Here is a 56,357-nt window from a genome sequence, read left to right as displayed (position 1 = left end):
CGGGCGGGTACTCGCCGAGCCCGCCGCCGGAGATCATCGCCGGACCGCCCATGCCGATGTTCGCGTCGCGGGTGGCGATGAGGATGTCGCAGGCGCCCGCCAGAGCCGCGTTGCCCGCGAAACACCGGCCGGACACCACGGCGATCGACGGTGCGCGATCGCGCACGCGGGCCATCGATCGGAAGGTCGACACATCCAGGCCCGCGACGATGTCGAGGTCGGTGTCGCCCGGACGGCCGCCGCCGCCCTCGGTGAAGAAGACGACGGGGATCTCCCGCTTGAGCGCGATGTCGAGCATGCGATCGGTCTTGGCGTGGTTGCGCCAACCCTGGGTGCCCGCGAGGACGGTGTAGTCGTAGGACATGACCACCGCGGCGGCACGGTCGGCACCGAAGGCGTCGGCGGCGATGGTCGCGATTCCGCCCACCAACCCGTCGGCCGGGGTGTTGGCGATCAGATCGTCCTCCGACCGCCGCGCCTTCTGCGCGGCGATGACGAGCCCGCCGTACTCGACGAAGCTGCCGGGATCGACCAGGTCGGCGATGTTCTCCCGTGCGGAGCGCCTGCCGATCCGATGGCGACGGGCGATCGCATCGGGGCGGGCCTCGTCCCGGGTGAGACGATGCCGTGCGTTCACCTCGTCGAGGTCGGCGCGGTTCCGGTCGAGGTCGTCGGCCGCGGTGTCGGCTGCGCCGCTCGCCGCAGCGTCCGGGCGGTAGACCACCAGAGGGGTGCCCGCGAGCACCGTCGCGCCTTCGGCCGCGAGCACCCGCATCACCCGCACCGAGGTCTCGGCGATCACCTCGTGCTGCATCTTCATCGCTTCGAGTACCGCCAGCGGCTCGCCGGCGGCGACCACGCGTCCCGGTTCGGCGACGTGGATGACGGTGGCGGTCAGCGGCGCGGCCACCGCCTGTTCGTCCTCGTCGAGGTCGGCGGCGACGGTCTGCCGCGCGCCGTCGTCGTCGCACGCGGGCAGCAGGTCGGCGAGCCTGCGGTCGAGGAAGCCGGTGTCGACCGGCCCCTGAGCGAACTCGGCGTCCGCGAGGATCGCCCGCAGCAGCCCGATGTTGGTCTGCGGCCCGTCGATGACGAACTCCGACAGCGCGCGGTCGGCTTTCGCGCAGGCCGACGAGAGAGTCGGCGCGCGGACGATGACCTTGGCGAGCAGGGAGTCGTACCGCAACGAGGTCTCCAGGCCGGGCGCGCCAAAGGTGTCGACGCGGACGCCGGGTCCGGTCGGCGGCGTGAAGGCGTCGAGCCTGCCCGCTGTCGGCATCGCCGAACCGTCGGCGCTCATCGTCTCGAGGTTGACGCGCATCTGCACCGCGCAGGCAGTCGTGGGCGGGATCGTGGCCAGACCGCAATCGGCGAGCCGGCCCCCGCCGGCCAGGGTCAGTCCGATCGCCACCAGATCCAGACCGGTGACCTCCTCGGTGACCGTGTGTTCCACCTGGATGCGGGGATTCACTTCGAGGAACACCGCGCGCGACCCCTGCACCAGGAACTCGACCGTCGCGAGCCCGCGGTACCCGGCCGCCGCGACCAGTCGCGCGGCGTCGTCGTGCAACCGAGTGCGCAAGCCGTCGCCCAGTCCCGGTGCGGGCGCCACCTCGATGAGTTTCTGTCGACGGCGCTGGACGCTGCAGTCGCGGTCGCCGACCGCCACCGCCTCAGCGCCGTCGCCGACCACCTGCACCTCGATGTGCCGACCGCCGGTGAGGAGTTCCTCGGCGAACACCCGCCCGTCGCCGAATCCGAGTTCGGCCTCGGCGACCGCGGACCGGAACGCGGCGTCCAGATCGGCGTCGCCGGTAACGGGACGCATCCCGCGCCCTCCGCCGCCGGCGAGCGCCTTGAGCATCACACCGCCGGGGCATCGTCCCGCGAACTCCCTGATCCGCGCGAGATCGGCGGCGCCGTCGGTCGCGGCGAGCACATCGAGCCCGCATTCGACGGCGGCCGCGCGCGCGGCCTGCTTGTCGCCGAAACGCCGCAGTACCTCGGGTGCGGGGCCCGCGAACGTGATGCCCGCGTCCGCGCACGCCTGCGCGAAGTCGGCGTTCTCCGACAGGAAGCCGTAACCCGGATGCACGGTGTCGGCACCCGTCCGGATCGCGGCGCTGCACACCGCGTCGATGTCGAGATACGCGGCCGGGCCCTCACCGGGCAGTCCGACGGCCTCGTCGGCGGCGGCGACGTGCGGTGTGGCGGCGTCGTCCGGTGCGTACACCGCGACGGTGTACACGCCCATCTCGCGGGCGGTGCGGATGATGCGCAGGGCGATCTCGCCCCGATTGGCGATCAGCAGCTTCATGCCGCGCCCCCGGTCGTCGCCGCGGCGCGCTCGAGGAGTTCGCCCTTGCGGACCTTGCCGGTGGCCGTCATCGGCAGCGCGTCGACGACGATCACCTCCGGCACCTTGTAGGTCGCGAGGTTCTCCCTCGCCCAGGCCACCAGCGACCGCTCGTCCGGGCCGTTCTCGGTGACCACGACGAAGGCGACCGGGACCTGCCCCCTGTCGGGGTCCGGCCGAGGAACCACCGAGATCGCCTCGATCCCCTCGTGGCGGCGCATCAGTGCCTCGACCTCCGACGGGAACACACTCATGCCGTTGATCTTGATCATCTCCTTGGTCCGCGCCAGGTAGTGCAGCGCACCCCACTCGTCGAAGCGGCCGAGGTCGCCCGTGTACAGCCACCCGTCGCGGAGCGCGTCGGCGGTGGCCCGGGGATCGTCGAGGTAACCGCTCAGGATCGACGGACTCCGGACGATGATCTGGCCGACCTCGCCGACCGGCAGCGGACGGCCGTCGTCGTCGACGACCAGGATGTCGGTTCCGGGAACCGGCAGACCGCAGAACACCGGATCGGCGAGCAGATCGCGGTCGCCGTCCTGGAAGCCGAGGGTGAACGTGTCGGCGGTGTGCGTCTCGGTCATGCCGTAAGAGGCCTCGCGCAGGACCGATCCGACCGCGGCCCGCCATCGGGCCCGGATCGGCGGATCGAGCCGGGTCACGAACGACACGGCGAGAGTGGACCTCAATGAGCGCAGCGCAGCCGGGTCCAGGCCGGGCAGGTCGAGGATCTCCAGGTAACTGTCGACGGTGGCCACGAGGTCGGTGACACCGTAGGCGGCCACCTGGTCGACGACCGTTGCGGCGTCCCACCGGGTCAGCAGCACCACCCTTTGGCCGTTGATCAGCGGCTTGATGATGCCGAAGTCCTCGCCGGCGATCCAGAAGACGGGCAGGAAGTTCATCGAGACCGCGTCCGCATCGCCCAGGCCGGTTCCGCCGGCGAGGGTGGCCGTGGCGGCCGTGTACGCCATGTGCCGCTGCGTGTGTTCGCACCCCTTCGGCATACCGGTGGTGCCGCCCGTGTAGTTCAACGCCGCGAGCACGTCCGGATCGGCCGGGCGCACCTGCGCGCGCGGGGCGCGCATGATCTCGGCCCAGTCCGACGCGGTCGACGACGGATGTGCGCGCATGTCGTCCAGTGCCGTCGTCGCGACCAGTCGCACCGGGGTGCGGGCACGCACCGACTCGACGAGGTCGCGCTGCTCGGGTGAGGTGAGCAGCACCGTCACGTTCGCATCCGTGAGCTCGTGCTCGAGCTCGAAGCCTTTGAACAGCGGGTTCACCGGAACATGGACAGCGCCGAGCTTGAGCACGCCGAGCATCGCGATGTGGAACTGCGGGCAGTTGGCGAGGTGGATTCCGACCCGGTCCCCCGCCCGAACGCCCACCGACTCGAGCCAACCCGCGAACCGGTCCGAGAACTCGTCGTACTCCGCATAGGAGACGTCGCGGTCGTAGAAGGTGATCGCCGGCGCGTCGGGACGGAGTGCGGCCCAATGCCGCAGGTGGTCGACCATCGTCGGACGTCCGGCCGGGTACTCGAATTCTCGGGGCACGGCGGCAGGCCAATTCGCCAGCTGCCGGGCCGCGAGCTCCGCGGCCGCCGCCTCGAGAACCGCTGCCGGTGGCGTCTGTGTGCTGTCGGTGGCCCGGACGTCAGCCGGCGTGCTCTGTGGGGACATGGGTGGAACTGCTCCTGTTCGGGGTGGCCCGCTACGGGGCCGGGTGGTCGTCGGTCAGTCCGAGCAGACGCTCGGTGACCGCGATGATGTCGAGGACGAACCGCTCCTTGGCCTCCTCATCCGCCCCGGCGAGCCGCTTGGCGCCGTGGTGGATGGCGTCGCCGATGATCTGCACCAGTCGTTCCGGCTCGATCGCCGGATCGAGGGTTCCGCCGGGAAGGTTCCGGAGGAATCGCGCGTAACCGCGGATCCGGCGGTCGGCTCCCGAGGTCCAGATCTCGGCGACCTCCGGCCGCACCGACGCGGTGACGTCGATCAGCCCGACGATGCCGCCCATCGAGAAGATGGCGTCCAGGTACGCGCGAGTGGTCGCGGCGAGGATCTCGCGTGCACCGGCGTCCTCCAGCCCGGTGAGGCTCTGCGTCACGTTCAGCTCGTCTGCCAGCTTCTCCACCAGGGCCAGGAAGACCTCGTCCTTCGATCGGAAGTAGGCGTAGAACGTGGGGCGCGAGGTGTGCGCGCGGTTCGCGATCATCTCGACGGTGACCGCGGAGTAGCCGAACTCGTCGAAGCACTCGGCGGCGGCGGCGAGGAGTTGGTTGCGGCGGGCTGCTCCGGCGTCCTTGCGGCTGGCACGGGCACGCTCTTGAGTGGTGCTCACTGTGACAGTCTGCTGTGACACGGTCGGCCTTTCAAGGACGCCGGAGCGCCGTCAAGCGGCGGCCGGCACGCCCGGCACCGCCTCCGGATCGGTGCGGACGGCCGCACCGTTGGTCTCCGGCAGCCGCCAGGCGCAGACCACGGTGACCAGTGCCATCGCCGCCAGATAGATCGACACTCCGGTGGTCGACGCCGTCTCGGCGATGATCCAGGTCATGACGAGCGGGGCGACGCCGGAGACGGCGACGGCGGCGATCTGGTAGCCGAGTGAGGCGCCGGAGTAGCGCAGCCGGGGCTCGAACAGTTCGGCCATGAAGGCGGCGAGCGGTCCGTACGTCAACGCCTGCCCGATGCTGCTGATCATCATCGCGAAGAAGAGGAGAACGCCCGATGCGGAGTTCGCGAGCCAGAAGAACGGGAACGCCCACAGGAGCAGCACGCCGCCGCCGAGCAGGATCAACGGTCGGCGGCCGATCGAATCGGACGCCTTACCCGCCCACGCGATCACCACGGGCATCAGGACGGAGACCACCATGATGGCGGCGAGGACGGTGGTCCGGTCCATGCCGAGGCCGTTGTCCGCCGCGGACTTGGTGCCGTAGGCCAGGAATCCGGCGATCGCCACATAGAAGGCCGAGTTGGTCGCTGCCAGCAGCCCCGCGCCGAGCAGGATCTTGCGCCAGTGGAAGCGGATGGCCTCCGACAGCGGTGCCTGGGCGATCTGTTCGGTATCGCGCCTGGCCGCGGCGGTCTCCTGCAGTCGACGGAACTCCGGTGAGTCCTCGACCTTGAAGTGGATGTACAGCACCAGCGGGATGAGGGCGGCACTGGCCCAGAACGGGATCCGCCAGCCCCAGCTCAGGAAGGCCGCATCCGACGTCGAGGCGTTGACGATGATCATCGCCAGGTTGCCCATCACCAGACCCAGCGGCACTCCCATCTGACCGAACGTCCCGGCGAATCCGCGGCGCTTGGGGCCTGCCGATTCGGTGAGCAGCAGGACGATGCCGCCCCACTGGCCGCCGCACGCGAGCCCCTGGATGAATCGCAGGGTCACGAGGAGGATCGGCGCGGCCGAGCCGATCGCGGCCGCCGACGGCAGGCATCCGATCAGGAAGGTCGCCAGTCCCATCGAGATCAGGCAGGCCAGGACCATCGGCTTGCGGCCGATCCTGTCGCCGAAGTGGCCGGCGAGGATGCCGCCCAGCGGGCGGGCGATGAATCCGACCGCGAAGGTGCTGAACGCGAGCAGGGTGCCGACCAGCGCCGAGGCGTCCGGGAAGAAGATCTTCGGAAAGACGAGCGCCGCTGCGGTGCCGTAGACGAAGAAGTCGTACCACTCGATGGAGCTTCCGAACAGACCGGCGGCCAGCAGTTTGCGGTGCGCGGACAGTTCCTCGGTCCCCTGCGCTGCCACCGCACCAGTTGGATTTCTCATGACCCTCCTCGGCCTCGAAGTGTGATGCGTGACACTCATCATGCTTTACATTGACGTCAACGTCAATGCCTGAACGCCCAGCGCGAGCGTCCGAGGAGACGACCGTCGTGCACAGCTAGAACGCGCCGTCGGCGGACGTGGTCACGTCCGCCGACGGCGCGTCTCGTCGCCTCCGGTTCGCCGAGGTCAGGCGGGCAGATCGGCGAGGATCGTCAGCGCCGCCCGATGCCGTCCGGGAGTACCGAGAGCGATCTGATCGGCTTTCGCCCGCTTGAGGTAGAGGTGCGCGGGATGCTCCCAGGTCATTCCGATGCCGCCGTGCAACTGGACGGCTTCCTCGGCGGCCCGGACGGCGTGGTCGCCGCAGTAGGCCGCCGCGACCGCCGTCGTCAGCGCCGACTCGTCAGAGTCCACTCCGAGATCGGTCGAGACGACCGCAGCTGCGCGCGCCGCCGCCGAGGCCTGTTCGGTGTCCGCGTACAGGTCCGCCAGCCGGTGCTTGATCGCCTGGAAGCCACCGACGACGCGCCCGAACTGGCGTCGCTGCCTCAGGTAAGCCACGGTTTCGGTGACACACCACCGCGCGATGCCCGCTTGTTCGGACGCCAGCAGGGCCGCGCCCATCGCGAGACCGGAGCGGACCGCCGCCGCGCCGTCGTCCGACACACGCCTCCCCTCGGCCCCGTCGAACTCGAGGTCGCTGACCGGTCGGGTCATGTCGAGCGACGTGACCGGCGTGACCACGACCGACTCCGACGGCACCGCATACAGGGCGCCGTCCGAACCGGGAACCAGGAAGACATGGGCGTCCTCGGCGCCGGCCACGCTCTGCACCCGCCCGGACAGGCGCGCGTCGGCCGCCGCCACCCTCGCGATGACCGAATACGGATCGGCGGAGAACGGGACGGCGAGCGCGGCGACGACGGATCCGTCGGCCAGCCCCGGGAGCAGTTCGGTGTCGCCCGCCTCCTCGAGCACGGTGGTCGCGATCACGGCGCTGGTGAGCATCGGGGTGTGCGCCGGTATCGCACCGAGTTCCTCGAGGACCACCGCCGCCACCGCCGGGGTGGCTCCGGCACCGCCGTGCTGCTCACCGATCGACAGGCCCGCGAGCCCCAGTCCGGCCATCTCCCGCCAGAGGTCGGGCGGCGCGGCGCCGTCGTAGGCGGCGATGAGGGCGTCCGTGCTGACTCGCCGGGACAGCAGATCGCGCACGGCGGCCCGCAGATCCTCCTCCGCCTCGTCGGTCACCAGGTGCGGCACGTAGTCCGCCGCGACGCTCATCTCGGCACGTCCTTCCATGGAATGTCCTTGTCGACTCGGTGTTCGGGCGGCAGTCCGAGGATGCGTTCGGCCACGATGTTGCGCAGGATCTCCGATGTCCCGCCCTCGATCGAGTTGCCCTTGGCTCGCAGGTACCGGTAGCCCGCGTCGCGGCCGAAGAAGTCGACGCGCTGCGGCCGGACCATCGTCCAATCCGAGTAGCGCAGTCCCTCGGCGCCGAGGATCTCCAGTTCCAGCCCGGACAGTTCCTGGTTGATGCGTGCGAACGAGAGTTTCATCGCCGCTCCCTCCGGACCGGGCTGCCCGGAGGCGAGCTTCTGGCCGAGCCGGACGCCGGTGAGACGAGCCACCTCGGAATCGACCCAGAGCTTCAGCAGTTCGCCGTGCAGTTCCGGGGTACGCAGGTCGGGGCGGTCGCGCCAGGTCCGCGCGACCACGCCGATCATCCCGTCCTCACGCCGGGCGGCCCGGCCCCCGATCGCCACCCGTTCGTTGTTCAGGGTCGCATTGGCGACTTCCCAGCCCTGACCGATCTCCCCCAGCCGCTGGCTGTCCGGGATGCGCACGTCGGTGAGGAAGACCTCGTTGAACTCCGCCTCGCCGGTGATCTGGCGCAGCGGCCGGACGTCGACGCCGGGGTCGGTCATATCGCACAGGAAGTACGTCAGTCCGCGGTGCTTGGGCACATCGCCGTCGGTGCGGGCGACGAGGATCGCCATTCGGGCGTTGTGCGCGCCCGAGGTCCACACCTTCTGCCCGTTCACCACCCACTCGTCGCCGTCGCGGACGGCTCGGGTGGCCATGGCCGCCAGGTCGGAGCCGGCCCCGGGTTCGCTGAACAGCTGGCACCACACCTCCTCGCCGGTCCAGAGCGGGCGCAGGTAGCGGTCGAGCTGCTCGGGTGTGCCGTAGCGCAGGATCGTCGGCGCGGCCATGCCCAGGCCGATGCCGTTGACCTCGCTCCGGTTTCCGGGTGCGCCGGCCTCCGCGAAGAGTCGGTCCACCTCGGGCTGAAGCGACCGCGACAGCCCCAGTCCGCCGCGGCCCACCGGGTACGCCACCCAGGCCAGACCCGCGTCGTACCGGGCTCGGAGGAACTCCAGCGGATCGGTGGTCGCGGGATCGTGTGCGGCCAGGAAGTCCGCCACCGTCCGCGCGAGATCGGCCGCCGCGGTCGCCTCCGTCATCAGCGAGTCCCCTGCCTGCGGAGTTCGGCGCGCGCGAGGGAATTCTTGTGCACCTCGTCCGGACCGTCGGCGAACCGCAGCGTCCGGATGCCCGCGATGTAGTTGGCGAGCGGGAAGTCCTGGGAGAGTCCGCCGGCGCCGTGCGTCTGAATCGCCTTGTCCAGGATCCACTCGACCGTCGACGGGGTGGCGATCTTGATGGCCTGGATCTCGGTGTGGGCGCCGCGGTTGCCGACGGTGTCCATCAGCCACGCGGTCTTCAGGACCAACAGCCGCAACTGCTCGATCTTGACCCGCGATTCGGCGATCCAGTTGCGGATCACACCTTGTTCGGCGAGCGGTTTGCCGAAGGCGACGCGGCTCGCGGCTCGCCGGCACATCATCTCCAGCGCACGCTCGGCCATGCCGATCGACCGCATGCAGTGGTGGATGCGGCCCGGTCCGAGCCGGCCCTGAGCGATGGCGAATCCGTCGCCCTCCGCCCCGATCAGGTTCGCCGCCGGGACGCGCACGTCGGTGAACCGCAGTTCGGCGTGGCCGCCGTGATCGTGGTCGTCGTAGCCGAGCACGTGCATCCCGCGCACCACCTCGAAGCCCGGGGTGTCGCGCTCGACGAGGATCATCGACTGCTGCGCGTGCCGCTCCGCGGACGGATCGGTCTTCCCCATCACGATGAAGATCTTCGCGTTGGGGCTCATGGCACCGGTGATCCACCATTTGCGCCCGTTGATGACGTACTCGTCACCGTCGCGGACGATCGACAGTTCGATGTTGGTCGCGTCCGAGCTGGCGACATCCGGCTCGGTCATCGCGAACGCCGAGCGGATCTCGCCGTTGAGCAGCGGGGTCAGCCATTTGCGCTGCTGCTCGGCGTTCGCGTACTGGGCCAGGACCTCCATGTTGCCGGTGTCGGGCGCGGCACAGTTGAGTGCGGCGGGGGCCAGCCCGGGGCTGCGGCCGGTGATCTCCGCCAGCGGCGCGTACTGCAGATTGGTCAGTCCCGCCCCGTGTTCGCCCGGCAGGAACAGATTCCACAGTCCGCGCCTGCGGGCCTCGGCCCGCAGTTCGGCGAGGACCGGCACGCTGTCCCAATCCCACGGGTCCTCGAGCGCGGCCAGCTGCTCGGCGAACACCGGCTCGGCCGGGTACACGAACTGATCCATGAACTCCAGGAGGTTCTCCCGCAGTTCCTCGGTCTTCGCGTCGAACTCGAAATCCATCTCAGCTCTCCTTCAGAGCGTCCAGGCCCGCGTTCAGCAGCGGACCCACGGCCTGTCCGGCGTCGGCGAATCCTTCGCCGACCGTCTGACCGTTGACGTAGCGGTAGTGAATGCCCTCGACGATCCCGGCCAGCTTGAAGCAGCCGAACGCGAGGTAGAACCCGAAGTCCGAGAGGTCACGGCCGGACTCGGCGGAATAGCGCGCGAGGACCTCGTCCTCGGTGAGGAAGCCGGGCGCCAGCGAGACGTCGGTGACGCCGCCGCCCGCAGCACCGAGACGGTGGTAGACGCACATCAGCGCCAGATCGGTGAGCGAGTCCCCGATCGTCGACAGTTCCCAGTCGAGCACCGCCCGGGCCTGATCGGCGTCGTCGACGAGCACGTTGTCGAGGCGGTAGTCGCCGTGGACGATGCCCGGGGCGGCGTCGGCGGGTACCCGCTCGGCCAGCAGCCCGTGCAGTCGCTGCATGTCCGGGAGGTCGCGGGTGTGCGCGGCGTCGAACTGTTTGCGCCACCGCGCGACCTGCCGGGCCAGAAACCCTTCGGGACGGCCGAAGTCGCCCAGTCCCACCTCGGCCGGATCCACGCGGTGCAGAGCGGCCAGCGTGTCGACGAGCCGCTCGGAGATCGCACGGGTGCGGCTGCTGCCCAGCTCGGCCAGTTCGGCGGCCTTACGGTAGGGAGTCCCGTCGACGGCCTCCATGACATAGAACCGCGCGCCGAGCAGGTCGGTGTCGTCGCAGATCGCGTACATCCGCGGCACGGGCACCTCCGTCGGCGCCAGCGCCGACATCATCGTGTACTCGCGTCCCATGTCGTGCGCCGTCGCCAGCAGCTTGCCGACGGGCGGGCGGCGCAGTATCCAGCGGTTGTCTCCGTCCGTGAGACGGTAGGTGAGGTTCGACTTGCCGCCGGCGATCAGCTCCGCGTCGAGCGCGCCGTCGATCGGGCCGACGTTCTCGATGAACCACGGAGTCAGCCGGGCCAGATCGAGACCGGGCAATTCGCGTGAACCGGTGGCCGCCATCAGAACACCAGCACCGAGACGGTCTCCGCGATGCACACCGGCTTCTCGCCGCCGTCGATCTCGATGGTGACCTTCTCGACCACCTGCTGACCGGCCGAACTCGCCTTCACCTCGACGAGTTCGAAGCCGGCCCGTACCTTCGATCCGACCGGGACGGGCGCGGGGAACCGCACCTTGTCGGTGCCGTAGTTGACGCCCATCGTGGTTCCGACCGCACGCCAGGCGCTCTGGCGCAGCACCGGAATCAATGACAGGGTCAGATAGCCGTGTGCGATGGTGGTGCCGAAGGGTCCCTTCGCGGCCCTCTCCGGGTCGACGTGGATCCACTGGTGGTCACCGGTGGCGTCGGCGAACAGGTTCACCTTCTCCTGAGTCACCTCGTACCAGTCGGAGTAGCCCAGATGCGTTCCGACGGCGGCGACGAGGTCTTCGGCACTGTTGATCTCGATCATCGTCAGGCCTTCGGTCCGCCGGCGACGTAGATGACCTGACCGGAGACGAAGCCGGCGCCTTCGCTCGCGAAGAAGCTCACGGTGTGCGCGATGTCGGCGGGCTCGCCCACGCGCTGGACCGGGATCTCCTTGGCCGCGGCGGTCTTGAAGTCGTCGAAGGAGACGCCGATGCGCTCGGCGGTCGCTGCGGTCATATCGGTCGCGATGAATCCCGGAGCGATCGCGTTGGCGGTGACGCCGAAGCGGCCCAGTTCCAGCGCCAGGGTCTTGGTGAAGCCCTGCATCCCCGCCTTGGCCGCCGAGTAGTTGGCCTGGCCGCGGTTGCCGAGCGCCGAGGTGCTCGACAGGTTCACGATGCGCCCCCAGCCCTCCTTGGTCTGGTACTGCTGCACCTCGCGCGACATCAGGAAGGCACCGCGCAGGTGCACCGCCATCACCGAGTCCCAGTCGGAGACGCTCATCTTGAACAGCAGGTTGTCGCGGATGATGCCCGCATTGTTGACCAGGATCGTCGGCGGCCCGAGTTCGGCCGCGACCCGGCTGACGCCGGCCTCCACCTTGACTTCGTCCGAGACGTCGACGCCCACACCGATCGCTCTGCCGCCGGCGGCGGTGATCTCGTCGGCGACGCTCTGGCAGGCCGCTTCGTCGAGATCGAAAACGGCCACGGCGTGACCGTCGTCGGCCAGACGGCGCGCCACCTGGGCACCGATGCCTCGAGCGGCGCCGGTCACGATCGCAATGCGCTGGGTGGTCATAGAGTTCTCTCCTTCGAGGACGTACTTGATTCGGATGTGCGGGATTCGGGTGTGCGGAATCGGGCGGAGCGGCCGGTGAGTCCGCTCGGGGTGGCCTGATACGCCACGCGTCCGACGGTATTGCCGTCGGCGAGCCGTTGCAGGCCGTCGGGGATTTCCTCCAGTGGCAGCCGCTCACTGACGAGGGGCGCGATGGCTCCGGAGTCGGCGAGCGCGGTGAGCTCGGCGTGGCATTCGCGGACGAGGTCGGGCGCGTACCTGTTGTACAGACCCCAGTGCAGACCGACCACCGAGTAGTTCTTGATGAGCGCGTGGTTCAGCGCCGTCTCGGTGATGGTGCCGCCGGCGAAGCCGATCACCAGGATCCGCCCCTCGAATGCGATGCACTTGGTGGACCGCAGGTAGGTGTCGCCGCCGACGGGATCGTAGATCACGTCGGCGCCGCGACCGCCGGTTTCGGACTTGACGACCTCGACGAAGTCTTCCGCGTGCCGGTCCACCACGACATCGGCGCCGAGCGCGCGAGCGACCCCGGCCTTGGCCGATCCACCGACCACGCCGATCACCTTCGCGCCGGCGGCCTTGCCCAGTTGAATCGCGGCACTGCCGACCCCGCCGGCCGCGGCGTGCACCAGCAGGGTCTCCCCCGGTTGGAGCCGGGCTCGACGGTGCAGTCCGAACCAGCCGGTCTGGTACCCGATGAACAGCGACGAGGCCTGCGCATCGTCCAGGGACTCCGGCGCCGGGAAGGTCTCGGCGGCGGCCATCACCGCGTACTCGCCGAAACCGCCGTACGGCAGCACCGCGCCGCCGAGCACCCGGTCGCCGACCGACAGCCCGGCGACGCCCTCACCGAGCGCGGTCACCTCACCGCACAGTTCCACTCCCGGGGTGAACGGCAGTTCCGGCCGCACCTGATAGAGCCCGCGGCACATGAGGACGTCCGGGAAGTTCGCCGCGGAGGCGAGTACCCGCACCACCACCTGCCCCGGTCCCGGCTCCGGGAGGTCGACGTCGGCGAGGTGCAGCACCTCAGAGGGCTCGCCGAGCCGTTGCACCCGCCACGCCTTCATCGCGGCTCTCCCGCGGACCGGGCCGAGTCGAGCCTGCGCTGCAGTTTGTTCATGCCCGCGAGCCAGCGGTCGGTGTCGCCGGCCCTCGCCCGGTAGTAGCCGGACACCTCGGGGTGCGGCAGGATCAGGAAGTCGTCGCCGTCGAGGGCCGCCTCGACCGCCGCCGCCACGTCGTCCACGGAGAGTGCGACGTCATGGCTGAGCAGTTCTTCGAGGGGCCCGGACTGATCGAGCATCCGGGTGCGCACGCCCTGCGGACAGATCGCCTGCACCACGACTCCTCGATGCCGATAGGTCGCCGACAGCCATTCGGCGAAGGCGACGGCGCCGTGTTTGGTCACCGAATACGCGGGAGCGCCGAGCATGGTCAGCAGCCCGGCCGCCGAAGCGGTGACGACGAACCGTCCGCCGCCGCGCTCGATCCACTCCGGGACGAGCCGGCGCGCCGCGTGCACGTGCGCGAGCACGTTGACATTCCACGAGAGCTCCCAGTCGGCGTCGTCGGCCTCGAGCCCGCGCCCTCGGTCGACTCCCGCGTTGGCGAACCACGCGTCGATCGGACCGTAGGCTTCGCGGGCCGTCGCGATCAGGGCGTCCACGCCGTCCTGCGACGCGGCGTCGCCCGGTGCGGCCACCGCGGTTCCGCCCGCGCCCGCGATCGACGCCACCGTGCGTTCGGCGCCCTGCGCATCGAGATCGGCCACCACCACCCGAGCGCCCCGCGCACCCATTGCGACGGCGAGCCCGGCGCCGATGCCGTTGCCCGCTCCGGTGACGACGACCGTCTTACCGGCCGGATCGAAGGCCGCCGGGTCCGCGCCGCTCATCAGGCGCCGCCGCCGAGGAGCACGCCGCCGTCCACGACGAGCGTCTGTCCGGTCATCCAGCCCGCGTCGGCCGACAGCAGGAAGGCCACCACCGAACCGATGTCGTCCGGCTCCCCCAATCGCTTGAGCGGGTACGCCGAGGCGACCTGCTCCTCGCGACCCTCGTAGAGGGCGGTGGCGAACCGCGTCTTCACCACCGCCGGAGCCACCGCGTTGACCCTGATGTTCGGTCCGAGCTCCCACGCGAGCTCTTCGGTGAGATGGATGACCGCGGCCTTCGACACCCCGTAGAAGGCGATGCCCGGTGCGGGGCGCAGACCCGCGATGGAGGCGACGTTGACGATCGCACCGCCGTGCTCGCCCTGCCAGGCCCGGTTGACCGCCTGCGCCCAGCGCAGCGCCGAGATGACGTTGACGTCCATGATCTTGCGTGCGGCCTCGGGATCGATGTCCATCAGCGGTCCGTAGACCGGGTTGATACCGGTGTTGTTGACGAGCAGATCCGCACTGCCGAAGCGCTCGACGGTCTTCGCCACCGCATCGGCCTGATGGTCGGGGTCGTCGCCGCGACCGGGTACCGCGAGTGCCACGTCCGCACCGCCGAGCCGTTCGACGGCGTCGTCGAGGGCCTCCTTCTTGCGAGCGGTGATCGTGACCTTGGCGCCTTCGGCGATCAGCCGCTCGGCGATCGCGAACCCGATGCCGCGGCTGGCGCCCGTCACGATGGCCGTCTGGCCCTTGAAGCGCTGAGGATCGATCTGTGCCACGGAGTCTCCTTGTCATGAACTGCGGTGAACTCTGACTAAGCGCTTGCTTAGCTGTTACGATCCACCTTGCACCACGGTGAGACATCCGTCAACCGGTCTCGCCGGATGCGGCCCGGCTCATATCCGAGACCGTGCGGCACCGACCCGGCACACAGGAGGCGAGCGTGAACGACGAGAGCATTCCGTCCCGATCCGAGCTCACCCGGCGGCGTCTGCTCGACGCCGCATTGGAGGCCTTCGCCGAACGCGGCTTCCACGGCACCACGACGCGCGACATCGCGTCGGCCGCCGGCATGAGTCCGGCGGCGGTGTACGTCCACTACCGCAGCAAGGAAGACTTGCTCTTCGAGCTCTCGCACACCGGCCACCAGGCCACCCTCGCGACCGTCGAGCAGGCCGACGACCCCGGTGCGGACCCGGCAGAGCGGCTCGCCTCGGTGATACGCGCATTCGCCGAGTGGCACGCGAGGGGACACACCAGCGCACGGATAGTGAACTACGAACTCACGAGTCTGACTCCCGAACACCGCCGCGAGATCGTCGAACTCCGCCGCGACATCACTCGGCGCGTGCGGGCGATCGTCGACGCCGGGATCGCCTCGGGCGCGTTCGACGTCGACGATCCCCACACGACCACGAACTCGCTCCTGTCGATGGGGATCGACATCGCTCGCTGGTACTCCGAGTCCGGCCCGCTCGACCCGAGCCGGCTCGGCGACTTCTACGCGGGCATCGCCCTCCGCGTGGTCGGCGCCGCTCCGGTGCGCGCCGATCGGCCCGATCCGTAGTCCGAATGAATTGATTTGCGACACACCGAGGCCAACCGGGAACATTCAGGGGCCGGTATTCGTCTGACAGAGTGAAGGACGACGAACCGATTCGCGGTTCGCCGGCTATGGGACGGAGGACGACATGAGCGACATCGCCACGACCGCACCCGCGAGGACGCCGCTGACTGCCGCAGACCGCTGCGATCGCTGCAGCGCCGCTGCCAAGGTGCGCGCCACCCTGCCGACCGGTGGAGAGCTGCTCTTCTGCCTCCACCACTACAACGATCACGAGGCCCGCCTCGTCGAGATCGGGGCGGTGGTCGACTGACCGCCGCGCCGGTCACGGCCGGCTGACTCCAGGCTCGAAGCCCTGCGAACCTACCAGGTTCGCAGGGCTTTGATCCTTTCGCGCAACTGTTCGGCGGTCGCCATCGCCGTCGGCGGACCGCCCAGGCGAGTGCGCAGCTCGTTGTGGACCTGGCCGTGCGGCTTGCCCGTCCGGTGGTGATGGAGCGCGACGAGGGTGTTCAACTCCTTGCGCAGGGCGTGCAGGTTCTCCCCCGTCTGCCGTTCAGCGGCGTTCGGAGCGGCCTGCGCCTGAGCGTCGTCGGCGGGACGCGCCTTGGCCGCGGCCGACCGTCGTGTCACCTGGTCGGCCTGCCGCTGCTGCAGCAGCGTTCGCACCTGGTCGGCGTCCAGCAGTCCGGGAAGTCCCAGATAGTCCGACTCCTCGTCGGAACCGACGAGTGTCGTGGTGCCGAACGAGGAACCGTCGTAGATCACCTGATCCAGTTCGGCGTCGGCGTGCAGCGATTCGAAGGTCTTCTCGTCCTCGCCCGGCTCGTCCTCGCGCTTGTTGGCCTGAGCCAGGAGCCCGTCCTCGAGTCCGTCCGACTCACGATGCGGCTTGCCCAGCACGTGATCGCGCTGCGCCTCGAGCTTGCTCGCCAGGTCGAGCAGCACCGGCACGGAGGGCAGGAAGACGCTCGCCGTCTCCCCCGGGCGCCGCGACCGCACGAATCGGCCGATCGCCTGCGCGAAGTACAGCGGAGTCGACGCATTGGTCGCGTACACCCCGACCGCCAGCCGCGGCACGTCGACGCCTTCGGACACCATGCGCACCGCGACCATCCACTCGTCCTGACTCGCCGAGAACTCGGCGATCCGGGAGGACGACTTCGGATCGTCGGACAGGATCAGCGCGGGCTTCTTGCCGGTCATCGACAGCAGGAGCTCGGCGTAGTCGCGCGCGGTCTGCTGGTCGGTCGCGATCACCAGTCCGCCCGCGTCCGGCACACCCGAGTCCCGCAGCTTCATCAGCCGACGGTGGGCTGCCGAGAGGACCGCGGGGATCCAGTCGCCGTGGGGGTCGAGCGCGGTGCGCCAGGCGCGCGAGGTCTGCTCGGCCGAGAGCGGCTCACCGAGCCGGGCGGTGAACTCCTCACCCGCGCTGGTCCGCCAGCTCGCCTGACCGGAGTATGCGAGGAAGACCACTGGCCGGACCACGCCGTCGCGCAGGGCGTCGGCGTAGCCGTAGGAGTGATCGGCCTTCGAGCGCTGCCCACCGCCCGGCTCCGGTTCGTAGGTCACGAACGGGATCGGGGAATCGTCCGAGCGGAAGGGTGTTCCGGTCAGCGACAGCCGCCGTTCCGCATCGCTGAACGCCTCCCGGATCCCGTCGCCCCACGATTTCGCGTCGCCGCCGTGGTGGATCTCGTCGAGAATCACCAGCGTCCGGTACTGCTCGGTGCGGACGCGGTGGCGGGACGGGTGCGCCGCCACCTGTGCGTACGTCAGGACCACACCGTCGAAGTCCGAGCTGGTCGACCCCGTCGAGTTGGAGAAGTTCGAGTCCAGCGCGATGCCGACGCGCGCGGCCGACTGTGCCCACTGGTGCTTGAGATGCTCGGTCGGCGCGACGACGGTGATCCGTTCCACGGTCCGGTCGGCCAGCAGTTCCGAGGCCACGCGCAGCCCGAAGGTCGTCTTTCCGGCACCCGGCGTCGCGACGGCGAGGAAGTCCTTCGGCCGTCTGGTCAGGTATTTCGTCAGCGCCCGCCGCTGCCAGGCGCGCAGCGGCGCGCCCGATCCCACGCGCCGAGCAGCCTCACCGTCGACCTCGTCCACCCCGTCACCGATTGTCGTCCCGGACCCGACTTCTGTCTCCGTGCTGGTCACCCTGCTCCTGCACCCTCCTCGCGAGAAAACCTCCACGAGTCTATCCCGGCCGCCGGACATCCTCGCGGTCGCCGCCGCACGCCTGCGCGCCACGCCCGCCGGCGGGGCGCTCGTTCCGGGCGTGGCGCCCATCCGCCATGCTGGTAGGCATCGACACCGAGCACCACGCGCCCACCGACGGCGAGGAGAACGCGAGTCAGGACGACCGGCAGAGCCGGGCGAGCCTGCCCGAAGTGATACGTGGAATCCCTCGTCTGGCGTGGCGGACGACGGTCAAGTCCTGGGACGACTCGATCATCGGCTGGGCCGCGCAGGCGGCGTTCTGGCAGGCTCTGTCGCTCCCCCCGCTGTTGCTCGGCGTACTGGGCAGCCTCGGATACATCGCCGACTGGTTCGGCCCCGACACCGTGCAGATCATCACGGAGCGCATCATCTCGTTCTCCGAACACGCCTTCACACCGAACGTGGTCGACGACCTCATCGCTCCGACCGTCGAGAACGTCCTCGGGCGGGGCCGAGTGGCGATCATGTCGGTGAGCTTCGTGATGTCTCTGTGGGCGGGATCGTCGGCGATGTCGTGCTTCGTCTCCTCGATCGTGCACGCACACGGACAGCACGAGATCCGCCACCCGGTGTGGCAGCGCATCTTCGCGCTGCTCATCTACATGGTCTTCCTGGTCTCCGGCGTCCTGGTGCTGCCGCTGGTGGCACTGGGGCCGACGTATCTGCACCAGATCCTGCCCGACGCGTGGGATCCGGCGATCTCCGATCTGGTCGACTGGGGCTACTTCCCGTTCGTGGGGGTGCTGTTGATCGGCGCGCTGGTGACGCTGTACCGGTTCGCGCTGCCGCATCCGGCGCCCTGGCACCGGCTGCTGCCGGGCGCCCTGTTCGCGGGTGTCTTCTTCTGGGTCGCGACGTACGTCCTGCGCTTCTACCTGACCGCGCTCACCCGCGCCGGCTACACCTACGGCGCCCTCGCGACGCCGATCGCGTTCCTCCTGTTCACCTTCTTCCTCGGCTTCGCGATCGTCGTAGGAGCCGAGTTGAACGCCTCGATCGAGGAACTGTGGCCGGCGCCGCGCGGCGGCGGGGTGGTGCGCAACTGGGTCACCAGCCAGACCACCGAACTGACCGACACACTGCGCAATCGCGCACTGAACGGCCGCGGGTCGGGCGACGGCCGGGACGGGGACGACGGCCGGGACGGGGACGATCCCGACGGACCCGCCCCGACCGCCCGCTGAGAATCGGTTACTTCTTCATCTTCTGGTAGATCTTCTTGCACTTCTCGCAGACCGGCGAGCCGGGTTTCGCGGACTTGGTGACCGGGAAGACCTCACCGCACAGGGCGACCACGTGAGTACCCATGACCGCGCTCTCGGCGATCTTGTCCTTCTTCACATAGTGGAAGACTTTCGGAGTGTCATCGTCCTCCTCAGTGCGTTCATCGATGTCCGGGCGTTCGATCGTCTGAGTAGCCATGACTCCATTGTGGACCACTGTGCAACCATGGAGGTATGGCGGAACGACGAGGACGCGATGGTGACGGCGACAGCTTCCTGATCACCAGCGCTGAACCCGACCGCGACGCCGTCTTCCGCGCCCGCAAGCGTCGCTATTTCCTGATGATGTCGATCCGCATCCCCGCACTGATCATCGCGTCGATCGTGTACGGCGTCACGCAGAACGGCTGGATCGCACTGGCGATCATCGTCGCGTCCATCCCGATTCCGTGGATCGCCGTCCTCAAGGCCAACGACCGGGAACCCCGCAAGCACGGCGAGGTCCCGATGTATCACTACGGCAGCACCCGCTCCGTGCAGCCGGAGATCGCGCCCGAGCCGCATCGCGATCGCTACGACGACCGGTCGCACCGGATCATCGAATCCGAGGTGGAGGGACGTCCCGATCCCGAGCACCCGGAACGAGAGTAGGGCTCAGCCCACCGCACGTTCGTCGCGTCCGCCGCCGATACGGTCGCCGTCCACTCGGTCGCCGTCCACGCCGTCGGCCAGCCAGGTCGCGACCGCATCGTCGACCGGCATCTCCAGCGCCGCGCACAGCCCGACGACGGTCCCGAAACTCGGGCTCGGCATCCGGCCGGACTCGAGCTTGCGCAATGTCTCCGGCGAGATCCCGGCTGCGGCCGCCACCCGCACGGGATCGCGGTCGGCCCGTGCGGAGCGGAAGAGGACTCCGAGGCGTCTGCCTGCGGCGAGTTGCTCGGGAGTCAACGGGAGACGAACCATACCCGCAGCTTAGCGGTATTCGAATACCGCGGGGCTGCTACAGTGTCGGTATTTAAATACCAACGCTGGGAGATGACGATGATGGAGCTCAAAACGCCGGATGAGATCGGGAAGATGGCGGTCACCGGCGCGTTCGTCGCCGAGGTCCTCACCGACCTCTCACGTCTCGCGCGCCCGGGCGTCGACGTGATGGATCTGGAACATCACGCACGACGGCTGATCGCCGATCGCGGCGCGGTCAGTTGCTATTGGGACTACTCCCCCTCCTTCGGCCGAGGACCGTTCCGCAACGTCGTCTGCCTGTCCGTGAACGACGCCGTGCTGCACGGCCTGCCCGCCCCGCACGTCCTCGCACGCGGCGATCTCCTGACCATGGATTTCGCCGTCTCGATCGATGGCTGGACTGCAGATTCGGCGATCACCGTTCAAGTCGGCTTCGACGACGACGTCGCGTCCCGCACCGACGATCCCGACGCACGACTGATCGACTCCACTCGCCGTGCTCTCGAGGCCGGCATCGCGGCCGCCCTTCCCGGAGGCCGACTCGGCGACATCTCCGCCGCCATCGGCGCCGTCGCCGCCGCCGACGGCTACCGCGTGAACACCGACTTCGGCGGCCACGGTCTCGGCCGCACCATGCACGAGGATCCACATGTCCCGAACGTCGGACGCGCCGGCCGCGGCCTCCGATTGAAGCCCGGAATGGTACTGGCTCTCGAACCGTGGTGGGCTGCGGGAACCGACGAGATCGTCTACGACGCCGACGGCTGGACGATCCGCTCGGCCGACGGGAGCAACACCGCGCACTCCGAGCACACCGTGGCGATTACCGAGGACGGACCGACCGTCCTCACCGCTCGCTGACAGCCGCCGTGTCCACAGTGTCTGCAGTCTCCACAGTGTCCGCAGTCTCCACAGTGTCTGCAGTCTCGACAGTGCATGCAGTCTCCACCGTCGCTGCAGTCTCGACCGTCCACGCCGACATTCGGCTGACGGCGCGAGCGGCGTCGGGCAGCCGAGAACGCAGCAGGTCCGCGAGTTCGCCGGGCCCGAAGCTCGCGACGACGGTCACCTCCATGTCGCGATCGTGGGCGACGTCGAGCAGTGCCGCCCACCGGGCGAGCGCGTCGGGGCCGGCGACGCACTCGTCGGGCATCGTCACCCGCCAGCGCGGAAAGCGCTCGGCCAGCGACAGGTAGTCCGATACATGGGCGGGGACCTCGCACAACTCGCCGAACCCGAACTCCACCGTCCCCTCTTCGTCCATCTCTTCGCCGGAGGCGACCGGGCGGCCGCCCCCGGCGCGTCGCACGGATCCCGCACCGCAGATCGTCCAACGCCCCCGACGGAAGCCGCCGGCGGCGAGGACGACCGCCGCACCCGCCTCCCGCAGATCGCGGCCGTCGTCCAGGGTCGCGACGGTGAAGATGTCTTCGATCGTCGCGATGGTCGGCTCGAATGCAGAGTGGAACAACGGGTTCGGCATCAGCTCGGCGGGCGCGCGATTCGAGGTCACGATGATACGGATCCGGCGGCGGTGCAACTCACGCAGCACTCGGTCGAGCAGCACTCCGTCGGCCGGGTCGTGGACGGTGAACTCGTCCAGGCAGACCGCCCGCGCCGAACCGACCAGTGCGGACACGCTCGGGGCGAGCCCGCCGGTCGCACCGATACCGTCGTGCAGATCCCGGAAGAACTCGTGCAGATGCCATCGGCGCGCACCGAGTGCCGCGACCACGGCGTCGACGAGCCAACTCTTACCGCGGCCGGGCGGACCGTGGAGGTAGACGTTCTCCTCACCGCACAGCAACCGCAGCACGGCGAGTTGTCCATCGGTGAGACGCAGTCCTTCCCGTGCCGCGCGCTGATGCACTGCCGCACGGACCGCGGCGCGGCGCTCCCGGTCCGCACGCATCGCTCGCTGCTCTCGCCACTTCCACATAACGAACACTCTATGTTCGTAGAGGGTGATTCAATGAGTGCCGTGCCCGATCTCACTCCCAGGACCGATCGCCGTGAGGCGATCTGCGAGGCTGCGCTCGACCTCGCCGCCGCCGGCGGCAACCGCGCGGTGACCCACTCTGCCGTCGACCGGGCTCTCGACCTGCCCAAGGGATCGACGTCCTACTACTTCCGCACCCGTGCAGCCCTTCTCGGCGGCGCGATCGCGCATCTGACCCGGACCTCGCGCGCCGCCTTCCACCGCGTGTCGGCGACCGCCGAGTCGTCGGGCGCGTCACCGGGCACGGTCATCGCCGACTATCTTCACCATCTGACCGGCGTGCGGATGCGCGATGTGCGTGCCCGTTACGCCCTCGCCCCGGACGCCGCCGAAGCCGGCACGGCGACGGCGCTGAGCGAGTGCCTCTTCTCCCGGTCCGCAGCCATCGCGCTCTTCGCCGCCGGTTCCCGTATCTCTCGCGAGCGGGGTGCGGACGATCTGGCCGAGGATCTGATGGTGTTCTGCGAGGGCGTCACGGCTCTCGCCTACTTCTCCGGCACGGTGCGCGGTGCGCGGGAACTTCGGGATGCGATCGGTCGTTACTTTCCTGACCTGGTCCAATGAGCCGATTCCACCGCGCAGCGGTAGACTAAGCAACTTCTCAGCAACCACGGGGAACCTTTCCGGCACCCGCGACGTTGGACCTGGTGAACGCACTGATGAAACGCATCTCCAGGAGGTCGCATGGCTCACTCGACGATTGCCCGCCCGTCCGAAGCTCGTTCCACCCGTACTCGCCCGGCTCTCACCGAGCAGGATCTGGATGCGCAGTCACCCTCGGCCGACCTCGTCCGCGTCTACCTCAACGGCATCGGCCGCACCGCTCTGCTGACCGCTGAGCAGGAGGTCGACCTGTCCAAGGCCATCGAGGCCGGGCTGTATGCGAAGCATCTCCTGGCCACCAAAAAGCGCCTCAGCCCGGCCAAGAAGCGCGATTACGCCATTCTCGTCCGCGAGGGCGAACAGGCTCGCGCGCATCTGCTTGAGGCGAACCTGCGCCTGGTGGTCTCCCTGGCCAAGCGCTACACCGGCCGGGGCATGCCGCTGCTCGACCTCATCCAGGAGGGCAACCTCGGTCTGATCCGCGCCGTCGAGAAGTTCGACTACGCGAAGGGCTACAAGTTCTCGACCTACGCGACCTGGTGGATCCGCCAGGCGATCAGCCGCGGCATGGCTGATCAGAGCCGCACCATCCGCCTGCCCGTCCACCTCGTGGAGCAGGTCAACAAGCTGGCCCGTATCCGCCGCGAACTGCACCAGCAGCTCGGCCGGGAGGCCACCGACGAGGAACTGGCCCTGGAATCGGGTATCCCGGCTGAGAAGATCGCCGATCTGATGGACCACAGCCGCGATCCGGTGAGCCTGGACATGCCCGTCGGCAACGACGAGGAGGCGCCGCTCGGCGACTTCATCGAGGACGCCGAGGCCACCTCGGCCGAGACCGTCGTCATCGCGAACCTCCTGCACTCCGACATCCGCTCGGTGCTCTCGACGCTCGACGAGCGGGAGATGCAGGTCATCACGATGCGGTACGGCCTCGAAGACGGTCAGCCGCGCACGCTCGACCAGATCGGCCGCGCCTTCGGGCTCTCGCGCGAGCGTGTCCGCCAGATCGAGCGCGAGGTCATGACCAAGCTGCGTCAGGGCGACCGCGCCGAGAAGCTCCGCGCTTACGCGAGCTGATCCGATGAGGGACCGCGCCGCGGTCCCGCCCCAGACCGGCGGCTGCGGTCGATGATCCCCCGAGTCAACCCAGCCGCCTCGGCCCGGTGTCCGCGAGTGTGGGCACCGGGCCGACATCTATGTGCGACCCCAGGACCGAGATCCCGTCGGGCGAGGCGAGGATCGGGTCGAGCGTCAGCTCGCGGATCTCGGGGACGTCGTCGATCAGCGCCGACACCCGCTGCAGCAACTCCACCAGCGCGTCCGGATCGGTGTGGTCCTCGGCCAGCAGCGTCCGGACACTCGGCTCGTCGACCAGTTCCCTGGCATCGTGCTCAGTCAGCGGGATCGACCGGAAGCTCCGGTCACCGAGCGCCTCGAACAGTCGTCCGGAGAGGCCGAACGACATCAGCGGACCGAACGACGGACTGTCGGAGACGCGGAGGTACATCCCGACGCCTTTCGGCGCCATCCGCTGCACCTGGAGCGACGAGTCGCCGGTGAGGGTCTGCAGTTCGTTGAACGCGGTGATGACCGCGGTCGCGTCGGACAGGTCCAGCCGGGCGCCCTCCCGGTCCACCCGACCGACCCAGGCCGGCGAGGTGGACTTCACCACGACCGGGAATCCCAGCTCACGCGCCGCCGCAGACGCCTCGTGCATCGTCCGGACGTCCCGGAACGGAACCACTTCGATGCCGAAGTGCCCGAGCACGTACGACCCCTCGCGCGGAGTGAGCGAGCGCGGGCCGTCGGCCATCGCCTCTCGCACGAAGCTGCGCGCGTCCTCCGGCCGCGAATCCGGGATGGGTGCGGGCGCGGCGGCCGGCCGCGACCGCCACCGGGAGTAGCGCCACGCCTGCGCCAGCGCGCTCGCAGCGCGCTCGGGCGTCGGGTACGACGGGATCGACCCGCGCACGGGCAGCCCGTCCGGTCCGGTGCGCGACAGACCGGGCGGAACACCCTCCACCGCGAGGAAGGTCGTCACGACCGGTTTGGTCGGAACGTCGCCTCCGTCGGCCGGGCGGGTCGCTTCCAGCAGGCCCAACGCGTAGTCGGACGAGTCGACGGCCACCGGCGGGACGAACACCACGATCACCGCGTCGATCGCGTCGTCGTTCATCGCCTCGGCGACGGCGGCCGACAGTGCGTCGTGTGTCACGGCCGGCCCCAGATCCACGATCGAGACCACTTCGAGGCCCGAGCTGCGGGCGGTGTTGGCAGCCAGGGACGCGATGACCGACGAGTTTCCGAGGATGGCCGTCCGGGGACCGTCGGGCAGCGGCTGGTAGGCCAGCACGGTAGCGGAGTCGAAGAGCTCCGCGATCGTCTCGACCTGGATCACCCCGGCCTGTTCCAGCACCATCTGTGCCACGCGGTCGTCGCGCACCGGACCGGTGCGCTGGGCGTGTACCGGCGACATCGCCCCGCTGCCCGACTTGATCGCGACGATCGGCTTCTTGGACGCCACCCGGCGAGCGATCCGCCCGAACTTGCGCGGATTGCCGAAGCTCTCCAGGTACAGCAGCACCACGTCTGTGTCGTCGTCGGTGTCCCAGTACTGAAGCACGTCGTTCCCGGACACATCGGCGCGGTTGCCCGCGGAGACGAACGTCGACAGGCCGAGCCGGCGGTGGGCGGCGGTGTCGAGGATCGCGATGCCGAGCGCACCGGACTGGCAGAAGAATCCGACGCGGCCCGCCCCCGGAATGCGGGGAGCCAATGACGCGTTCAGCGCGATGTCGGGATGGTTGTTGACCACGCCGAGCGCATTGGGCCCCACCAGGCGCATTCCGTGGGCGCGGACCTGTTCGGCGAGCCGCTTCTCGTTCTCCAGCCCGGCCTCGCCTTTCTCACCGAAGCCCGCCGACACCACCACCAGGGTCCGCACGCCTTTGGCGAGACAGTCGTCGAGCACTTGGTCTATGCGGGCGGCAGGCACCGCGATGACGGCCAGATCCACCGGGTCGGGGATGTCGCGCACCGTCGAATAGGAGCGGATCCCGCGCACCGACGGCGGTGCGGTGCGCGGCGGTCGTCCGGGACCGCGGCGCGGCTGAGCGTCGTCCGGTTCGGACGCCACCGCCGAACCGTTCACCGGGAACACCGGCCCGGTGAAGCCGGCCGCGAGCACATTCGCCAGCAACACGTTGCCGACCTTCTTGGGGTCGGCGGAGGCACCGATGACGGCCACCGACGAAGGACGCAGCAGATTCGCGATGCTGCGTGCCTCCGAGGCACGCTCGCGGGCGTTGCGCACCGCCGTCAGCGCCTCGGTGGGATCGATCAGGAACTCGACGTGCACGGTGCTGCCGTCGAAGGCCCGGCTGATCTGATATCCCGCATCACGGAAGACGGCCACCATGTTGGGGTTCTCCGACAGCACCTCCGCCTCGAACCGGGTGAAGCCGTTCTCCGCCGCCGCACCCGCCAGGTGCTCGAGCAGGATCGGACCCAACCCACGGCCCTGGTGATCGTCGGCGACCACGAAGGCCACCTCGGCGGACGTCGGTTTACCGTCCGCCGCGAGCCCCTCGTACAGCCCCATCGCGATCACCCGGTCGCCGAGGAAGGCCAGCAGGGCGACGCGGTTGCGGTAGTCCACCGTCGTCATGCGCACCACTTCACGCGGCGGGAGCGTCGGCGTCGGACCGAAGTACCGCATGTAGCGGGTGCGTTCGCTGAGACCGTTGTGGAACTCGACGAGCAGGTCGGCGTCGGCGGGCATGATGGGCCGGATGTGAACCACGCCTCCGTCCGAGGCGAGGACGTCGGCGCTCCACTGCCGCGGGTACTCGCGCGGGAGCGCGTCCTCGGTCGTCGGCGTGTCCTCCGTATCGCTCGCGGTGTCCGTCGATCCGGTGTCGGGCGTGTCAGTCACGAGGATCCTCCGGGTCCAGGCCGTGCAGCGGGAACACCGCTCGGCGGGTGGCGATGATGGCTTTGTCGGTCTGCCGCTGGGCGGTCTCCGAGACGCCGTCGGGTGGTTCTGCGCTGCCGTCGCCGTCCCAGCGGACGAAGTCGGTGACGCCGCCGTCTCCCATCGTGGCCTCCGGCGGCCGCGCGTAGTCGGGGTGAACCGTCTTCGCCAGATCCTGCGCGCCGGCGAGCCAGTCGTCCCCGATGCGGGTCTGCGCGGGCACGTCGCGATCGAGCGCCGCGCCGATCAGATGCGTCCAGCTGCGCGGGACCACGTTGATCACGCCGTATCCCCCGCCGCCGACGGCCAGCCAGCGTCCCTCGCAGTACCGGTCGGCGAGTTCGCGCAACGCCCGGACCGCGGCGGCGTGGCCGTCGACGGTCAGTGCCAGGTCGGTGAGCGGGTCGTCGCGGTGGCTGTCGACACCGATCTGCGTCACCAGGATCTGCGGCTTGAACGCCTCCACCATCGACGGAACGACGGCGTGAAAGGCGCGCAGCCACAACGAGTCCGGCAGCCCGGGCATCAGTCCGACGTTCACCGCGGTGCCCGTGGCCGGCCCCTCGCCCACTTCGGTGGCCCAGCCGGTGCCGGGCCACAGCGTCGCGGGGTGCTGATGCAGCGACACCGTCATCACCCGCGGGTCGCCGATGAACTCGGCCTGCACGCCGTCTCCGTGGTGCGCGTCGACGTCGATGTAGGCGATCCGGTCGTAGCCGTGCTCGAGCAGCCAGCGGATCGCGATCGAACAGTCGTTGTAGATGCAGAAGCCGGCGGCGTGGCCCTTCATCGCGTGATGCATGCCGCCGCCGATGTTGACCGCTCGGCGCACACTTCCGGACGCGATCGCCGCGGCCGCGGCCACCGAGCCGCCGACCAGCATCGCTCCCGCATCGTGCATGCCCTCGAAGATCGGGTTGTCCGCGCTGCCGAGGCCGAAGAGACGCTCGAGGACCGGGCCGTTGAGCGAGGCGGTGCCGTAGCTGACGGCCCGGACCGCGTCGACGTAACCCTGCGTGTGGACGGTGGTCAGGAGCCCGTCGTCCACCGGCAGCGGCTCGATCGTGTCCACGTCGTCGAGCACACCGAGGCTGCGCGCCAGCGACATCGTGAGGGCGAGGCGCACCGGACTCATCGGGTGGGTGTAGGCCCACTTGTACTCCATGAAGTGCTCGCTCCAGATGATCGCCGCACTCATCGCCTCGCCTCTTTTCGCATCACCCTGTCACGCTAACGGTTTCACGCCACTCGGGGACTGCATCAGGTGCCCCTGACGCCCTGCCTTACAGGTAACCTGAACTGAGGCGAAAGGACTGAGGCTTCGTGAACGATCTTGTCGATACCACAGAGATGTATCTGCGGACGATCTACGACCTTGAGGAGGAGGGGATCATCCCGCTGCGCGCTCGCATCGCCGAGCGCCTGGAACAGAGTGGACCGACGGTCTCGCAGACGGTGGCCCGCATGGAGCGCGACGGGCTCCTGCGCGTCGCGGGCGATCGGCATCTCGAACTCACGGACAAGGGCCGCAATCTGGCCATCTCAGTGATGCGCAAGCACCGATTGGCCGAGCGGCTGCTGGTGGACGTGATCGGTCTGCCGTGGGACGAGGTGCACGACGAGGCCTGCCGCTGGGAACACGTGATGAGCGAGAACGTCGAGCGGCGCATCGTCGAGGTCCTCGACAACCCGACGACGTCGCCGTACGGCAATCCGATTCCCGGGCTGGAGCAGCTCGGGGTCGAGGCCAGTGCGCGCGAGGACACCTCGGTGCGGCTCGTCGACCTCCCCCAGGGTGAGAGCACTGTCGTGATCACGCGTATGTCCGAGCACGCGCAGGCCGACCCGGAGTTGATCTCCGAGCTGCGGCAGGCCGGCGTGGTGCCGAACGCACGCGTGTCGGTGAACGTGACACCCCGTGCGGTCATCATCAACACTCCCGGACACGAGGGGCTGACGCTGTCCTCGGAGATCTCGCACGCGATCTTCGTCAACAAGACCTGATCACCGCACGGTCAGCCGGCCGGCTCGTGCACCGGGGCGGGCAGAGGGCCGCCGAGGCTCTCGGCGATCTCGTATGCGAGTTCGGCGAGTCCGCGCAGTTCCCTCGGTCGCATGCCGTTGATCAGTGCAGTGTCGAGCAGGTTCGCGAGATGGTAGTCGGGGTCGGCGTCGTGCGCCACGCCGAACGCCACGCCCGCGTACGCGCCCTCCCCGGCCATGTAGTGCAGATGCCCGAGCAGTGTGGCCGCCGCCGCGCGGGCATGGCCGTCGAGCCGTCTGGTCAGGGTGCGCCACAGATCCTCCGCCGCGCCGCGCTGTTCGGTGAGCGAGAGTCCGAGCAGCGCGTCGCGCACATGCACCGACACCAGCGCTTCGGCGAGGGTGTTCACGTCCGCGCACGTCAGATCGGTGTCGCCGGCGCTGAAACGGGCCAGCGTCCCCAGCGCGAATGCGAGCCCCTGCGCGTCGACGCGGCCGGGTTCGTGCCGCACTGGAACCGGTGACACGCCGCGGCAGCCCGCCCGGGCGCAGTGCGGTTCCGGCGACAGCAGCGCAAGCATCTCCGACCGCCGCGCCAGAATCCGTCTGCCGGAGTGGACCGCGCGCTCCAGCGCGGTCGGCGAGGCGTTGGGGTCCGACAGCACTCCGGTGGCCGGTACCGCCGCGGTGAACGGATAGGGCGCCGCTCGGCCCCCGGCCGGTCGCCACACGGTGTGCCACCGGCTGCCCGAGGCGGCCTGTGCCATCGCGAACGCCGCGGACAGTCCGCCCGCGGGGCCGAAGCCCTTGTTCGCAGCCGCCGCGACGGCGCGGTAGCGGTCGTCGTCGGGCGGGTAGCGGTCGTCGACGATCACCGCGACGGTGCCGATGGCCCCGTAGGAGGCCGCGAGCGTCCCCAACCGGATGAACAGCTGCCGCATGCCGGCGGACGGCGAACCGTTCTTGGTCAGGCACAGATCGTGCCGCATGGTCGCCACGACAGTGCGGTCGGCACCGAACACCAGCAGCACGATCGACTGTTCGGGCACGAAGCCGAGCAGTCCCGGGACCGCGGCGAGCAACTTGTCGGGATCGGAGCGACCGTCGGTGTGGCCGCCTGCGGGAATGCTGAGTGAATTGGTCATGCACCCACGCTGGCCTCGACGCGGCCGGCCGGGAAGACCCCGCCGGCCGATGTTGACCGACAAGGCGTCGATGCACAGATCGACCTGGGCGTATGCCCGTCGGTGGTGCGTCAGCCGCCGAACGCGCGTGTCCGTGCGGCGTCGAACAGCGTGCGAGTGGCGCCCAGTTCCTCGGCGCCGAGATCGTCGCCGCCCGGACGCCGATTCTGCACGTAGACGCGGATGTCCCCCTGCTGCGCCACGAACTCGGTCACCGAACTCGTCGGCGGCGGCGCGGGCTGATCGGCCGGTCCCATTCGGATGCGGCGCTCGAGCCGGACTCCGGGAACACCGCCGTCGACGGGAGTGACCTCGGTCGCCACCGACGTGCCGACCGTTCCGCCGAGAGCGAACTCCCCGCACCGGCGGACCCGCGCAACGAAGTCGTCGAAGCTGTCGGTGGCGCGCACCACCATCGTGGTCAGCGTCCCCTGCGCGGGCCCTCCCGGCCCCACGAGCACCCTCGCCGTCGGCGCATCCACCGGCGCCGGAGTGCAGTCGGCCGGGGTGTTCTCACCGCGGAGCGGACGGAACGTGATGTCCGCCAGGATGCCCGGGACCTGGGCGGACGGGACCGGCTGCCCGGGGCCGTAGGGGAACGCCGAACTCGGTACCGACTTCGACGAGAGGTCCAGTGACGGGACTGCCTCTCCCGTCACGGCGCACGCCGACGCCGCCCCGGCCACCATCAACAAGGCAGCCACAGACTTCACTCCAGCAACAAGTCGCACACCACCACTGTGCCATCCGCGCGGCCGCGACACGGGAATGACCCGCCGCGGAGCCGTGTTGAACGCGATGAGTCCCGTACGGGACAATGAGATGTTCCATTCGAAGGGAGAGACCATGGACGAGCGGCAGGACGACCCCCGCAAGCTCTACGATCTCGAGTTCCCGGCTCCCGCCGTGTACGGCGCCGACGGCGACGGACCGGTGCTGATCCACGCCCTCGAGGGCTACGCCGACGCCGGACACGCCGTCGCGCTGGCCGCGACGCACCTGCGCGAGGCCCTCGACTCCGAACTGGTCGCGACGTTCAACACCGACGAGTTGATCGACTACCGGTCGCGGCGGCCGATGATCTCCTTCAGCGGTGTGGAGTTCGACGGGATCGACATGCACAAGCTCACCGTCCACGCGGTGCGCGACAACGCCGGGGTTCCGTTCCTGCTGTTGGACGGACCCGAGCCCGACCTGCGCTGGGAGCAGTTCACCACCGCGATCACCGCACTCGCCGAGCGGTTCGGCGTCTCGCAGGTGGTCGGTCTGAACTCGATCCCGATGGCGGTTCCGCACACGCGGCCTGCCTCGATCACCGCGCACGGCAACGATTCGGACGCTCTCGGCGACCTGAACCGCTGGGGCAACCCGATGAAGCTGCCCGCCAGCGCGTCGATGCTCCTCGAACTGCGGCTCGGCCAGGCCGGCTACCGCACCGCGGGCCTGTCCGCGCACGTTCCGCACTACCTGGCGCAGGCCAACTATCCCGGCGCGTCCGCCGCACTGATCCAGGCGATCGGAAAGGTCGCCGGTCTCGATCTGCCGGTCGCGGCGCTCGAGAACGCCGCGGAGCAGATGCGCGAGCAGATCGACGGCGAGGTGGCCTCCAATGCGGAGGTCGCGGCCGTCGTCACGTCGCTGGAGAACCAGTACGACGCCTACATGCGCGCGAAGAACGAGCAGGCCTCGCTGCTGGCCGCCGACCAGGACGTCCCCTCGGGCGACGAACTGGGTGCGGAGTTCGAGCGGTTCCTGGCCGAACACGCCGCGGAGTTCGACGGACTCGGCGACGGCGCCTTCCCGGAGCCGGACGACGAGAGCGACACCGGACCCGACGACACACAAGGACGTGATCCGAGCTGACGACGCCGGCCACGGAACCGAGCGACACCGTTCCGCTGACGCCCACCACTGACGAAGATCTCGCATTCGAGAGGTTCACGACGTGGTGGGCGTCTCGCGGGCTCGACCTGTACCCGCATCAGGAGGAGGCGCTCCTCGAGCTCGTCTCGGGCAGCAACGTGATCCTGGCGACGCCGACCGGATCGGGCAAGTCGCTCGTCGCCTCCGGCGCCATCTATTTCGCGCTCTGCCGGGGGCGGCGCGCGTATTACACAGCGCCGATCAAAGCCCTGGTCAGCGAGAAGTTCTTCGATCTGTGCGATCAGTTCGGTGCCGCCAATGTCGGTCTGCTCACCGGCGACGCGTCGGTCAACGCCGACGCGCCGATCGTGTGCGCGACCGCCGAGATCGTCGCCAACATCGCCCTGCGCGACGGCGCCGGATCCGACGTCGGCGTCCTGGTGGCCGACGAATTCCACTATTACGGCGAGTCCGACCGCGGCTGGGCCTGGCAGGTCCCCCTGATCGAACTGCCGGATCCGTCGCCCGAGACCGCTGTCGACCGGCAGCCGCAGTTCCTGCTGATGTCGGCGACGCTGGGCAGCATGGACTTCTTCGTCGACGACCTCACTCGCCGCACCGGCCGCACCACCGTGCCGGTGACCGGTGCGCAGCGGCCCGTGCCACTGCAGTACCGATACGCGATCACCCCGATCCACGAGACGATCGCCGAGCTGATCGACGCCGGCCGGGCGCCGGTCTACGTGGTTCATTTCACGCAGCAGCAGGCCGTCGAACGCGCCCAGGCGCTGCTGTCGGTGAAGATCTGTGACAAGGAGGAGAAGGCGGCCATCGCCGAGGCGATCGGCGACTTCCGGTTCCAGACCGGCTTCGGTGGCACCCTGTCGAAACTCCTGCGGTCGGGCATCGGCGTGCATCACGCGGGCATGCTCCCCCGCTACCGGCGGCTCGTCGAACGGCTGGCGCAGGCCGGCCTGCTGAAGGTGGTCGCCGGAACCGACACCCTCGGCGTGGGCATCAACGTACCGATCCGCACCGTGCTGTTCGCGGGCCTGACCAAGTACGACGGCCACCGGGTGCGCCGGCTGCGAGCGCGGGAGTTCCACCAGATCGCCGGCCGTGCCGGCCGGGCGGGTTTCGACACCGTCGGCTACGTGGTGGCCCAGGCACCCGAACACGACGTCGAGAACGCGCGCGCCGTGGCGAAGGCGGGCGACGACCCCAAGAAGCTGCGGAAGGTGGTGCGCCGCAAAGCCCCCGAGGGGTTCGTCAGCTGGGGCGAGAAGACCTTCGAAACGCTGATCGACGCTCCCGACGAAGAGTTGAAGTCGCATTTCCGGATGACCACCGCGATGCTGATGGAAGTGCTCGAACGGCCCGGCGACTGCTTCGCGGCGCTGCGGCATCTGCTCGAGACCAACCACGAACCGCGCTCGCGGCAACTGCGCCACATCAAGCACACCATCGCGCTGTACCGCGACCTGTGCGAGACCGGGATCGTGACGAAGCTCGACCGGCCCGCGGCGGACGGGAAGCACGTGGAACTCTCCATCGACCTGCCGGAGAACTTCGCCCTCACCAATCCGCTCTCGGCGTTCGCGGTCGCCGCGTTCGAACTCCTCGACACCGATTCGGACACCTACGCGCTCGATGTGATCTCGATACTCGAATGCACCCTCGACGATCCGCGCCCCGTGCTCGTCGCGCAGCGCAAGCAGGCGCGCGACGCCGCCGTCGCCGAGATGAAGGCCGACGGGATCGAGTACGAGGAGCGCATGGAGCGACTCGAGCAGATCACGTGGCCGCAGCCGCTCGCCGAGGAGATCGGTTTCGCATACGAGACCTATCGCCGGGGCCATCCCTGGCTGGCGAACACTCCCCCGTCGCCCAAATCCGTCCTGCGGTACATGCGGGAGCGGTCGATGACCTTCACCGAGCTCATCTCCGACCTCGGGCTCGCGCGCAGCGAGGGCGTCGTCCTGCGGTACCTGACCGACTGCTACCGCGCACTGAACAGCGGGTTGCCGATGTCGGCGGTCACCGACGAGATCGAGGACATCACCGACGAACTCGGCGATCTGATCCGCGACGTCGACTCCAGCCTCATCGACGAGTGGGAGCAGCTCACCGCTCAGGTGTGAGGTCGACGGCGGTGCCGTCGGTGCCGCCGGACCGCGTGCCCGCCGGGGTCACCGCGCCTCCGTCGGCCACCAGTTCGGCGATGTCGGCGGCCAGCGCGCGGTAGGCCTCGCCCCGGCCCGACGACTCCCGGTACACGAGGCCGATCGTGCGGCCGGGCCGCGGACGCGCGAACTCGGCCGTGGCGAGTCCACCCGCCGCGGTCTCGACGGCCACCGCGGTCTGCGGGATCAGCGTCACTCCCAGACCGCCTTCGACACACTGCACGGCGGTCGTGAGCGACGCGGCCCGCGTCTGACGCAGATCGGGTGAGACGCCGGCGAGCTGACACACCTCGAGAGCCTGGTCGCGCAGGCAGTGTCCTTCGTCGAGCAGCAGCAGCGGAAGATCCTCCAGCATCTTCGGCGACAGCCGCTTCCGTCCGGCGAGCGGATGTCCTTGCGGCAGCGCGAGGACGAAGTCCTCGGCGTACATCGGGATCTCGCCGATCCCCGGTGCGCCGGCGGGCAGGGCGAGGACCGCCGCATCGAGGGCTCCGTCGCGCAATTGTCCGAGCAGACGGTCGGTCTGATCCTCCACCACCAGCAGATCGAGCGCCGGTCGGCGCTCGGCGAGCCCGTGCAGCACTCGGGGCAGGATGTAGGGCGCGATCGTCGGGATCAATCCCAACCGGAGAGTCCCCGACAGCGGGTCGAGGTCGCCGGCGGCATCGAGCAGGAAGTCGTCGACCGCGTCGCACACCGCGATCGCCGACCCGAGCAGCCGGCGGCCCTCCGCCGTCAGCATCACCCGCCGGGTGGTCCGTTCGACGAGCCGGAGTCCGAGCCCCGCCTCCAGTCCGGCCAGCGCCTGTGACAGCGAGGGCTGACTGACCCCGAGTTCGGCTGCGGCGGAGCCGAAGTGCAAGTGCTTCGCCACGGACACGAACGCCCTCAGTGCGGTGATGGGCGGCTGATAACTTTGATCGGTCATGCCTATCAATATAGTGACTACTATCGCATTTGCTTTTCACTGGGTTTCGGGCAGAATGGACTCCAGGCGGGAAACCGACCGTTTCTCCGCCGGAATCTTCTCTCCCGCAACATGAATCCGAATTGAAGGAGTACACACATGGCTCTGCTCACCATCGGCGACCAGTTCCCGGCCTACAACCTCACCGCCGTCATCGGCGGCGACCTCTCGAAGGTCGACGCGCAGCAGCCGGACGACTACTTCACCACGGTCACCAGCGACGACCACGCGGGCAAGTGGCGCGTCGTCTTCTTCTGGCCGAAGGACTTCACCTTCGTCTGCCCCACCGAGATCGCCGCCTTCGGCAAGCTGAACGACGAGTTCGCCGACCGCGACACCCAGGTGCTCGGCGCCTCGATCGACTCGGAGTTCGTCCACTTCCAGTGGCGCGCCCAGCACGAGGACCTCAAGACCCTCCCCTTCCCGATGCTCTCGGACCTCAAGCGCGAGCTGGTCGAGGCCACCGGCGTCCTCAACGCCGACGGCGTCGCCGATCGCGCCACCTTCATCATCGACCCGAACAACGAGATCCAGTTCGTGTCGGTCACCGCGGGCTCGGTCGGCCGCAACGTCGACGAGGTCCTGCGCGTGCTCGACGCCCTGCAGTCCGACGAGCTGTGCGCCTGCAACTGGCGCAAGGGCGACCCGACCATCAACGCGGGCGAGCTCATGAGCGCGGGCGTCTGATTCCGGCCGTTCCCGGATCTCCCACGCCACCTCACACTCGAAGGGATCGAGCGATATGAGCATCGACAACCTGAAGAACGCACTCCCCGAGTACGCCAAGGATCTCAAGCTGAACCTCTCCTCGATCAGCCGCACCACGGTGCTGAACGAGGAGCAGCTGTGGGGCACGCTGCTGGCCACCGCCGCGGCGACCCGCAACGCCACCGTGCTGCGTGAGATCGCCGACGAAGCCGCCGACAACCTGTCGGCGGAGGCGTACAACGCCGCCCTCGGCGCCGCCTCGATCATGGGCATGAACAACGTGTTCTACCGCGGCCGCGGCTTCCTCGACGGCAAGTACGACGACCTGCGTCCCGGTCTGCGGATGAACATCATCGGCAACCCGGGCGTGGACAAGGTGAACTTCGAGCTCTGGTCGCTGGCGGTGTCGGCGATCAACGGCTGCGAGCACTGCGTCGGCGCGCACGAGAACGTCGTCCGTGAGGGCGGGCAGGACCGCGAGGTCGTGTTCGAGGCCCTCAAGGCCGCGTCGATCGTGGCCGGCGTCGGCCAGGCGATCACCTCCGCCGAGGCACTCGCCGCCGCGGGAGTCTGACGGACTGCCGCCCGCACCACTGCGGGCCACATGCGGGCAGGCCCCGAGCGCGTGAACTTCACGTGCTCGGGGCCTGCCGTCATTTCAGGTGGGCAACCGCCGTCTGACGTCAGTCAGTCGGTCAGGCGGCGGCCACCTCCTCAGTCCTGAAATTCACCATTTCTCGGACCACCTCCTTCCCTGTTGACGAGCAGAACGCTACGCCGATGCCCGGAGCGGCCGCAACGGGTTTTCCGGGGAGGCTTCGGGGTATCGATGTGGTGGCCGTCGATATCGGTGGCTACAGCTCCCGCACGGCTTTCGCCACCCGATCGGCGAGCTCCCCCACCTCGTCCGCGGTCATGATGAACGCCGGCGAGATCTGCAGTGCGCCCTGACCGGCCACCCGGCCGCTGACACCGTGCTCGCGCAGCTTCGTCACGGCGGCCGCTCCCTTCGACGGGTCGGCGAGCTGTACCGCCGTCACCGCTCCCAGACCGGTGCGGACCTCGCCGACCTGAGACAGCTCCGCGAGCGGCGCGAACGCCGCGGCGAGGTCGGACTCGAGACGGCTCGCCGTCTCGAGCAGTCCCTCGCGCTCGATGATGTCGAGGTTCACCAGTGCGGCCGCTGCCGCTGCGGCGTGGCCGCCGTAGGTGTATCCGTGGCGCCACCACGTGCCGCCGGCGAAGAACGGCGCCGCCACCCGCGGCGCGACCACCAATGCGCCCATCGGCACATACCCGCTGGTGAGTCCCTTGGCCGTGGTCATCATGTCGGGATCGAGACCGAATCGGGAGGAGGCGAACCACTCCCGGGCCCCGATACGGCCGAACCCGGTGACCACCTCGTCGGCGATGAACAGCACGTCGTGGTCGCGGCAGATCTCGCGGACTTCGCGCAGGTAGCCCTCCGGCGGCGGATACACTCCGCCCGCGCCCAGGATCGGCTCGGCGATGAAGGCCGCGATGCGCTCGGCTCCGATCCGCTCGATCAGCCCCAGGAGACTCTTCGCGTCATCCCACGCGACGGTCTCGGTGTCGGACATCAACTCGCCGTAGCCCTCGCCGTTGGCGTCTATGCCCGCGAGCGAAGTGCCCGCGACGTGCATCCCGTGATACGCCCGGCTGCGTCCGACGACGATCGTCTTGTCGGGCGCGCCCTGCTCGACCCAGTACCGGCGCGCCAGTTTGACCGCCGACTCGACCGAATCACTGCCGCCAGAGGTGAACAGCACCTTCGAACCCGGTACCGGCGCGATCGCGGCGATGCGCTCGGCGAGTTCGACGGTGATCTCCGACGCCACGTCGCCGAAGTTCGAGTAGTGCGCGAGCGTCGACAGCTGCCGCGCCACCGCGTCGGCCACCTCGGTGCGACCGTGACCGATGTTGGCGAACCACAGACCCGCGGTGGCGTCGATGTATTCCCTGCCGCTGTCGTCGTAGACACGCGTCCCGCGTCCGCGCGTCACGATGAACGGTCCGTCCGCGGTCACCGCACCCATGTCTGCAAAGCCGTGCCAGAGAGAACCCATGCCTTGAATATCGCACTTCACCCCGGGTTGCGCTTACCTCTCAGCCGGACTCCGCGAGCCGGGCGAGACGGTCGATCGACGACGCCAGCCGTTCGCTCGTCGTCGCCCTGGCGCGGGCTTCGCGCTTGGGGTCGTGCAGTTCCGTCCAGTCGTACGTGTGCACCACACGGGTGCCGTCGGCGTGCTCGAAGAGTTCCCAACGCCAGAGGTGGCCGGGCGGATTCTTCCCCACCTCCGACGGCAGCCACGCGATGAGACGTCCCTCGTCGAATTCGACGACGTGATTCTCGCGCACCGCACCGGGTTTGGTGAGCCGCATGGTGAAGACGTCGCCGACGCGGCGCACCCGCCGGCCTGGCTCGGCCGCGGTGAGGTTGTCGTTGCCGTCCCACTCGGGCTGACGGGCGGGGTCCGCGATGAGCTCGAAGATCCGGCTGCGCGGTGCGGCGACGATCCGCTCGGCGGAGACGACGCGTGCGGAGGACTCTGTTCCGGGTGTCATCACCGCATTGTGGCCCACCGTAGAATCGATGTCATCATGCCTTCCGCGATCCCGTCTCCGGACCTGTCCGCCCTGACGATCTCCTATCCGCCGGAACTCCCGGTCAGCGCCTGCCGCGACGAGATCGCCGAGGCGGTCTCCGCACACCAGGTGGTCGTGATCGCGGGCGAGACCGGTTCGGGCAAGACGACCCAGTTGCCGAAGATCTGCCTCGAACTCGGCCGCACCTCGATCGGTCATACGCAGCCTCGGCGGATCGCGGCGACGTCGGTGGCCCGGCGGATCGCCGACGAGTTGGGCACCGAGATCGGCGGGACCGTCGGGTATCAGGTGCGCTTCTCCGACAAGGTCGGCAAGGACACCCGCATCAAGGTGATGACCGACGGCATCCTGCTGCGCGAGATCGGCCGGGATCCGCGGCTGTCCGGTTACGACACGATCATCATCGACGAGGCGCACGAGCGCAGCCTCAACATCGACTTCCTGCTCGGCTATCTCAAGCAGTTGCTGCCGACCAGACCGGATCTCAAGCTCATCATCACCTCGGCGACCATCGAGCCCGACCGCTTCGCCCGGCATTTCGCCACCACCGCGGACACGGTGCCGATCTTGGAGGTCTCGGGGCGGACGTACCCGGTCGAGATTCGGTATCGGCCGCGCGAGAGCGACGACTCCGACCACGACGACCTCGATCAGATCGCGGCGATCGACGCGGCGGTCGGCGAGCTGTGGTCGCACGCCCCGGGCGACATCCTGGTGTTCCTGCCGACCGAGCGCGACATCCGGGACACGGCCGATGCCCTCCGCCGACGCAGCGCGGCCGAGATCGTTCCGCTGTTCGCCCGGCTGTCGGTCGGTGAGCAGCAACGGGTGTTCGCCCCGTCCAACGGTCGGCGGATCGTGCTGGCCACGAATGTCGCCGAGACGTCATTGACCGTTCCCGGCATCCGGTACGTGATCGATGCGGGTACGGCTCGCATCTCCCGCTATTCGACCCGCACCAAGGTGACTCGTCTTCCCGTGGAACGGGTCTCACAGGCCAGCGCCCGTCAGCGCGCGGGTCGCTGCGGCCGGGTGGCGCCGGGCATCTGCATCCGCCTGTACTCGGAAGACGATTTCGACGCTCGTCCGGAGTACACCGACCCGGAGATCCTGCGGAGCAATCTCGCCGCCGTCATCCTGTCGATGCTGTCGCTGCGGCTGGGCGACATCAACGACTTCCCGTTCGTGCAGGCGCCCGACCCGCGAGCGGTCCGCGACGGCATGGCACAGCTGTCCGAACTGGGAGCGGTCACCGGCACCGATTCCGCGTCCGCGCGGCTGACCAAGATCGGCAAGCAGCTCGCGCGGCTGCCCGTCGACCCGAGGTTGGGCCGGATGCTGGTTGCCGGACACGACAACGGCTGCCTCGATCACCTGCTCGTCATCACTGCGGCGCTGGCCCTGCCCGACGTTCGGGAGTTCCCCAGCGACAAGCGGGAGGCCGCCACCGCCGCCCATCGCCGGCACGCGGTGCCGGGGTCGGAGTTCCTCGGGCACCTCAAGCTCTGGGAGTATCTGACGGCCAGGCGCGCGGAACTCTCAAGCAGCCAGTTCCGCAAGATGTGCGAGCGAGAGTTCCTGCACTTCCTGCGGATCCGCGAATGGATCGATCTGCACCGGCAGCTGCGGCGCACCGTCAGCGACCTCAAGTGGCAGATCCCGGACACCGAGGTGGACCCGGCAGCCGTTCATCGCAGCGTGCTCTCCGGCCTGCTGACCAACATCGGTGCGCGGCAAGGCGACTCACGCGACTATCTGGGCACCCGAGGCACGAAGTTCGCGATCTTCCCCGGATCCTTCCTCGCGAACAAACCGCCCGCCTTCGTCGTGGCCGCCGAACTCGTCGAGACCTCGCGCCTGTTCGCACACACCGTGGCCTCGATCGATCCGGCCTGGGTCGAGGAGTTGGCCGGCGACCTGGTGACGCGCACCTACTCCGAGCCGCACTGGTCCACCCGCCGCGGCGCAGTGATGGCGTACGAGAAGGTCAGCCTGTACGGAGTTCCCCTGGTGGCACAGCGCCGCGTGAACTACGGGTCGATCGACCCGAAGACCTCGCGCGAGATCTTCATCCAGGAGGCACTGGTCGCCGGACGCTGGCGTAACCGTCATGCGTTCTTCGCCCACAACGCCGAGTTGCTCCGCGACGCGTCCGAGACCGAACATCGCGCGCGGCGTAGGGACCTGCGCATCTCCGACGACGAGCTCTTCGAGTTCTACGCGGCGCGCATACCGTCCACCGTGGTGTCGACACGGCATTTCGACTCGTGGTGGAAGAAGGCGGGCCGCACCGATCCGGCGCTGCTCAACCTCCGGCCCGAGGACTTACTCGGAGACGACGTCCCCACGGCCGCCGACTATCCGGCCGCCTGGCAGCAGGGCGAGACCCGCCTGGAGCTCCGCTACCACTTCGAGCCCGGCGCACCCAATGACGGCGTGACCGCGATCATCCCCGAGCCGCTCCTGGCACATGTGCGAGACACCGGATTCGACTGGCTCGTACCCGGGATGCGCGCCGAACTCGCGACGCAGCTGATCAAGTCGTTGCCCAAGGGCCTGCGCAAGTCCATGTCCCCGGCGTCCCGGTACGCCGAACTCGCTCTCAGCCGACTCTCGGTGCGCAGCGAGCCACTGCTCACCGGCCTGGCTCGCGAGCTGTCGTCGATCAGCGGGGTCACCCTGGCTCCGCGCGATTTCAATCCGTCGGCACTCCCCCCGCATCTGCGGATGCACTTCGCAGTCACCGGCACAGACGGCGCGATCATCGCGCGCGGCGACCGGCTCGCCGCGCTTCGCACCGACCTGTCTGCCGACGCCGACCGCGACCGCCGTGCGCCCCTGCACCGCGAATGGACCGCCGACGGTCTGGGCACCCTCGCCGACTCCGAGACGGCGACCGTTGCGGGACAGACGATCACCCGCTATCCCACGCTCGCGACCGTGCCGGGACAGGGCGTACGCATCGCGAAGGCCGCCACCTCCACCGAGCGCGACGCCGGCATCGCCGCCGCCGCCGGAGAACTCCTGCGACTCGCGATCGCGCCGCCCAGCCGCAAGCTGGCGTCGACTCTGCCGCCGCCGGCCAAGCTCGCGCTGAGCCAGAGCCCGTATCCGGACGTGGACGCGTTGCTGGCCGACTGCACGGCACGGGCGGTCACCGACACCCTGGCACGGGAGCCGGAGTTGGCCGCCCTGCGCAGTCCCGGTGACTTCGGCGCGCTCTCGGCGCGGCTGGGGCCGGTGATCCGGTCGCGCGCACCCGAGTACTTCGACGCCGCCGTCGCGGCGCTCGCCGAATACTCCCCGGTGCGCCGGGCCGTCGACGCCCGGTCCGGGACTCTCGCCGCCGACGACGTCTCCGATCAGGTCAACGATCTGATCTTCGACGGCTTCGTCGGCGCGACGGCATTGGAGCATCTGCGCTCGCTGCCGCGCTATCTGACCGCCGCGCGGCTGCGCCTCGAGTCCCTCAACACCGCCGCCGGCCGGGACAACGAGGCGATGGGCGCCATCGACAGGGTGGTGGCGGTCTGGAATCGGCGCCTCGCCCAGCTTCCGGCCGCACGCCACGAGGCGCTGAACGAGTTGGTGCAGTGGCGCCTGGAGGAACTCCGCGTGAGCCTGTTCGCTCAGCAGCTCGGCACCAACGGTCCAGTCTCCGAGCAGCGGATAATCAAGGCGATCGACAAGTTCAGCTGACTGCTCGGACCGGTGGCGCCGGTGCCGTGAGTGTCAGTGACGGTCGCGGCGCAGCGAATCGATCTCGCGCTGGAAGTCGTCGGCCGACTCGAACGACCGGTAGACCGAGGCGAACCGCAGATAGGCCACCTCGTCGAGGTCGCGCAGCGGACCGAGGATCGCGAGACCGACCTCATTGCTCGGTATCTCGGCCGAACCCGACGAGCGCACGGTGTCCTCCACCTGCACCGCAAGCTTCGCCAGTGCGTCCTCGTCCACCTGACGGCCCTGGCAGGCGCGGCGCACGCCCTGCATCACCTTCTCGCGACTGAAGGGCTCGGAGATGCCGTTGCGCTTCACCACGGACAGCACAGCCGTCTCGACCGTGCTGAACCGCCGCCCGCATTCATTGCACGACCTGCGGCGACGGATCACCTGGCCGTCGTCGGCGACTCGGGAGTCGACGACACGGGTGTCGTCGTTCTTGCAGAACGGGCAGCGCATGCCATGACAATACCCGCCCGCCTCAGCCGTACTGCGGGGCGATAAGCGCTTGTCCGACATGCAGTCCCGATGTCTCGAGGCCGTTCAGGTCGCGCAGCTGGGCGATGACGCCCGCGGACGGCAACTCCGGAGCGATCCGCTCAGCGAGCGCGGTGAGCGACTCCCCCGACCGGACGTACACCACGTGCGTCGCCGCCGGCGACTCCGGCGTCGCCGCATCCTGGTAGCCCGCTCCGACGAGGGCGAGCAGCCACACCATGCCGGCGAGGGTGCCGCCGACCACCGCGGCCCCGGCCCACCGGCGCCTGCGGTACACCGAGGGCGACAGCGCGGTCCGGCCGGCCGGCGGCGCATCGAACATCACTCGCCGGTCCGCGACCGGGCGACGCCGCTCGGGGCGGCCGGTCGGGAAGCACGTTCCGCTCGAGTCGCCTCGCCCCGCTCCGCGTACTCCCCGATCACGGACCAGCGAGCCACGGACCACCGGGATGTCGCAGGTCATCGCCGACGCGGTTGAGTGCACAGCAGTGGAGTGCACAGCGGTGGAGTGCACAGCAGTGGAGCGCACAGCGGTGGCGCGTCCGGTCGGGGCGGGTGCCGTCCTCGTGCTCATGACTCGTCTCCAATCGATCGCGTGTTCGAAGAACTCTTGTTCGATAGTTAACACGAGGGGTCCGACAAACGCCGACACGCGTCGAACAATTGTTTGAGTTTTGTGACCTACTCAACTAGCCTTTGGACCATCGATCGAACACAGCTGACGAAAGGCCCGACCGTGACCGACACGCCCGATCCGATGCTCTCCACCGCGACGCTCGAGGCCTCATTGACCCAGCGTCAGCGCGAGGTGCTCGAGGTCATCCGTCAGTCGGTCCGCGAGCGCGGCTACCCGCCGAGCATCCGTGAGATCGGCGAGGCCGTCGGACTCACCTCCACGTCGTCGGTGGCCCATCAGCTCCGCACGCTCGAGCGCCGCGGCCTTCTCAAGCGCGATCCGCACCGTCCGCGTGCGGTGAACGTTCGGGACGATCAGCGGACACCGCCCTCGGGCGGTGCCGAGGCCGACGGAGAGTCACTCCCCACGCCGACCTTCGTTCCGGTGCTCGGCCGGATCGCCGCCGGCGGACCGATTCTCGCCGAACAGGCCGTGGAGGAGGTCTTCCCGATGCCGCGCGAACTGGTCGGCGACGGTTCCCTGTTCATGCTTCGCGTGGTCGGCGAATCGATGATCGACGCGGCGATCTGCGACGGCGACTGGGTGGTCGTGCGCCAGCAGAACGTGGCGGAGAACGGTGACATCGTCGCCGCGATGATCGACGGCGAAGCCACCGTGAAGACCTTCAAGCGCACCGACGGTCACGTCTGGCTCATGCCGCACAACGAGCATTTCGAGCCCATCCCCGGCGACGACGCCGCCATCCTCGGCAAGGTCGTCACGGTGATGCGCCGTATCTGAGGCGCCCGGCCGGCCTCAGCGGGACATCACACCTCGCCGGCCAGAACCGCGCGAACCGCCTCGCGCGCCTGTGACGGACTCGTCGCGGCGATCGCGGCGGACGCCGCATCGCGGCACTGATCCATGGTGACGGTACCCAGCTTCAGTCCCACCGCGGCCGACGCCGCAGGCGCGGACGACAACGACGTCACACCCATCCCGACCAGCACACATGCCAGCAACGGATCGGCAGCCGCCTCGCCGCATACGCCCACGGGCTTGCCCTGGTCCCGACCGGCGTCCCCGACCCGCTGTATCAGCGCGAGTACCGCCGGCTGCCACGGGTCGGTGAGCGCCGCCAGCTCCGGCGACATCCGGTCCGCCGCCATCGTGTACTGGGTCAGGTCGTTGGTGCCGATCGAGACGAAGTCCACTTCGGCGAGGATCGCGTCGGCGAGGATCGCCGCCGACGGCACCTCGATCATCACCCCCGGCACCAGACCGCGTTCCCGAACCCGCGCGGCGAATTCGCGCGCCTCGTCGACCGTGGCGATCATCGGTGCCATCACCCACGGCGTCGCACGGCCGTCGTCGCGCGCCGCCTCCGCCAGCGCATCGAGCTGGTTGTTGCGGATGTCCGGATACGTCTGCACGATGCGGTTGCCGCGGACTCCCATCGCCGGATTCGGCTCGTCGGAGTGGGCGACGAACTTCAGTGGCTTGTCCGAGCCCGCGTCGAGGGTGCGGATCACCACCTTGCGCCCGGGAAAGGCGTCGATCACCTCCCGGTAGAGCTCTACCTGCTGGGCGACGGTGGGCTCGGCCGCGCGGTCCAGGAAGGCCAGTTCGGTTCGGAACAGTCCGACGCCCTCCACCGGCGCCTGCGCCGCCGACCGAGCGGACACGCCGTCGGCCACGTTGGCCAGGATCGCGACCGCGTGCCCGTCCGCCGTGCGGCCCGGCCCGCGCCAGGCCGCCGTCTCGGCCGCCCGCGTCGCCGCGGCCGTCACGGCGTCCGAGATGAGTCCGGCGTCCGGGGCGGCCCCCACCGTTCCCGCGTCCCCGTCCACGTAGCCCATGGCTCCGGAGGGGATCTCATCGAGTTCAGCGGCGGCGACCACGCACGGAATACCGAGTTGGCGAGCAATGATCGCCGTGTGGCTGCTGGGGCCGCCGAGCCGCATGCCCAGCCCGATGACGCGTGCCGGGTCCAGACCCGCGGTGTCGGCGGGCGCGAGGTCGTCGGCGAGCAGAATCGACGGCACGTCCGGCACGGGGATGCCCGGCTCCGAGAGCCCGAGGAGTTCGGCGACGACGCGGTCTCGGACGTCCAACAGATCGGTGACCCGTTCAGCCATGAGGCCGCCGAGCTTGGTGAACATCTCCACGAACTGCTCGGTGGCCGCGATCGCGGCAAGCGGCGCTCGAACGCCCTGCGCAATCGACTTGCCCGCGGCCGTCGCCCACCCGCGATCGCGCGCGAGACCGGCCGTGGCAGTCAGGACCTCGGCCGCGACGCCGGTGCTGTGGGAGGCCCGGTCGGCCAGCCGGTCGGCCACCACTCCGGCGGCGGCGGTGAAACGCTCCATCTCTGCGTCGCGGAGCTCCTCCGGAACGGGAGAGTCGTCGATGGCGTCGAAGCCGGGTCGCGGTGCGGGTCTGATGATCGGTCCGTACGCGAGGCCACCGACCACCGGAGTACCGGAGACGATGACGTCGGCGCGGAACGGGTTCTCGGCAGGCACGGGAGAAGTCACCTCGGTCATGTGAGAAAGATTACAGAAAGTCCTTGACGTGTCAACACGTACCCATGTAAACAAAGATGTGTAACCAACCAAATCAACACAGATCCACATCTTTGCACGATCCCCATCGTTGCATGAGATCGGACAGTCGGGAGAGCAGATGTACGCGGAGGAACGCCAGTCGGCGATCGCGAACGAGGTCCGCCTGCGCGGCCGCGTCTCCGTAGCCGATCTCGCCGCGCGCTTCTCCGTGACCGGCGAGACCGTGCGCCGCGACCTGGCTATTCTCGCTCGCAGCGGCCATCTGGTGCGCGTCCACGGCGGAGCCGTACGCCTCGACGTCGCCGCAGTGGTCGACGAACCTGATCTGGTGGTTCGGGAGGAGACCCACCGAGGCGAGAAGAGCGCCATCGGTGCCGCTGCGCTGGCATTCCTGCCCGCCGACGGCGGTTCCATCGTGATCGACGCCGGGACCACCACTCTGCAGTTGGCTCTGTCCATCCCCGCCGACGCCCGCTTGACCTGCGTCACCAACAGCGTGCAGATCGCCGAGGTGGTGGCGGAGTTGCCCGGCTCCGGGGTGCTGCTGACCGGCGGCAGACTCCGGCCCAAGACCGGTGCCTCCGTCGGCGCCGACGCGATCGAGCGACTCTCGCGCATCCGTGCGTCGGTCGGCTTCCTCGGCACCAACGGTCTGTCGCTCGAGCACGGTCTGTCGACACCCGACGCCGACGAGGCCGCCACCAAACGCGCCATGATCGCGGCCTGCACGACGACGGTGGTCCTCGCCGACTCGTCCAAGATCAACCGGGAGGAACTGATGAGCTTCGGAACCCTGGAGGACGTCGATGTCCTCGTGACCGACGCCGGGATCGACTCGGCCTTCGCCGACGAACTGCGCGCCCACGAGATCGAGGTGGTGATCGCATGATCGTCACCGTCACCGCCAATCCGAGCACCGACCGTACGATCGAGCTCGCCGGACCGCTCCGGAGGGGCGAGGTGCACCGTGCGGCCCGCGTCGTCGACCAACCGGGCGGCAAGGGAATCAACGTCGCACGGGTGGTGCGGGCCGCCGGCCTTCCCACACTGGCCGTCCTGCCCGCCCGCGCCGACGACCCGTTCATCGACAGCCTGCGCGCCGTGGCCCTTCCGCACCAGGCGGTGTCGGCGGACGGGACGGTCCGGACCAACCTGACCGTCGCCGAACCGGACGGCACCACCACCAAGATCAACGACGCCGGAACGGCCGTCTCCGCCGAGGCCGCGGCCGCGCTGCGCACCACGATCCTGGCCCGTGCCGAGGGAGCGGACTGGCTCGCTCTGTGCGGCTCGCTGCCGCCCGGCCTCCCCGACGACTGGTACGCGCAGGTACTCGCCGCGACGGCGTCGCTGCACTGTCGGGTGGCCGTCGACACGTCCGGTGCACCCCTGGCCGCGGTGGCCGCCGCCCGTCCGGCACTGCTGAAGCCGAACTCCGATGAGCTCGCCGAACTCACCGGCGACGATCCGGCCGGCATGGAGAGGTCTGCGGCGCAGGGTGATCCCAGCGTCGCAGCGGCCGCCTCCCGAACACTCGCCGACCGGACCGGCGGGACGGTGCTGACCACGCTGGGCGCGGCCGGCGCTCTCCTGACCACCCCGGACGGCATATGGTTCGCCACCGCGCCGGCTGTCGCGGTCCGCAGCACCGTCGGCGCGGGCGACGCCTCACTCGCCGGTTATCTGATCGCGCACCTGCGCGGTGCCGACGAGGCCGGGCTCCTGCGCAGTGCCGTCGCTCACGGCTCGGCGGCCGCAGCACTGCCGGGCACCACGCCGCCCACTCCGGATCTGCTCGACGAAGCGGGTGTGTCCGTCTCCCGGCTGTCCTGATCCGTCCGCGAAGAACCCCGACACCCAGAATCTCCGAGTCCCCGAATCCCCGACCCCCAGAATCCCGACCCCCAGAATCACCGAGGGAGCCATCATGTCCCAACAGATCATCACGCCGGAGCTGGTCCTGCTCGACGGTGACGCCGGCGCTGATGCGGACAGTGTCATCGCCGCGCTCGCCGGTCTGGTCGCAAACGCCGGCCGCTGCACCGACCCGGCCGAGCTCGCCGAGGCCGCTATGGCACGCGAACGCAAATCCGCGACCGGGATTCCCGGAGGCATCGCGATCCCGCACGCACGCGTCGCCTCCGTCACCACCGCCACCCTCGCCATGGCACGCCTGACGCGAAAGGCAGAATTCGGTGCTCCGGACGGGCCCGCCGACATCGTCTTCCTGATCGCGGCACCGGAGGGAGCCGCCGGCGAGCACATGAAGGTGCTCAGTTCGCTGGCGCGCGCCCTCGTGCGGCCCGACTTCGTCGCCGCCCTGCGCGCGGCGCCCGACGCCGCCGCCGTCGTCGATCTGGTCAACGAGGCCGTCGACGGCAAGCCGGCCCCTGCCCCGGCCGCAGCGACCCCCGCAGCGACCCCGGCAACTGAGACCCCGGCAACTGAGACCCCGACCACCGAATCCCCAGCGGCCGAGCCCGGGACCACTCGGATCGTCGCCGTCACCGCGTGCCCCACCGGGATCGCGCACACCTACATGGCCGCCGACGCCCTCAAGCTCGCCGCCGAACGCGCCGGCGTGGAGTTCGCGGTGGAGACCCAGGGGTCGACCGGTTCGACGCCCTTCGCCCCCGATGTGATCGCCGCCGCGGACGTGGTGGTCTTCGCGACGGATGTGGGCGTCAAGGGCCGCGACCGGTTCGTCGGCAAGCCGGTGGTCGCCTCCGGCGTCAAACGCGCGATCAACGAACCCGATGCGATGATCGCCGAGGCGGTCCGCACGGCGCGAGATCCCCGGGCCGCCACCGTCGCCGGGGATGCGAACGCCGGCGCGCAGGCGCCCGCGGCCTCCCGTGTGGGCATCGGAGGTCAGCTCAAGCAGGCTCTGCTGACCGGTGTCAGCTACATGATCCCGTTCGTCGCCGCGGGCGGTCTGCTGATGGCGCTCGGCTTCCTGCTGGCCGGCTACGAGATCGGCAGTTCGACGGTGCAGGAGGGCACCTCGGACGGACTGTACTACGCACTGCACTACAGTCTCTGGGATCTGCCGCCGGGCGGGCTCATGCAGTATCTCGGCGGAGTGAGTTTCGCGATCGGCAATCTGGCGATCGGGCTCATGGTGGCGGTCCTGGCCGGCTACATCGCCTACGCGATCGCCGACCGGCCCGGTCTCGCTCCCGGATTCACCGCGGGTCTGATCGCCGTCGCCGTGAACGCCGGCTTCATCGGCGGTCTCGTCGGTGGTCTGCTGGCCGGCGTCGTCGCCCTCTGGCTCTCCCGGCTGCCGCTGCCCCAGTGGGCGCGCGGACTGCAACCGGTCGTCATCATTCCGCTGGTGGGCACGCTCGTCACCGGCTTCATCATGTTCGCTCTGCTGGCCCGTCCGCTGTCGTGGATCAACACCTCGCTCGAGGACTGGCTCAACTCGATGTCCGGCAGTTCCAAGGTGATCCTCGGCATCGTGATCGGCCTGATGATGTGCTTCGATCTGGGCGGACCGGTCAACAAGGCGGCGTACGCCTTCGGCGTCGCCGGCCTCGGACTCGCCGGCGCGGGCGTCGCACAGTGGGAGATCATGGCCGCGGTGATGGCCGCAGGCATGGTTCCGCCGCTGGCGATGGCGCTGGCGACCACCCTCCGACCGTCGACGTTCACCGAACCGGAGCGCGAGAACGGCAAGGCCGCCTGGCTGCTGGGCGCGTCGTTCATCTCCGAGGGCGCGATCCCGTTCGCCGCCGCCGATCCGTTCCGCGTGATCCCGTCCATGATGCTGGGCGGTGCGGTCACCGGAGCGCTGTCGATGGCGTTGAGCGTCCAGTGCCGGGCACCCCACGGGGGCGTGTTCGTCCTCTTCGCGATGAACGGCACGTGGTGGAAGTTCCTGATCGCTATCGTGGCGGGCGTGATCGTCTCCGCCGTCGCCGTCCTCGCCGCCAAGCAGTACCAGCCCAGCCGGGAGCGCACGCCGATCCCCGCCGAGGCCGCCTGAAACACCCGGGCCCGAGCACGCAGCTCGGGCCGTCACACCGAAAGAAAGGCACGTCCATGCCCAGCACCACCGTCACCGTCGGATCGGCCGTCGGTCTGCACGCTCGTCCCGCCGCCATCATCGCCGACGCGGCCACCGCTCTCGGCGTCCCGGTGACGCTCGCCGCCGGCGGTGATCCGGTCGACGCGGGCAGCGCGCTGATGATCATGACCCTCGGCGCGGAGAAGGGCGCCTCGGTCACCGTCGAAAGCGACGACCAGGCCGCGGTCGATCAGATCGCGGCACTGGTCGCCAAGGATCTCGACGCCGAGTAGCCGGGCGAGACCGTCAGGCGACGGTCAGATCGCTGTACTCGGCCGCGAGCGCAGAAGGCATCCGCACATGCAGGCGGGTGCCTTCGGCGTTGTGCTCCGTGTCGAGCACGTGCGCGTGCTGGTGGAGCCGGGAGATCACCTCTCCGCGGGCGAACGGCACCTGCAGGACGGCGTCCACATCGTCTCGCTGCAGGAAGTCGGTGATCGCGGCGAAGAGCCCGTCGAGCCCCTCACCGGTCCGGGCCGAGACGAACTGCGCATCCGGATACTCGGCCCGCAGCGCCGTCATGGTCACGCCGTCGACGGCGTCGATCTTGTTGACGACCAGCATCTCCGGCGGCGCGGGGCGGTCCTCTTCGGCGAGCACCTCCCCCAACACCTGGCGGACGGCCGAGATCTGGTTGGCCGGGAACGGGTCTGACCCGTCCACCACGTGGACGAGCAGATCGGCGTCGACGGCCTCCTCCAGTGTCGACCGGAACGCCTCGACCAGCTGGGTGGGCAGATGCCGGACGAAGCCGACGGTGTCGGTGAAGACCACCTCGTGCCCGTCGGCGAGCTGCGCGCGGCGGGTGGTCGGATCGAGCGTCGCGAACAGTGCGTCCTGCACGAGGACTCCCGAGCCGGTCATCGCGTTCACCAGGCTCGACTTGCCGGCATTGGTGTAGCCGACCACCGTCAGGGCCGGTACACCGCCCCGGCGGCGCGCCGCGCGCTTCACCGTCCGAGCCGTCTTCATCCCGCGAATCTCCTTGCGCAGCTTGGCCATTCGCTCGCGGATCCGCCTGCGGTCGGTTTCGATCTTCGTCTCACCGGGGCCACGCAGGCCCACGCCGCCGTTGCTGCCGGCGCGGCCACCTGCCTGGCGCGACATCGACTCGCCCCAGCCGCGCAGCCGGGGAAGCATGTACTCCATCTGCGCCAGCGCCACCTGCGCCTTGCCCTCACGCGAGGTGGCGTGCTGGGCGAAGATGTCGAGGATGAGCGCGGTGCGGTCGATCACCTTCACCTTGACGACCTTCTCCAGCGCCGTCAGCTGGGCGGGAGTCAGCTCACCGTCGCAGATCACGGTGTCGGCTCCGCTGGCGACCACCACTTCGCGGAGTTCCTCGGCCTTGCCGGAGCCGAGATAGGTGGCCGGATCAGGTTTGCCACGGCGCTGGATCAGGGCGTCGAGCACCTGCGATCCGGCAGTCTCGGCGAGCGCGGCGAGTTCGGCCATGCTGGCGCGGGCCGCGGCGACGCTCCCCGTGGTCCAGACGCCCACGAGGACGACCTGCTCCAGCCGGAGGCGGCGGTACTCGACCTCGGTGACGTCCTCGAGTTCGGTCGACAGGCCGACGACGCGTTGCAGCGAGGCACGCTCGTCGAGCTGGAGTTCGCCCACCGTGGGTTCGCCCGGGCGTCCACGCTCCGAGAGCCCCGGGACCTCCTCGGCGGACCGGTCGTCGGCGGATTCGTCCAATGCAGATTCTTTGGTCAGTTCAGTCATATGTACATCCATTGTGCCCCCGACCGGCACCGGAACGCATCCGGATTTCCCGCGGGTGCCCGCTCAGTCGGCCCAGCCCGCGACGAGCCGGCCGCGGGCCACCAGCCGAGACGGGCCGCGCAGGACGGCCGAGCCGTCGCCGACAGTGACCAGCACGTCGCCGCCCGGCACTGTGACCGCGACCGACCCCGAGTCTCTGCCGGCCCCCGACAGCGCAGCCGCTGCGGCGGCCACCAGGCCGGTACCGCACGATCGGGTCTCCCCGACGCCCCGCTCGAACACTCGCATGTGCGCATGGAAGTCGGCCTCGTCGGCCGGGGTCGGGCCGCCCGGGGTCAGCGGGGTGAGGATCTCGACGTTCGCCCCGTCCGGAAACAGCGCCGAGTCCAGCTCGGCGCCGGTGGTGAGATCCAGTGTCGCGAGCCGTTCGGGCGTCAGGCCGTCGACCACGCAGGCCAGGTGAGGGTTGCCGACGTCGACGGCCTCGCCCGTCAGCGTCGTACCCGCGATGCGGACCTCGCTCGGACCGCGCAGCGCCACCGGTCCCATCGAGACACTCACGTCGGCGTCGGCGTCGTCGGCCGAGTGCACGGTGACCGGACGGGCCCCGGCGCGCGAACCGACGGTGAACGCATCGGTGTCGACGAGCCCTTCGGTCCGGCAGTAGTGCGCGAACACGCGCACACCGTTGCCGCACATCTCCGCGATCGAACCGTCGGCGTTGCGATAGTCCATGAACCAGTCCACGCCCGAAACGCCCTCGGGTAGCCGTTCCAGCACCTGTTCGGCCACCAGCGATCCGGCGGTCGCGACGCGCAGAACGCCGTCGGCACCGAGTCCCCGCCGGCGGTCGCAGAGGGCGACGACGAGGTCCTCGGTCAGTTCGATCTGTGCCTGAGGATCGGGCAGGATCACGAAGTCGTTCTGGGTGCCATGCCCTTTGACGAAGGTCAGCGCCGGAGAGTTCTTCACGCCCATCAGGCTACGCGGAGCGCGCGGAGCGCATTCTCCAGCAGGGCGGGATCGGCGGCGTCGAGCCACACCGCGCGCGGGTCGCGCCGGAACCACGACCGCTGCCGGCGCACGTACCGTCGCGTGCCGAAGAAGGTACGCTCCTGCGCCTGATCGAGGTCGTAGACGCCGTCGAGATACTCGATGACCTGTGCATAGCCGATCGCCCGCGAGGCCGTCCGTCCCTCCCGCAGGCCGCTCTCGCACAGTGCTCGCACCTCGTCGACAAGGCCGGCGTCGAACATCGCCGCGGTGCGCAACCGGATCCGCTCGTCGAGGGCCTCCTTCTCTCGGTCGAGGGTCAGGATGCGGGTCCCCCACCGCGGTTCACCGATCGACGGCGCCGACGCCGCGAACGGCTCCCCGGTGATCTCGACCACCTCGAGGGCGCGCACGATGCGCCTGCCGTCCGAGTCCAGGATGGTGGCCGCGGCGGCCGGGTCGACCTCGGCCAGCCTGCGGTGGAGAGCCAACGGCCCGATCTCGGTGAGCAGCGCCTCGTACTTCGCCCGCACCGCGGGATCGGTCGACGGGAACTCCCAATCGTCGAGCAGGCCCTGGATGTACATCATCGACCCGCCGACGATGACCGGCAGCCGGCCCGAAGCGAGAAGCGCTTCGACGTCTGCCGTCGCCGCGGACTTGTAGCGGGCGACGGTGGCGGTCTCGGTGACGTCGAGGACATCGATCTGGTGGTGCGGTATCCCCCGCCGTTCGGCGACGGGAAGCTTGGCGGTGCCGATGTCCATCCCGCGGTACTGCTGCATCGCGTCGACGTTGACGATCTCGCCGCCGAAGTGTTCGGCGAGATCGAGGGCGAGTTCTGATTTGCCGCTGGCCGTCGGGCCGATGACGGCGATGGGTGCGAGGGTCACCGCGGCGCCCCCGGCGACCAGACGGCGACGGTGTAACCGACCCCGAACGGGGCATCGCGATACAACACCTCTGCCGCTGCGACATCAGACACAGCGACATCGGCCGCGGGACCGCCGCAGGCGGCCGCCAGGACCTGCCATGCGGCCCTGCCTCCGACTCCCTCCGCGGCGCACGCGTCCGCGTCGAGGGCGGCCAGTGCGCCGGTGTCCGCGCGGGCGAGCGCGTCGTCGATCCGCCGCTGAAGCGCGATCGCCGAGGGCCGCTCGCCGCCGCCCGGAGCGCCCGGCGACAACGCGGTGCAGCCGTCGGCCACCACCAGAAGTCCCACCCGGTCGCCGCTGTCGGGATCGCCGCTGTCGGGATCGCCGCTGTCGGGATCGTCGCTGTCGGGATCGCCGCCGTCGGACAGGGCGCGCGCGAGTTCCAGTCCGGCTGCCGCGCACTGGTCCGGCGACCACTCCGGATCCACCACCCACGGCGTCACCGTGATCCGCTCTCCGCCGCCGTCGGCCTCACCGCGGACCCACCCCGCGATCAGCATCGACAGGGGCAGCGGCGCGCCCTCGGTCGGCGGACCGCCGAGTCGTACCGGGTGCGGCACACCGTATCCGCCGAAGTCGCCGCAGCTGCGGTAGTCCGTGGCACCGGCGGAGCCGGCGCGATCGGCTGCGCCGAGTGCGATCCACCGATCGGCCGCGCTGCCGAGCCGCTTCGCCACCGCACGCACGGCCGCGCGTACGGGTTCGGTGTCGGTGGCGGCCGGACCGGCCAGTTCGGGGACGAGCAGCGGAGCGCTCGGGACTATCGCAACCAGGGCTAGCACGGTCTCGACGCTACCGGTGCGCGCGCGGAACATCGGTTCGGGCCCGGCACCGGCGGCGTCCCGGCCTCGATGTGGGAGGCAATGTTGCAGGCCGCGCCCACAACCGTCGCCGTGCCTGCTTGAATGAACCTCGTAGTGAATGAACCACGTGAATGAACCACGCAGTGATCTGGCAGCCGTGACGCGCGGCGAAGACGATTCAAGAGGTACACGCATGATCAACTCGCCCGACTCGAGCAACCCGGCCTCGAACGGCCCGTCGGCCCCCAAGCCCGGCCCGAAGCCGGGACCGAAGCCTGGCCCTCGGCCGCGTCCGGTCCCCCGGCCCGCAGTCGGCGGCCCGACCCCGGCGGTACCGGTCCATCCGGTGCCGGTGGGTGATCCGAACGAGTTCGGCCGGATCGATTCGAGCGGTGCGGTGTGGCTCAAGACTGCGAGCGGCGAGCGCCAGATCGGCTCGTGGCAGGCCGGGACCGTCGAAGAGGGCCTCGCGCACTTCTCCCGGAAGTTCGCCGACCTGGCCACTGAAGTGGAGATCCTCGAGGAGCGTCTCACCGCCCGTTCCGGCGACCCCAGGAAGACTCAGGCGTCGGCGGCGCATCTGCTCGCCGAACTCCCCGACGCACAGGTCATCGGTGACGTCGACAGCCTGGCGGCCCGTCTGGAGGTGATCGTCTCCGGCGCCGACGATGTGGCGCAGGAGGTCAAGGACCTGCGCGAGTCGGCCCGTGTCTCGGCGATCGAACGCAAGGAGGCGCTGGCGGCCGAAGCCGAGCACATCGGGAGCGAGAGCACCTCGTGGAAGGCGGGCGGCGACCGGCTCCGGGCGATCCTGGACGAGTGGAAGACGATCAAGGGCATCGACCGCAAGACCGACGATGCGCTGTGGCGGCGTTACTCGAAAGCGCGGGACGCGTTCAACCGGCGTCGCGGTGCGCACTTCGCCGAACTCGACCGCGAACGGGCGGGAGCCAAGGCGCGCAAGGAGGAACTGATCGCCGAAGCCGAGGCGCTGTCGGACTCCACCGACTGGGGCCCCACGGCGGCCAAGTTCCGCGAACTCCTGGCCGAATGGAAGGCCGCCGGTCGCGCACCGCGCGACACCGACGAGGCGCTCTGGCTCCGGTTCAAGGCCGCACAGGATGTCTTCTTCCAGGCCCGCAACGCGGTGAACTCCGAGCGTGACGCCGAATTCGCGGAGAACGCGAAGGCCAAGACCGCACTGCTCGACGAGGCCGAGGCGAAGATCGATCCGGCGGCCGATCTGGAGACCGCGCGGCGCGAGTTCCGTACCTTCCGCGAGAAGTGGGACGAGATCGGCAAGGTCCCGCGCGAACAGATGCACAGACTCGAGAGCCGTGCGCGGGCGCTCGAGAAGCGGCTGCGCGACGCCGAGGACGCCGACTGGGCACGCACCGACCCGGAGGCGCAGGCGCGCGCCGCGCAGTTCACCGAGCGCGCCGACAAGCTCGACGAGCAGGCCGAGAAGGCCGCCGCCGCGGGACGCGACCGTGAGGCCGCGGAGCTGCGGCAACAGGCCGCGCAGTGGCGCGAGTGGGCCAGCGCGGCCCACTCGGCGCTCACCGATCGCTGACGCCCACCAGGTCCCGACGGCCCGGGCGCGGTGCGTTCGCACCGAGCCCGGGCCCGGAACTCAGTCGTCCGACGCGGTCCCCTCAGGAGTCTGGTCGCCCCGAGTCTGGTCGCCCTGCGTGTGGGCATTCTCCGCCGAGTCCGCTTCCGCAGAATCCGCTTCGTCGGCTCTCGCGGCCTTCGCGCTGGGCGCCACCGGTCGCTGGAGCGACAGTCCGAAGGCTTCGCGGTTGGCGGCCTCGGCGCGACGTTCCTGCTCCAGCGCGAGGTGGTAGGAGTTGCGATTCCACACCACTCGGGCCCAGTGGAACACCAGAACGATCGCGACGGCCCAACCCAGCAGCAGACCCGCGCCGGCACCCGACGGCGACGCCGTCTCGTCGACTCCGACGGTGTTCCGGGTCCAGATCGCGAGCATGCCCGCCACCGCGTCGACCGCGGTTCCGGCCAGCGCGATCCAGGCGAGCACCCAGCGACGGGTGATCAACGCGAGCGTCGAGAAGCCGATGCCGAAGATCGCCAGCATGTAGACGAAGATCTCCGACGGCAGCTTGATGTGCTCGGCGGTGGCCTTGTCGGTCATCATCAGCACGTCGAGACCCGTGGCGTCGCCGGCATGCGGCAGAACCAGCGAGACCATTGCGAGCAGCACGCATACGGCGACCACCACGGCCCGGGCACCGGGGTCGATCTCCCCCGCGACCTTCTTCTCGGTCTTTCGGAGCTCGCGCTCGTATCGAGTGAAAGTATCCAGATCGTTCTTACTCATGAACAGCCTCCAGTTCCGCATGCGCTCGTCGGCTCAGGAACGGACTGCAC

52 protein-coding genes (2 of these 52 cut by a window edge) are annotated in these 56,357 nt (G+C 69.5%); 19 read left to right on the top strand and 33 right to left on the bottom strand.

What is annotated here, in order from left to right; all coding sequences use genetic code 11:
- From ACK8HH_RS08260 to ACK8HH_RS08200, 13 genes are all read right to left on the bottom strand, one after another.
- A protein-coding gene (locus tag ACK8HH_RS08260; RefSeq protein WP_412475678.1) for a carboxyl transferase domain-containing protein crosses the window boundary here: on the bottom strand, positions 1-2,317 show its 5' portion. 836 nt of this gene lie to the left of the window's left edge; 2,317 of the gene's 3,153 nt are visible here — the first part of the coding sequence; the start codon lies at positions 2,315-2,317; the stop codon falls past the left edge of the window.
- A complete protein-coding gene (locus tag ACK8HH_RS08255) occupies positions 2,314-4,041 on the bottom strand; it encodes an AMP-binding protein (RefSeq protein WP_006896321.1) in 1,728 nt (575 codons plus the stop codon). Before ACK8HH_RS08255 ends, ACK8HH_RS08260 begins: the two co-directional genes overlap by 4 nt.
- A 31-nt stretch (positions 4,042-4,072) precedes the next feature.
- On the bottom strand, positions 4,073-4,702 hold the full coding sequence (locus ACK8HH_RS08250; RefSeq protein ID WP_101841579.1) for a TetR/AcrR family transcriptional regulator: 630 nt from the start codon (positions 4,700-4,702) through the stop codon (positions 4,073-4,075).
- A 51-nt stretch (positions 4,703-4,753) separates the two neighbouring features.
- Entirely contained in the window at positions 4,754-6,139 is a 1,386-nt protein-coding gene (locus tag ACK8HH_RS08245; protein WP_006896318.1) for an MFS transporter, read from the bottom strand.
- 186 nt (positions 6,140-6,325) lie between these two features.
- Positions 6,326-7,441 carry an acyl-CoA dehydrogenase family protein gene (locus ACK8HH_RS08240; protein ID WP_412475677.1) on the bottom strand — a complete coding sequence of 372 codons (1,116 nt, stop codon included), beginning with the start codon at positions 7,439-7,441 and terminating at the stop codon, positions 6,326-6,328.
- Positions 7,420-8,610 (bottom strand): acyl-CoA dehydrogenase family protein, encoded by a 1,191-nt coding sequence (locus tag ACK8HH_RS08235; RefSeq protein ID WP_412475676.1) that lies wholly within the window; start codon positions 8,608-8,610, stop codon positions 7,420-7,422. The genes ACK8HH_RS08240 and ACK8HH_RS08235 overlap by 22 nt, the downstream gene beginning before the upstream one ends.
- The gene (locus tag ACK8HH_RS08230) at positions 8,610-9,830 is read right to left on the bottom strand and encodes an acyl-CoA dehydrogenase family protein (RefSeq protein ID WP_006896315.1); all 1,221 of its coding nucleotides are present in this window, start codon (positions 9,828-9,830) and stop codon (positions 8,610-8,612) included. Before ACK8HH_RS08230 ends, ACK8HH_RS08235 begins: the two co-directional genes overlap by 1 nt.
- Position 9,831: 1 nt before the next feature.
- Positions 9,832-10,857: a phosphotransferase family protein gene (locus ACK8HH_RS08225; RefSeq protein ID WP_062366848.1), complete on the bottom strand. Its 1,026-nt coding sequence runs from the start codon at positions 10,855-10,857 to the stop codon at positions 9,832-9,834.
- Positions 10,857-11,309, bottom strand: coding sequence for a MaoC family dehydratase (locus ACK8HH_RS08220; protein WP_045538178.1), 453 nt, complete (start codon positions 11,307-11,309; stop codon positions 10,857-10,859). Before ACK8HH_RS08220 ends, ACK8HH_RS08225 begins: the two co-directional genes overlap by 1 nt.
- Positions 11,310-11,311: 2 nt before the next feature.
- Positions 11,312-12,067: a 3-oxoacyl-ACP reductase FabG gene (gene fabG / locus ACK8HH_RS08215; RefSeq protein ID WP_006896312.1), complete on the bottom strand. Its 756-nt coding sequence runs from the start codon at positions 12,065-12,067 to the stop codon at positions 11,312-11,314.
- Positions 12,064-13,140 carry an NADPH:quinone oxidoreductase family protein gene (locus tag ACK8HH_RS08210; RefSeq protein WP_412475675.1) on the bottom strand — a complete coding sequence of 359 codons (1,077 nt, stop codon included), beginning with the start codon at positions 13,138-13,140 and terminating at the stop codon, positions 12,064-12,066. The genes fabG and ACK8HH_RS08210 overlap by 4 nt, the downstream gene beginning before the upstream one ends.
- Positions 13,137-13,967, bottom strand: a complete 831-nt coding sequence (locus tag ACK8HH_RS08205; protein WP_006896310.1) for an SDR family NAD(P)-dependent oxidoreductase — start codon at positions 13,965-13,967, stop codon at positions 13,137-13,139. The genes ACK8HH_RS08210 and ACK8HH_RS08205 overlap by 4 nt, the downstream gene beginning before the upstream one ends.
- Positions 13,967-14,734, bottom strand: coding sequence for an SDR family oxidoreductase (locus ACK8HH_RS08200; RefSeq protein ID WP_006896309.1), 768 nt, complete (start codon positions 14,732-14,734; stop codon positions 13,967-13,969). The genes ACK8HH_RS08205 and ACK8HH_RS08200 overlap by 1 nt, the downstream gene beginning before the upstream one ends.
- Before the next feature lie 164 nt (positions 14,735-14,898).
- Between ACK8HH_RS08200 and ACK8HH_RS08195 the strand changes: the two genes are divergently transcribed.
- Together ACK8HH_RS08195 and ACK8HH_RS08190 are read left to right on the top strand one after the other, a co-directional pair.
- Positions 14,899-15,522: a TetR/AcrR family transcriptional regulator gene (locus ACK8HH_RS08195; RefSeq protein WP_045538181.1), complete on the top strand. Its 624-nt coding sequence runs from the start codon at positions 14,899-14,901 to the stop codon at positions 15,520-15,522.
- Between the two features lie 124 nt (positions 15,523-15,646).
- Positions 15,647-15,832, top strand: a complete 186-nt coding sequence (locus ACK8HH_RS08190) for a hypothetical protein (protein WP_045538182.1) — start codon at positions 15,647-15,649, stop codon at positions 15,830-15,832.
- A gap of 50 nt (positions 15,833-15,882) precedes the next feature.
- Here the strand turns inward: ACK8HH_RS08190 and ACK8HH_RS08185 are convergent, their stop codons facing one another.
- Positions 15,883-17,682, bottom strand: a complete 1,800-nt coding sequence (locus ACK8HH_RS08185; RefSeq protein ID WP_375002019.1) for a DEAD/DEAH box helicase — start codon at positions 17,680-17,682, stop codon at positions 15,883-15,885.
- A gap of 137 nt (positions 17,683-17,819) precedes the next feature.
- On the opposite strand from ACK8HH_RS08185, the gene ACK8HH_RS08180 reads away from it, so the two are divergent.
- The gene (locus ACK8HH_RS08180; RefSeq protein WP_412475674.1) at positions 17,820-18,929 is read left to right on the top strand and encodes a YihY/virulence factor BrkB family protein; all 1,110 of its coding nucleotides are present in this window, start codon (positions 17,820-17,822) and stop codon (positions 18,927-18,929) included.
- A 7-nt stretch (positions 18,930-18,936) separates the two neighbouring features.
- On the opposite strand, the gene ACK8HH_RS08175 is transcribed toward ACK8HH_RS08180, so the two are convergent.
- Positions 18,937-19,167, bottom strand: coding sequence for a DUF3039 domain-containing protein (locus ACK8HH_RS08175; protein ID WP_006896303.1), 231 nt, complete (start codon positions 19,165-19,167; stop codon positions 18,937-18,939).
- 35 nt (positions 19,168-19,202) lie between these two features.
- Between ACK8HH_RS08175 and ACK8HH_RS08170 the strand changes: the two genes are divergently transcribed.
- Complete coding sequence (locus tag ACK8HH_RS08170; RefSeq protein WP_062366836.1) at positions 19,203-19,619, top strand: DUF3099 domain-containing protein; 417 nt, start codon at positions 19,203-19,205, stop codon at positions 19,617-19,619.
- A gap of 3 nt (positions 19,620-19,622) precedes the next feature.
- On the opposite strand, the gene ACK8HH_RS08165 is transcribed toward ACK8HH_RS08170, so the two are convergent.
- Positions 19,623-19,934: a helix-turn-helix domain-containing protein gene (locus ACK8HH_RS08165; protein ID WP_006896301.1), complete on the bottom strand. Its 312-nt coding sequence runs from the start codon at positions 19,932-19,934 to the stop codon at positions 19,623-19,625.
- 78 nt (positions 19,935-20,012) lie between these two features.
- Here ACK8HH_RS08165 and map point away from each other — a divergent pair, with 78 nt between their 5' ends.
- Positions 20,013-20,798 (top strand): type I methionyl aminopeptidase, encoded by a 786-nt coding sequence (map, locus tag ACK8HH_RS08160; protein ID WP_006896300.1) that lies wholly within the window; start codon positions 20,013-20,015, stop codon positions 20,796-20,798.
- Here the strand turns inward: map and zapE are convergent.
- Positions 20,785-21,876: a cell division protein ZapE gene (zapE, locus tag ACK8HH_RS08155; RefSeq protein ID WP_412475673.1), complete on the bottom strand. Its 1,092-nt coding sequence runs from the start codon at positions 21,874-21,876 to the stop codon at positions 20,785-20,787. The genes map and zapE overlap by 14 nt on opposite strands.
- A gap of 33 nt (positions 21,877-21,909) precedes the next feature.
- Here zapE and ACK8HH_RS08150 point away from each other — a divergent pair, with 33 nt between their 5' ends.
- The gene (locus ACK8HH_RS08150) at positions 21,910-22,500 is read left to right on the top strand and encodes a TetR/AcrR family transcriptional regulator (RefSeq protein ID WP_412475672.1); all 591 of its coding nucleotides are present in this window, start codon (positions 21,910-21,912) and stop codon (positions 22,498-22,500) included.
- Between the two features lie 120 nt (positions 22,501-22,620).
- Entirely contained in the window at positions 22,621-23,619 is a 999-nt protein-coding gene (locus ACK8HH_RS08145) for a sigma-70 family RNA polymerase sigma factor (RefSeq protein WP_006896297.1), read from the top strand.
- Between the two features lie 64 nt (positions 23,620-23,683).
- Here ACK8HH_RS08145 and ACK8HH_RS08140 read toward each other — a convergent pair whose 3' ends face one another.
- Both ACK8HH_RS08140 and ACK8HH_RS08135 read right to left on the bottom strand, forming a co-directional pair.
- A complete protein-coding gene (locus ACK8HH_RS08140; protein WP_006896296.1) occupies positions 23,684-26,476 on the bottom strand; it encodes a bifunctional GNAT family N-acetyltransferase/acetate--CoA ligase family protein in 2,793 nt (930 codons plus the stop codon).
- Positions 26,469-27,713, bottom strand: coding sequence for an acetoin utilization protein AcuC (locus ACK8HH_RS08135; RefSeq protein ID WP_006896295.1), 1,245 nt, complete (start codon positions 27,711-27,713; stop codon positions 26,469-26,471). The genes ACK8HH_RS08140 and ACK8HH_RS08135 overlap by 8 nt, the downstream gene beginning before the upstream one ends.
- Before the next feature lie 125 nt (positions 27,714-27,838).
- Between ACK8HH_RS08135 and ACK8HH_RS08130 the strand changes: the two genes are divergently transcribed.
- Complete coding sequence (locus ACK8HH_RS08130; protein WP_006896294.1) at positions 27,839-28,519, top strand: metal-dependent transcriptional regulator; 681 nt, start codon at positions 27,839-27,841, stop codon at positions 28,517-28,519.
- Between the two features lie 11 nt (positions 28,520-28,530).
- Here ACK8HH_RS08130 and ACK8HH_RS08125 read toward each other — a convergent pair whose 3' ends face one another.
- Entirely contained in the window at positions 28,531-29,643 is a 1,113-nt protein-coding gene (locus ACK8HH_RS08125; protein WP_006896293.1) for a DUF4192 domain-containing protein, read from the bottom strand.
- Between the two features lie 110 nt (positions 29,644-29,753).
- Positions 29,754-30,386 (bottom strand): hypothetical protein, encoded by a 633-nt coding sequence (locus ACK8HH_RS08120; protein WP_062366891.1) that lies wholly within the window; start codon positions 30,384-30,386, stop codon positions 29,754-29,756.
- A 142-nt stretch (positions 30,387-30,528) separates the two neighbouring features.
- Here ACK8HH_RS08120 and ACK8HH_RS08115 point away from each other — a divergent pair, with 142 nt between their 5' ends.
- Together ACK8HH_RS08115 and ACK8HH_RS08110 are read left to right on the top strand one after the other, a co-directional pair.
- Entirely contained in the window at positions 30,529-31,545 is a 1,017-nt protein-coding gene (locus tag ACK8HH_RS08115; protein ID WP_006896291.1) for a proteasome assembly chaperone family protein, read from the top strand.
- On the top strand, positions 31,542-33,686 hold the full coding sequence (locus tag ACK8HH_RS08110) for a DEAD/DEAH box helicase (protein ID WP_039867356.1): 2,145 nt from the start codon (positions 31,542-31,544) through the stop codon (positions 33,684-33,686). Before ACK8HH_RS08115 ends, ACK8HH_RS08110 begins: the two co-directional genes overlap by 4 nt.
- Here ACK8HH_RS08110 and ACK8HH_RS08105 read toward each other — a convergent pair.
- Positions 33,670-34,656: a hydrogen peroxide-inducible genes activator gene (locus ACK8HH_RS08105; RefSeq protein WP_039867354.1), complete on the bottom strand. Its 987-nt coding sequence runs from the start codon at positions 34,654-34,656 to the stop codon at positions 33,670-33,672. The two genes, ACK8HH_RS08110 and ACK8HH_RS08105, sit on opposite strands and share 17 nt — an antisense overlap.
- 138 nt (positions 34,657-34,794) lie before the next feature.
- Between ACK8HH_RS08105 and ACK8HH_RS08100 the strand changes: the two genes are divergently transcribed.
- Both ACK8HH_RS08100 and ACK8HH_RS08095 read left to right on the top strand, forming a co-directional pair.
- Entirely contained in the window at positions 34,795-35,382 is a 588-nt protein-coding gene (locus ACK8HH_RS08100) for a peroxiredoxin (RefSeq protein WP_006896288.1), read from the top strand.
- A gap of 55 nt (positions 35,383-35,437) precedes the next feature.
- A complete protein-coding gene (locus ACK8HH_RS08095) occupies positions 35,438-35,977 on the top strand; it encodes a carboxymuconolactone decarboxylase family protein (protein ID WP_006896287.1) in 540 nt (179 codons plus the stop codon).
- Between the two features lie 280 nt (positions 35,978-36,257).
- Here the strand turns inward: ACK8HH_RS08095 and ACK8HH_RS08090 are convergent, their stop codons facing one another.
- Together ACK8HH_RS08090 and ACK8HH_RS08085 are read right to left on the bottom strand one after the other, a co-directional pair.
- The gene (locus tag ACK8HH_RS08090; RefSeq protein ID WP_045540064.1) at positions 36,258-37,490 is read right to left on the bottom strand and encodes an aspartate aminotransferase family protein; all 1,233 of its coding nucleotides are present in this window, start codon (positions 37,488-37,490) and stop codon (positions 36,258-36,260) included.
- A 40-nt stretch (positions 37,491-37,530) separates the two neighbouring features.
- Complete coding sequence (locus ACK8HH_RS08085; RefSeq protein WP_411815838.1) at positions 37,531-37,992, bottom strand: SRPBCC family protein; 462 nt, start codon at positions 37,990-37,992, stop codon at positions 37,531-37,533.
- A 36-nt stretch (positions 37,993-38,028) separates the two neighbouring features.
- On the opposite strand from ACK8HH_RS08085, the gene hrpA reads away from it, so the two are divergent.
- Positions 38,029-41,733 carry an ATP-dependent RNA helicase HrpA gene (gene hrpA / locus ACK8HH_RS08080; RefSeq protein ID WP_375002037.1) on the top strand — a complete coding sequence of 1,235 codons (3,705 nt, stop codon included), beginning with the start codon at positions 38,029-38,031 and terminating at the stop codon, positions 41,731-41,733.
- A 33-nt stretch (positions 41,734-41,766) separates the two neighbouring features.
- Here the strand turns inward: hrpA and nrdR are convergent, their stop codons facing one another.
- Together nrdR and ACK8HH_RS08070 are read right to left on the bottom strand one after the other, a co-directional pair.
- Positions 41,767-42,216: a transcriptional regulator NrdR gene (gene nrdR / locus ACK8HH_RS08075; RefSeq protein WP_006896283.1), complete on the bottom strand. Its 450-nt coding sequence runs from the start codon at positions 42,214-42,216 to the stop codon at positions 41,767-41,769.
- 22 nt (positions 42,217-42,238) lie between these two features.
- A complete protein-coding gene (locus tag ACK8HH_RS08070) occupies positions 42,239-42,829 on the bottom strand; it encodes a LysM peptidoglycan-binding domain-containing protein (RefSeq protein ID WP_260868478.1) in 591 nt (196 codons plus the stop codon).
- Positions 42,830-43,012: 183 nt separating this feature from the next.
- Here ACK8HH_RS08070 and lexA point away from each other — a divergent pair, with 183 nt between their 5' ends.
- Positions 43,013-43,672: a transcriptional repressor LexA gene (lexA, locus tag ACK8HH_RS08065; protein ID WP_231650344.1), complete on the top strand. Its 660-nt coding sequence runs from the start codon at positions 43,013-43,015 to the stop codon at positions 43,670-43,672.
- Positions 43,673-43,698: 26 nt separating this feature from the next.
- Here lexA and ACK8HH_RS08060 read toward each other — a convergent pair whose 3' ends face one another.
- Positions 43,699-45,417: a putative PEP-binding protein gene (locus ACK8HH_RS08060; RefSeq protein ID WP_006896279.1), complete on the bottom strand. Its 1,719-nt coding sequence runs from the start codon at positions 45,415-45,417 to the stop codon at positions 43,699-43,701.
- 139 nt (positions 45,418-45,556) lie between these two features.
- Here ACK8HH_RS08060 and ACK8HH_RS08055 point away from each other — a divergent pair, with 139 nt between their 5' ends.
- The 4 genes from ACK8HH_RS08055 to ACK8HH_RS08040 all read left to right on the top strand — a co-directional run bounded on the left by ACK8HH_RS08055 (position 45,557) and on the right by ACK8HH_RS08040 (position 49,743).
- Entirely contained in the window at positions 45,557-46,327 is a 771-nt protein-coding gene (locus ACK8HH_RS08055; protein WP_045540810.1) for a DeoR/GlpR family DNA-binding transcription regulator, read from the top strand.
- Positions 46,324-47,271, top strand: a complete 948-nt coding sequence (locus ACK8HH_RS08050; protein ID WP_045540812.1) for a 1-phosphofructokinase family hexose kinase — start codon at positions 46,324-46,326, stop codon at positions 47,269-47,271. Before ACK8HH_RS08055 ends, ACK8HH_RS08050 begins: the two co-directional genes overlap by 4 nt.
- A gap of 94 nt (positions 47,272-47,365) precedes the next feature.
- Positions 47,366-49,429: a fructose-specific PTS transporter subunit EIIC gene (locus ACK8HH_RS08045; protein ID WP_375002043.1), complete on the top strand. Its 2,064-nt coding sequence runs from the start codon at positions 47,366-47,368 to the stop codon at positions 49,427-49,429.
- Positions 49,430-49,485: 56 nt separating this feature from the next.
- Entirely contained in the window at positions 49,486-49,743 is a 258-nt protein-coding gene (locus ACK8HH_RS08040) for an HPr family phosphocarrier protein (RefSeq protein WP_006896274.1), read from the top strand.
- A gap of 13 nt (positions 49,744-49,756) precedes the next feature.
- Here ACK8HH_RS08040 and hflX read toward each other — a convergent pair whose 3' ends face one another.
- The 4 genes from hflX to ACK8HH_RS08020 all read right to left on the bottom strand — a co-directional run bounded on the left by hflX (position 49,757) and on the right by ACK8HH_RS08020 (position 53,945).
- On the bottom strand, positions 49,757-51,235 hold the full coding sequence (gene hflX / locus ACK8HH_RS08035; protein WP_045540414.1) for a GTPase HflX: 1,479 nt from the start codon (positions 51,233-51,235) through the stop codon (positions 49,757-49,759).
- Positions 51,236-51,298: 63 nt separating this feature from the next.
- A complete protein-coding gene (gene dapF, locus ACK8HH_RS08030; RefSeq protein ID WP_006896272.1) occupies positions 51,299-52,213 on the bottom strand; it encodes a diaminopimelate epimerase in 915 nt (304 codons plus the stop codon).
- Positions 52,213-53,121, bottom strand: coding sequence for a tRNA (adenosine(37)-N6)-dimethylallyltransferase MiaA (gene miaA, locus ACK8HH_RS08025; protein ID WP_006896271.1), 909 nt, complete (start codon positions 53,119-53,121; stop codon positions 52,213-52,215). Before miaA ends, dapF begins: the two co-directional genes overlap by 1 nt.
- Positions 53,118-53,945 carry a hypothetical protein gene (locus tag ACK8HH_RS08020; protein WP_412475671.1) on the bottom strand — a complete coding sequence of 276 codons (828 nt, stop codon included), beginning with the start codon at positions 53,943-53,945 and terminating at the stop codon, positions 53,118-53,120. The genes miaA and ACK8HH_RS08020 overlap by 4 nt, the downstream gene beginning before the upstream one ends.
- Positions 53,946-54,159: 214 nt before the next feature.
- On the opposite strand from ACK8HH_RS08020, the gene ACK8HH_RS08015 reads away from it, so the two are divergent.
- Positions 54,160-55,539 (top strand): DUF349 domain-containing protein, encoded by a 1,380-nt coding sequence (locus tag ACK8HH_RS08015; RefSeq protein WP_006896269.1) that lies wholly within the window; start codon positions 54,160-54,162, stop codon positions 55,537-55,539.
- A gap of 60 nt (positions 55,540-55,599) precedes the next feature.
- Here the strand turns inward: ACK8HH_RS08015 and ACK8HH_RS08010 are convergent, their stop codons facing one another.
- Both ACK8HH_RS08010 and miaB read right to left on the bottom strand, forming a co-directional pair.
- Positions 55,600-56,307 (bottom strand): hypothetical protein, encoded by a 708-nt coding sequence (locus ACK8HH_RS08010; protein ID WP_222111119.1) that lies wholly within the window; start codon positions 56,305-56,307, stop codon positions 55,600-55,602.
- Positions 56,304-56,357 carry the final stretch of a tRNA (N6-isopentenyl adenosine(37)-C2)-methylthiotransferase MiaB gene (miaB, locus tag ACK8HH_RS08005; protein ID WP_045540079.1) on the bottom strand. The gene runs 1,512 nt beyond the window's last position, so the window shows 54 of its 1,566 coding nt (coding positions 1,513-1,566); its start codon lies beyond the right edge, outside the window; it ends in the stop codon at positions 56,304-56,306. Before miaB ends, ACK8HH_RS08010 begins: the two co-directional genes overlap by 4 nt.

Origin of the sequence: Gordonia sp. LUNF6, from assembly GCF_047041125.1 — a bacterium.
Taxonomy (GTDB): Bacteria; Actinomycetota; Actinomycetes; order Mycobacteriales; family Mycobacteriaceae; genus Gordonia; species Gordonia sihwensis.
This window is presented reverse-complemented; position numbering and strand designations above follow the sequence as displayed.

Bases quoted from the DNA above. Each gene is read 5' to 3' on its own strand.
- ACK8HH_RS08015 (WP_006896269.1), top strand. From the start codon at position 54,160: ATGATCAACTCGCCCGACTCGAGCAACCCGGCCTCGAACGGCCCGTCG.
- ACK8HH_RS08055 (WP_045540810.1), top strand. From the start codon at position 45,557: ATGTACGCGGAGGAACGCCAGTCGGCGATCGCGAACGAGGTCCGCCTG.
- ACK8HH_RS08220 (WP_045538178.1), bottom strand. From the start codon at position 11,309: ATGATCGAGATCAACAGTGCCGAAGACCTCGTCGCCGCCGTCGGAACG.
- ACK8HH_RS08205 (WP_006896310.1), bottom strand. From the start codon at position 13,967: ATGAGCGGCGCGGACCCGGCGGCCTTCGATCCGGCCGGTAAGACGGTC.
- hrpA (WP_375002037.1), top strand. From the start codon at position 38,029: ATGCCTTCCGCGATCCCGTCTCCGGACCTGTCCGCCCTGACGATCTCC.
- ACK8HH_RS08100 (WP_006896288.1), top strand. From the start codon at position 34,795: ATGGCTCTGCTCACCATCGGCGACCAGTTCCCGGCCTACAACCTCACC.
- ACK8HH_RS08070 (WP_260868478.1), bottom strand. From the start codon at position 42,829: ATGAGCACGAGGACGGCACCCGCCCCGACCGGACGCGCCACCGCTGTG.
- ACK8HH_RS08050 (WP_045540812.1), top strand. From the start codon at position 46,324: ATGATCGTCACCGTCACCGCCAATCCGAGCACCGACCGTACGATCGAG.
- ACK8HH_RS08240 (WP_412475677.1), bottom strand. From the start codon at position 7,441: ATGGAAGGACGTGCCGAGATGAGCGTCGCGGCGGACTACGTGCCGCAC.
- hflX (WP_045540414.1), bottom strand. From the start codon at position 51,235: ATGACTGAACTGACCAAAGAATCTGCATTGGACGAATCCGCCGACGAC.
- ACK8HH_RS08225 (WP_062366848.1), bottom strand. From the start codon at position 10,857: ATGGCGGCCACCGGTTCACGCGAATTGCCCGGTCTCGATCTGGCCCGG.
- ACK8HH_RS08095 (WP_006896287.1), top strand. From the start codon at position 35,438: ATGAGCATCGACAACCTGAAGAACGCACTCCCCGAGTACGCCAAGGAT.
- zapE (WP_412475673.1), bottom strand. From the start codon at position 21,876: ATGTGGAAGTGGCGAGAGCAGCGAGCGATGCGTGCGGACCGGGAGCGC.
- map (WP_006896300.1), top strand. From the start codon at position 20,013: ATGATGGAGCTCAAAACGCCGGATGAGATCGGGAAGATGGCGGTCACC.
- ACK8HH_RS08210 (WP_412475675.1), bottom strand. From the start codon at position 13,140: ATGAAGGCGTGGCGGGTGCAACGGCTCGGCGAGCCCTCTGAGGTGCTG.
- lexA (WP_231650344.1), top strand. From the start codon at position 43,013: ATGCTCTCCACCGCGACGCTCGAGGCCTCATTGACCCAGCGTCAGCGC.
- ACK8HH_RS08115 (WP_006896291.1), top strand. From the start codon at position 30,529: ATGGACGAGCGGCAGGACGACCCCCGCAAGCTCTACGATCTCGAGTTC.
- ACK8HH_RS08045 (WP_375002043.1), top strand. From the start codon at position 47,366: ATGTCCCAACAGATCATCACGCCGGAGCTGGTCCTGCTCGACGGTGAC.
- ACK8HH_RS08165 (WP_006896301.1), bottom strand. From the start codon at position 19,934: ATGGTTCGTCTCCCGTTGACTCCCGAGCAACTCGCCGCAGGCAGACGC.
- ACK8HH_RS08105 (WP_039867354.1), bottom strand. From the start codon at position 34,656: ATGACCGATCAAAGTTATCAGCCGCCCATCACCGCACTGAGGGCGTTC.
- ACK8HH_RS08060 (WP_006896279.1), bottom strand. From the start codon at position 45,417: ATGACCGAGGTGACTTCTCCCGTGCCTGCCGAGAACCCGTTCCGCGCC.
- dapF (WP_006896272.1), bottom strand. From the start codon at position 52,213: ATGGGCGTGAAGAACTCTCCGGCGCTGACCTTCGTCAAAGGGCATGGC.
- ACK8HH_RS08190 (WP_045538182.1), top strand. From the start codon at position 15,647: ATGAGCGACATCGCCACGACCGCACCCGCGAGGACGCCGCTGACTGCC.
- nrdR (WP_006896283.1), bottom strand. From the start codon at position 42,216: ATGCGCTGCCCGTTCTGCAAGAACGACGACACCCGTGTCGTCGACTCC.
- ACK8HH_RS08150 (WP_412475672.1), top strand. From the start codon at position 21,910: ATGAGTGCCGTGCCCGATCTCACTCCCAGGACCGATCGCCGTGAGGCG.
- ACK8HH_RS08040 (WP_006896274.1), top strand. From the start codon at position 49,486: ATGCCCAGCACCACCGTCACCGTCGGATCGGCCGTCGGTCTGCACGCT.
- ACK8HH_RS08010 (WP_222111119.1), bottom strand. From the start codon at position 56,307: ATGAGTAAGAACGATCTGGATACTTTCACTCGATACGAGCGCGAGCTC.
- ACK8HH_RS08135 (WP_006896295.1), bottom strand. From the start codon at position 27,713: ATGAGTGCGGCGATCATCTGGAGCGAGCACTTCATGGAGTACAAGTGG.
- fabG (WP_006896312.1), bottom strand. From the start codon at position 12,067: ATGACCACCCAGCGCATTGCGATCGTGACCGGCGCCGCTCGAGGCATC.
- ACK8HH_RS08125 (WP_006896293.1), bottom strand. From the start codon at position 29,643: ATGACCAATTCACTCAGCATTCCCGCAGGCGGCCACACCGACGGTCGC.
- ACK8HH_RS08230 (WP_006896315.1), bottom strand. From the start codon at position 9,830: ATGGATTTCGAGTTCGACGCGAAGACCGAGGAACTGCGGGAGAACCTC.
- ACK8HH_RS08245 (WP_006896318.1), bottom strand. From the start codon at position 6,139: ATGAGAAATCCAACTGGTGCGGTGGCAGCGCAGGGGACCGAGGAACTG.
- ACK8HH_RS08235 (WP_412475676.1), bottom strand. From the start codon at position 8,610: ATGACGGAGGCGACCGCGGCGGCCGATCTCGCGCGGACGGTGGCGGAC.
- ACK8HH_RS08090 (WP_045540064.1), bottom strand. From the start codon at position 37,490: ATGGGTTCTCTCTGGCACGGCTTTGCAGACATGGGTGCGGTGACCGCG.
- ACK8HH_RS08170 (WP_062366836.1), top strand. From the start codon at position 19,203: ATGGCGGAACGACGAGGACGCGATGGTGACGGCGACAGCTTCCTGATC.
- ACK8HH_RS08255 (WP_006896321.1), bottom strand. From the start codon at position 4,041: ATGTCCCCACAGAGCACGCCGGCTGACGTCCGGGCCACCGACAGCACA.
- ACK8HH_RS08180 (WP_412475674.1), top strand. From the start codon at position 17,820: ATGCTGGTAGGCATCGACACCGAGCACCACGCGCCCACCGACGGCGAG.
- ACK8HH_RS08145 (WP_006896297.1), top strand. From the start codon at position 22,621: ATGGCTCACTCGACGATTGCCCGCCCGTCCGAAGCTCGTTCCACCCGT.
- ACK8HH_RS08085 (WP_411815838.1), bottom strand. From the start codon at position 37,992: ATGACACCCGGAACAGAGTCCTCCGCACGCGTCGTCTCCGCCGAGCGG.
- ACK8HH_RS08175 (WP_006896303.1), bottom strand. From the start codon at position 19,167: ATGGCTACTCAGACGATCGAACGCCCGGACATCGATGAACGCACTGAG.